This window comes from Streptomyces sp. NPDC088923, assembly GCF_044749745.1.
Classification (GTDB): Bacteria; Actinomycetota; Actinomycetes; order Streptomycetales; family Streptomycetaceae; genus Streptomyces.
Genome location: NZ_JBIVIO010000004.1, coordinates 230,687 through 287,045 on the forward strand (window position 1 = coordinate 230,687; position 56,359 = coordinate 287,045).

Genomic DNA, 56,359 nt, shown 5'->3' on the forward strand with positions numbered 1-56,359 from the left:
TCTCGGCGCGCGACTCGGCGCCGAGCACGTGCTCGACGTCCGCGAGTTCGAGCAGTTCGCCGGTCTCGGTCGCGTCGAGCACGTAGGACGCGCCGATCGTGCGGCGGCCGCCGTCGCGCAGGTTCTCGACCGTGACCGAGGTGACGGTGTCGCCCTCGGCGCGCGCGGCGACGGGGCGGTGCTCGGTGAGCAGCGTGAGGAGCCCGGCGGAGCGGTACGGGGCGAGCATGCCCTCCAGCGCCGCGAGTCCCGCGCGCGGCTCCGCGCACAGCTTGCTCACGCGCCCGGCGCCCGGGTTGAGCGTCGGCTGCGCCGCCGCCTCGGCACGCAGCGGGTACAGGTCGCGGTAGTAGTCGCGGATCGCCTCGCGCAGCGCGCGGTACGAGGCCGTGACGCCGAACTGCTCGACCCACGGGTGCTCGTCCGGGGGCACGGCCTGCGAGGTGAGCTGGCCGCCGACCCAGTCGGTCTCTTCGGTCAGGACGACGGTGCGCCCCGCCCGGCAGGCGGCGAGGGCGGCGGCGACGCCGCCGAGGCCGCCGCCGACGACGAGGATGTCCGGTTGGCTGGTCACAAGCTCTCCTAGTGGTGCGGGTGGTGCGGGTGGTGCTCGGTGGTGCGGTGTTGCCGGTACGGGGCCGGGCGGCGTGTCAGGTCGTCGCCAGGTCCCGTACCGCCTCGGGGGCCGGTCCCGCCGTCGCGCCCGGCCGGAAGGCGCACGGCACGAGCGGCTCGTCCGCCTCCTCGCCCGCGACGAGCGCGGCCAGGAGCCGGACCGCCGCGGCGCCGAGCCGGGTGCGCGGGATGGCGAAGCCGGTCGGCACCGGCTCGCCCGCGAGGTCGGGGGGCGGGTCGCCGAGCAGTGCGAGGCTCAGTTCGCGCGGGCAGTCGAGCCCGGCCGCCGCGACGGCCGCGCGCAGCGCCCGCCAGGCGGCGCCCGTGTCGGTCTCCTCCGCGACGAACGCGGTGACGCCCTCCGCGCGCCAGGCCCGCAGCCGCTCGGGGGTCAGGTCCCCCTCCGGCGCGGCGGTGCGGAAGACGGCGCCCTCCAGGGGGAGCCCGGCCTCCTCCAGACCGGCGAGGAAGCCGCGTTCGCGGTCGGCCGTCGCGGGGGCCTCGTCGTCCTCGCGCACGAGCACGATCCGCCGGTGCCCGAGAGCGACGAGGTGCTGTACGACCTCGCGGCTCGCCGGGGCGTAGTCGGCGCCGACCCACGCGAGCCCGTCCAGCTCGTCCCTGCGGCCCAGGTGGACGACGGGGAAACCGTCGGCCACGAGCCGCCGCAGTTCGCGGGCGGGCGCGTGCCGCCCGAGGAAGAGACAGCCGTCCGCGAGCCGCACGCGGCTCAGCGCCTCGGGACCGGGGGCCGCGCCGTGCGCGCTCGATCCCGTGAAGAGCACGAGGTCGAAGCCGCGCGCGGCGGCCTCCTGCTCGACGCCGACGAGGAACGGGTAGTACGAGTGCTGCACGTCCGTCGGGAAGGTCGCCGTGAAGCTGAAGACGCCGAGCAGGTCGTTCCCGGCCCCGGCGAGACTGCGCGCGGCCGGGTCGGGGACGTAGCCCAGGGTGCGGGCCGCGTCCATGACCTTGCGCCGCGTCTCCTCGGAGATCGTCGCGGCCTGCGGCTTGTTGCCGAGCACGAGCGAGACGGTCGCCTGTGAGACCCCCGCCAGACGCGCCACCTCCGCCTGTCGCGGGCGCGCCCGTTTCACGGGCTCGCGCGGCGTTCTCGCTGACTTGCCCGGCTTGTCCGGACTGGTGTCGTTCACGTGTCGACCTCACTCACTAATGCGTATTAGTAATGCGCATTAGTGAGCACTCTCCGACTCGGATGGGCGGAGGTCAAGAGGGTGTGAGCGATTTCCCCGCGCCAGGGGTGTGGTCTGTGCCACGGGAGAGGGGTGCGGGGCGGGCCGGGCCGGACGGCCCGGGCCCCTGGACCCTCCTTACGGAATGTCCCGTTCCGTTTACCGTCCGCTGGGCAGACTAGGAACGCACGCCATCCCGTTCACGGGGTAGTGGGGAAACCGTACGGCCGGTGATCACCGGCCCGTTGAGAGAAGAGGCGCCCGAGGTGTTCACGAGCGTACTGATGATCGAACAGGCCCTGTCCACGGTGGACATCGAGTTCGTCACCACCCTGCACGGCGAGGAGGCCGTGACCTTCCACGTCCTGATGCAGCCCCGGGGCGATCAGGACCGGCTGCTGCGCGCGGTGGACGACGTGGCGCTCGGTGAGCTGACCGACGTGGTGCGGGAGGCGGAGGTGCCGGAGGGCGAGTCCGCGGTGCCGCCCGCGAAGATCGCCCTGGAGCACTCGCTCCAGTCGCTGCGCGCCGCCGGTGCCCAGGCCGTGGGCCACGTCGTCGAGAACCACCCGCTCGACGCGGTCGCGACGGCGGTCAAGGAGACGGGAGCGGACGAGGTGATCGTCCTGACCGCGCCGCACTACGTCGAGGAGTTCTTCCACCGCGACTGGGCCTCGCGCGCCCGCCACAAGGTCGGCGTCCCGGTCCTCAAGCTCTACGCGCACAGCCCGGACGCCGAGAACTGACGTCCCCGGCCGGGCGCGCCCGGAACGCGAGGAGACCGGCGGCGGTGCTCGCGTTCCGGGGCGGCTGCGCGGCTGGTCGCGGCACGAGCGCAGACCGCCCAGTCGTCAGACATTGCCCAGCCGCTCGGCATCGCAAAGCCGCTTGGCATTTCGTTCTAAGGTGGCCCCGAAGATTTCGTTCCCGGGACGCACCGCGGTGTCCCGGCCCCACCCCCTGGAGACACCACAGATGGCAGCCGGCCTTCCCCCCGCCCTCGACCGACCGCACTTCATCGGGATCGGTGGGGCCGGGATGTCGGGCATCGCGCGGATTCTCGCCCAGCGCGGGGCGAGCGTCGCGGGCAGTGACGCGAAGGACTCGGCGACCGCCGCATCGCTGCGTGCCCTCGGCGCCACCGTCCACCTCGGCCACGACGCGGCCCACCTCGCCGAGGACACCTCCGCCGTCGTCGTCTCCTCCGCGATCCGCGCCGACAACCCCGAGCTGGTCCGCGCCCGGGAGCTCGGCATCCCCGTCGTCCACCGCTCCGACGCCCTCGCCGCCCTCATGGACGGCACGCGCCCGCTCGCGATCGCGGGCACGCACGGCAAGACGACGACGACCTCGATGCTCGCCGTCTCCCTCACGGCGCTCGGTCTCGACCCCTCGTACGCGATCGGCGGCGACCTCGACGCGCCTGGCTCCAACGCGCACCACGGCACCGGCGAGATCTTCGTGGCCGAGGCCGACGAGAGCGACCGCAGCTTCCACACGTACGCGCCCGAGGTCGCCGTCGTCCTCAACGTCGAACTCGACCACCACGCCAACTACGCCTCGATCGACGAGATCTACGAGTCCTTCGAGATCTTCGTCGGCAAGATCGTCCCCGGCGGCACGCTCGTGATCTCCGCCGATCACGAGGGCGCCCGCGAGCTGACCCGTCGCGTGCGGGACCGGGCGGACCTGAAGGTCCTCACCTACGGCTCCGCCGAGGACGCGGACGTACGGGTGCGCAAGGTCACCCCGCGCGGGCTGACCAGCGAGGTCACCGTCTCGCTGAACGGGAAGCTGCTCACCTTCACGGTGTCCGTGCCCGGCAGCCACTACGCGCACAACGCGGTCGCCGCGCTCGTCGCGGGCGTCTCCCTCGGCGTCCCCCTGCACAACCTCGCCTCCGCGCTTCGCAGCTACACGGGCGTGAAGCGGCGCCTCCAGCTCAAGGGCGAGGCCGCGGGCGTGCAGGTCGTCGACTCGTACGCGCACCACCCGACCGAGATGGCCGCCGACCTGGAGGCGATGCGGGGCGCCGTCGAGGGGCGCATCCTCGTCGTCTTCCAGCCGCACCTCTTCTCGCGCACGCAGGAGCTGGGCAAGGAGATGGGCCAGGCCCTCGCGCTCGCCGACTCCTCCCTGGTCCTGGACATCTACCCGGCCCGCGAGGACCCGATCGAGGGCGTCACGAGCGAGCTGATCATCGCCGCGGGGCGCGCCGCCGGGGCCGACGTGAGCCCGCTGCACGCGAAGGACGAGGTCGCGGAGGCCGTCGCGGGAATGGCGAAGCCCGGTGATCTCGTTCTCACCATGGGGGCGGGCGATGTCACGGACCTCGGCCCCGCCGTCCTGGACCGGCTCGCCGCCGGACCGCACCACGAGCAGTGAGGAGCAGGCCATGGCGTACAACGTCGAGAAGTCGGACCAGGAGTGGCGCGAGGAGCTGACGCCGAACGAGTACGCGGTGCTCCGCCAGGCCGGCACCGAGCCCGCCTTCGTCGGTGAGTACACCGACACGAAGACCAAGGGCGTCTACGACTGCCGCGCCTGCGGTGCCGAGTTGTTCACCTCGGACACGAAGTTCGAGTCGCACTGCGGCTGGCCGTCCTTCTTCGACCCGAAGGACTCCGACGCCGTCGAGCTGATCGAGGACCGCTCGCACGGCATGGTCCGCACCGAGGTCCGGTGCGCCAACTGCGGCTCCCACCTCGGCCACGTCTTCGCGGGCGAGGGCTACGCGACGCCGACGGACCAGCGGTACTGCATCAACTCGATCTCCGTGAAGCTCGTCCCGGACGACGAGAGCTGACGCGAGGGCCCGCACCGCGGGCCCGGGGGCGTGGAAGGGGCGGGAGGGGCTGACGCCGCCCGCCCCTTCGCTCTAGGCTCCTCGGGTGACAGCAACGCGCAAGACCCTGCGGGCCGTCAGCGACCTGCACATCTCGTACGAGGAGAACCGGGCCCTCACCGAGGGGATACGCCCCGCGCACCCGGAGGACTGGCTCATCGTCGCGGGCGACGTCGGCGAGCGGTTCGCCGACATCGCATGGGCGCTGCGCCTGCTCGCGGGCCGCTTCGCGCGCGTCGTGTGGGCGCCGGGGAACCACGAGCTGTGGACCCTGCCCACCGAGCCGGACCAGGCGCGCGGCGTGGCCAGGTACGACAAACTCGTCGCGCTGTGCCGCGAGCTCGGCGTCCTGACCCCCGAGGACCCCTGGCCGGTGTGGGACGGGCCCGGCGGCGGCCCCGACGGTGCGGGCGGCCCGCTCCGCATCGCCCCGCTCTTCACCCTGTACGACTACTCCTGGTACGCCCCGGGCACCACGACGCCCGAGGCTTCCCTCGCCCGCGCCCACGAGGCGGGCATCGTCTGCACCGACGAGGCCGTGCTCCACCACGAGCCCTACGCGGGCCGCGCCCAGTGGTGCGCGGACCGGATCGCGTACACCGAGGGACGGCTCGCCGAGGCGGCGGGCGGCCCGCCGCTCGTCCTCGTCAACCACTGGCCCCTCGTGCGGCAGCCGACCGAGATCATGACGCACCAGGAGTTCGCGCAGTGGTGCGGCACGGCCCGCACCGCCGACTGGCACACGCGCTTCGACGTCCGTGCCGTCGTCTACGGGCACCTGCACATCCCCCGCTCGACCCGCTACGACGGCGTGCCGTTCGAGGAGGTCTCGCTCGGATACCCGCGCGAGTGGAAGCGCTTCGGGCGCCGCGCCGAACTCGCCCGCCCCGTCTTCCCCGGGGCCGCCTCGTGATCGCCCACGTCCTGCCCGAGGGCATCAGCACCGCGTACCACCACGGGACGGACCCGCACACCACGCTCTTCCCGGAGGAGGAGCCCTTCGTGGCGCGCGCGGTCGCGAAGCGGCGTGCGGAGTTCACGACGGTACGGGGCTGCGCGCGCCGCGCGCTCGCGGCGCTCGGCCGCCCCCCGGTGCCGCTCCTTCCCGGCGAACGCGGCGCCCCGGGCTGGCCCGCGGGGATCGTCGGCAGCATGACCCACTGCCCCGGCTACAGCGCCGCCGCCGTGGCCCCCGCCGAGGACTGGCGCAGCCTCGGCATCGACGCGGAACAGAACGCGCCCCTGCCCCCGGGGGTCCTCGACCTGATCGCCCTCCCCGCCGACCGCGAGGCCCTCGCGGCCCTCCCCCCGGACGGCCCGGCCTGGGACCGCATCCTCTTCAGCGCGAAGGAGTCGGTCTACAAGGCGTGGTTCCCGCTCGCCCGCCGCTTCCTCGACTTCACCGAGGCGGAGCTCGTCCTGTCGGCGGACGGCACCTTCGCCGCGCGCGTGCTGGTGGCGGGTCCCATCAGGGAGTTGAGCGGGAGGTGGGCGGCGGGGGACGAACTGGTCGTGACGGCGGTGACGGTAGGGGGGTGAGGACGGGCCCCCGCGGGCCCGGGGCGGGGGCCCAGCCCCCGAGGAGGCGGCGCCAGCGGCTCGCGCGGGTGCGCTGGTGCCAGCTCTCGAACGCGCTCACGCGGTGCGGGCCGCCCTCCGCGAGGGTCGCGGTGAGCGCGGCCAGGTGGGCACGGGGGGCCGACCGCAGGACGGGGCGCAGTACTTCGTCCAGGAGCGTCGCGCTCGTCGCCTCCCAGCCGGGACCCGCTCCCGGGTGAGCCGTCCAGTCGACGAAGCAACCCGCCGCCGTGGCCGGGTCGGTGCGCAGCCGTTCTCCGAAACCGGCACGCCGCGCCGCCTGTTGGTACGCGGCGAGGAGTGCCGCGTCGCCGGAGTGCGCGAGCCCGTACAACTCGCCCTCCGGGCTGCCCGGTTGCCGGAGCACCGCGTGGCCCAGGACCGCGTACGCGTGCGCGAGCAGCCGGGTGGGCTCCGTGAGACCCGCCGACTCCCTTAGCCTCACGGCCTGTTCGGCCCAGTCCGTGCCGCGGCCCTCGGCGATGTCCCCGGCCAGTTCGAGGAGACGCAGGCGGGCGCGGGTGCGGGGGGTCAGTTCGGCGGGGAAGGAGCGGAACAGGTGGGCGGCGAGGGCGCGGCCGGCCGCCGCTTCCTCCTCCGTACCCATGCCCCCGCGCTCCGCCGCCGCGACCGCCTCGCGCCACGTACCCGCCGCCCGGTGGCTGTCGGAGTCGGCGGCCTCCAGGATGTGCGCCATCTCGGCGAGCCCGGGCGGCTGTTCGGTCCACACGAGCCGCAACGCCGTGCGCAGCAAGGTGGGTTCGGTCGACCAGGACGGGCGCGAGGTCCGCAGCAGCTCGTCCCAGGCCGCGACCGCGTCGAGCGCGAACGCGCGCGCCGAGGCCGCGCCCGCGCACATGCGCAGGTGCGGCACGGGTGTGACGGCGGCGTCGAGCGGGAGGTCGACGGAAGCCAAGAGGGCCTGTGCGTCGAGCGGTTCGCGTGCCGCGTACCGCTCAAGGCGGGGCAGCAGTACGGTGCACAGCTCGGGCAGCCCCGCGAGCGCCCCGGCGACGGGGAGCGCCTCCTCCTCGGCGGGTGCGCGGGTGAGGGCGGTCGCGATCCGGTCGGCCACGTCCTCCAGCACCGGCCCCTCGATCGCGACGCCCAGCACGGCGGCGGCCTGGAGCAGCGCGACGGAGCGGCGCGGGCCGAGGGTGGGTCCGGAGACGGCCTCGCGCAGCCCCGCCCCGAGGCGCGCGGCGAGCGCGGCACGGCCGGAGGCGGTGAGCGAGGCCGTGCCGGGCACGGGGACCCCGGTGGGCCGGCCCGCGACGAGCGCCATGAGCACGGCACCGGCGAGCGGCGCGGTGACGTGGAGGGGCGCGCGGTCCTCGAGCCGCGCCCACACGCGCGCGAGACCGGCGGCCTCGGCGTCGCTCGCGGGCGCCTCGGCTTCGAGGAGTTCGGTCAACGTGCCCACCGCTCGGGGCAGTTCGTCGGCGGGCAGCGCGTCGAGCGCGGCGGGCAGCAGGGCCCGTACCGCCGTGGGGACCGTGAGCCGTTCACGGTGCGCGGCGGCGAGGAGCGCGAAGCCGTCGAGGGCGGGGCCCGCGCCCGCCGCGAGCGCGGGCCGCCCCTCGCGCCACAGCCACGCCGCGCCCGCCGCCCACAGATCCGTGACCGGCTCGGCCGGGGGCAGCGCCCCGTCGAGCAGCCGCTGCCCCGCGACGGCGGGGGCGCTCCCGAGCGGCACCCCGACGACGAGCCGCCCGCTGCGGGCCGCCTCCTGCGGCCCGTGCGTCGTGAACGACAGCGACCCGGCCCGCTCCGGGGGCAGTACGGCGCAGGCGAGGGCTATCCACCGCGCGACGAGCGAGGGGTCCTTCTCGGCGACGAGGAACGGCACGCCCGTACCGCCCGAAGGCGCCCCGGCCGCCTCGTACGGCGCCCCCGCCTCGTACGGCGCCCCTTCCGCGTCCCGAGCCCCCGCCCCCTCCCGCGTCAGCACTTCCCGCACGCCTTCGAGGAAGGCCCCGACCCACGGCGCCCGCGCCCGCGCGAAGTCCCCGAGCGCCGAGGAGGCGGGCGGCTCGGCGGCGAGCGGGTCCCCGCTGCCCCACCCGGGCGCGTCGAGAAAGGCGACGGGCGGCCTGCCCCCGGGCAGCCGCGCCCCGGCGGGCAGATGCACGCAGTGCGCGGCGACCCCGCCCCCCTGCGCGCTCAGCCGCGTCAGCACCCGCCCGCCGCCCGGCAGTACGTCGAGCACCCCCACGCTCGTCCCCGCCTCGGGCACGGGCCACCCGAGCGCGGCCACGGCCCGCACCACCTCGATCCCGGCCGTCACCCGCACCGGGCGCAAAGCGGGCGAACGGCCCGCCGGGGCAGCCGGATCGACGACACCGAGCACCATCCCGTAAGGCCCCGCGTCACCCGATCGCCCGTCCGCCATACCGTCTCCGTGTTCGTCGTACGGGCGTCCGAGAGCGCACCGTGTGCGGGGAATCGTAGCGGGGGCGCTCCACCGGGGTGGCGGGGACGGCGAGTCCACCGGACGACGGGGTGGGGCGACCATCAAATTCCGTGCGCTCGGGTGGAGTTGTCGCGTGGCGGCCGCCGTGCTCCGGTTCGCGGGTGCGACCTCGTGGGGCCGCGCGGTGCGGCGCCCGCCCCTGCCGTGGCCTCAGTCCCGGGCGCGGTAGGCGCACAGGAGGGCGGCGTCGTCCGCGAGGCGGTCGTGGGTGTGGCGGACGACGTCCTCCACGACCCGCCGCGCGAGCCGGTCCCTGTCCCGTCCGCCGAAGAGGGCGAGGCGCTCCGCGAGCGGGTAGAAGGCGCCGTCGTCGTCCCGGGCCTCGATCACCCCGTCCGTGTACAACAGCATCGTCTCGCCGGGGCCGAACGCGTACCGTTCCACCGTCCACGCGTCCGGGTCGAGCGCCCCGAGCCCCAACGGAGGGGCCGGGCGGGCGGCCTCCAGCGGCTCCGGCCCGCTCGCGCGCAGCACGTACGGGGGCGGGTGGCCGCACGACAGGAGCAGTACGTCCTCGCCCGCGTCGGGCACGTCCACGAGCAGGGCGGTGGCGAAGTCCTCGCCCGCGCCCTTCTGCCCGTTGCTCCACTCCAGCGCCGCGTCCAGGTGGGCGGCCAGCCCCGGCAGGCTCAGGCCGAGGTGCGAGGCCGAGCGGAAGGCGCCGAGGAGGAGCGCGGTGTCGTCGAGGGCGTCGAGGCCCTTGCCCCGCACGTCCCCGATCAGCAGCCGGGTCCCCTCCCGGGTACGCACCACCCCGTAGAAGTCCCCGCCGATCTGCGCCACTTCACCGGCCGCGCGGTACTCGCAGCCGATCCGCAGCGGGCCCAGGCGGGCGGGCGGCGGGCGCAGCAGCACGTCGTTGGTGGCCTCGGCCATGGCACGCACCCGGGCCAGTTCCGACTCGCGGCGGGTGCGGGCCCGGCTGTAGAGGACGAGGGCCAGTGAGATCACCGCGACGGCGGCCACCTGCACCGCCGTGTTCGGGGTCTCCGTCTCCTCCCGCGCCACGCCCAGCAGGAACTGGAGGACGACGGCGAGCGCCGCCACGCCCGCCGTCGTACCGGGCCCGGCCGAGGCGGCCGTCAGCGCCGGGGCCACCGCGAGGAGCGGACCGAGGTGGACCGACCGGGGCACCGCGAGATCGACTACGCCGAGAACCACCATGGACGCCACAGGCACCAGCACGGCGGGACGCAGAACGCGCCCGCGTCCACGGCGGGGGGCGGGCGGGAAGACCGGCTCAGACATATGCCTATTCGTACCGCAATGCCGCATCCGGGGACCGCCTTGCGCGGATGGCGCGCGGGGTGAGGGGTGGCAGGGGCGGAGGCGTCTCGGGCGGGATCGCGGGCGGGGCCCGGCCGGGGCCCGGCGCGCGTGGCGGGCGCGTTCCCGCGTACGAAGCGGGCGCGCCCCTGCGCGGGGCACCCGCGTCAGCGGCCGGGGGGCGCCCCGCACGGAGTCTTGACGTCGCCCCCGCCCGTCCCTACGGTGACCCACCGACAGCTCTGCATCGTTGTAAATCGTCCGTCCGGCCCGGCCACCCGGCCCGGGCCCGGCGGTGCACGAAGAAGGAGCCCCCCACATGCGCGCGCGCCCGCCCCACCCCTCGCGCCCCTTCCACGCCTCGCGCCCGTTCCGCCTCCTGCGCCTGTTCGGTGTCCTCGCCGTCCTCGTGCTGCTCGGCGCGGGCACGAACGCGGTCCGCCCCGACGAGGCCGCGGCGGCTCCGGCAGCCGCCTCCCCGGCAGCCGCCCCGGCCGCCGCCGGTACGTTCCGCAACCCGCTCAACACCGGCCCGGACCCGTACATGACGTACTGGAACGGCAACTACTACCTGACCACCACGCAGGGCGACAGCGTCAAGATGTGGCGCTCCCCGTCCCTCAGCACCCTCCTGACGGCCGACCCGGTCACCGTGTGGACCGACACCGACGCGAGCCGGAACCAGCACATCTGGGCGCCGGAGTTCTACCGCTTCGGCAACCGCTGGTACCTCTACTACACGGCCGACGACGGCACCGACGACCACCACCGCGTCTTCGTCGCCGAGTCGGACCGGGACGACCCGACCGGCCCGTACCACTTCAAGGCGAAGCTCGCCCCGCCCAACCACGCGAACGACTTCGCCATCGACCCGGGCATCCTCCAGGTCAACGGCCGCCTCTACCTCGCCTACAGCGGCATCAACCAGTACCAGCACAACGGCCTCAACCTCGCCCCGATGTCGAACCCGTACACCGTCTCCGGCAACGCGGTCGCGCTCGACGGGGCCGGCGGCTGCCCCGAGGTGCGTGAGGGCCCCGAGTTCCTCTACCGCAACGGCCGCACCTGGATGACGTACTCCACCTGCGACACCGGCAAGCCGGACTACCAGCTCTGGATGATGTCGCTCCCGGACGGCGCCGACCCGCTCGTGCCCGGCAACTGGCAGCAGCACCAGGGGGCCGTCTTCTCGCGCGCCGACGACCACGGCGTCTACGGGCCGGGCCACCACGCCCTCTTCAAGTCCCCGGACGGCAAGGAGGACTGGATCGTCTACCACGCCAAGTCCACGTCGGTGAACACCTACAGCAACCGCACCACGCGCGCCCAGCGCATCGGCTGGAAGGCGGACGGCAGCCCGGACTTCGGCGTCCCGCTCGCCACCGGCGCGACCCAGGACCTGCCTTCGGGCGACCCGGGCCCCAGCGCCTACTGGATCAACGACGACGGCCGCTCCAGCGGCGCGGGCTCCCTCGCCTACACCGGCACCTGGAACTCCGGCACCGGCTGCGGAGTGCAGTGCTTCTGGGGCGACGACCACTGGAGCGCGACGGCGGGCAACACCGCCACGTACACCTTCACCGGCACGAGGATCGCCCTGTTCTCCGTACGGGACACCGGCAACGGCTACGCGGCGCTGAGCATCGACGGCGGCGCGGAACAGCGCCTCGACTACTACGGCACCCCGCGCACCGGCGAGAACCTCCAGTACCTGAGCCCCCGCCTGCCCAGCGGCAAGCACACCCTGCGCGTCCGGGTGAGCGGCGACCACGACGGACAGTCCGGCGCGTCCTTCGTCAGCGTGGACAGGGCGGAAGTCTGGACGAACTGACCCGCGTCCTCGCCCCGGTCCGGCCCGACCGCGTACGGGCCGCGCCTCGCGCGCGGCCCGCGTGGTCCGGCCGTCCTCGCGCCCGGATCCGGCCGGCCATCGGGTCCGAAATCCCGTGGCGGCCCCCGGCCGTCGTTGACGAGGATCGGGGCATGCACGTTCTCCTGGAGACCGACCGCCTCACCCTCCGCGCCTTCACCGAGGCCGACACGGACGACCTTCTCGCCCTGGACAACGATCCGGCCGTGACGCGCTTCATCAACGGCGGCCGTCCCACGAGCCGCGAGGAGATCCGGACCGGGCCGCTGCCCCGCCTCCTCCACCACTACCCGGGCCTCGGCACGCGCGGCTACTGGGTCGCCCAGGAGCGGGAATCGGGCGCGTTCCTCGGCTGGTTCGCCTTCCGCCCCCTCCTCGAACAGAGCCCCGACGCGGTCGAACTCGGCTACCGCCTGCGCCAGGAGGCGTGGGGGAGGGGCTACGCGACGGAGGGCTCCCGAGCCCTGATCCGCAAGGGCTTCACGAGCCTCGGCGTCCACCGCGTCACCGCCAACACGATGACGGTCAACACGGCCTCGCGCCGCGTGATGGAGAAGTGCGACCTCACCTTCCTCCGCCACTACACCGAGGACTGGCCGGACGTGATCGAGGGCTCGGAGCACGGGGACGTGGAGTACGAGCTGACACGGGCGGGGTGGGAGCGCGGGGTGGGCGCGGAGAGGCGCCGCGGAGACGTCCAGTAGGGCAAGTCCCCTGCTTCGACAGGGTGTTCGAGCGCCCCATAGGATCCCCGACATGCCACAGGACGAGACTGGAAACACCGAAGATACGCAGACCCCGTCAACCGCTCCAGCCGATCCAGGCGCCCTCGGGTCCGCTGTGCGCGTCTGCCTCGCGCCGCTGGCGCTGGAGCACCCCTGCGAAGGCGTCGTCGAGTACGTCCTGCGCGGTACGGGGCCGGAGGCCCTGGCTCCCCTGTACGCGCCCGGGTCCCCGAAGGTCGCCAAGATGGTGGCGGGGGGCGGCGTGTGGGCGGCCGCTGATGTCAGCCCCGTCGCGGACGTGCACCCGGGGTGGAGCCCGGACGCCGCCGATGCCGCTCGGCTGACCGTCTACGGTGACGCGCCCGCCGGTATTCTCGCCCGGTTCGGGCACGTGCTGGACGCGCTCACCCACGCGGAGCCCGGCCGGCTGGGTTCCGGCGCGTGGCTCGCCACGCTGACCGACAGCGCCCTGACTGCGGTAAGGTCCCGGTCCGAGGCGTCCCAGCGGGTGGGCGCGCGCTGGGGCCTCGACCTCCTGAGCGAGATCGCCCTGGCCGGGGAAGTGCCCGGACGCACTCCCGCACACGCGGCTCTGGCGACGGTGCTCGACCAGAGACCCGGTGAGCACTGGAACTCCCGGCTGCACCTCCTGGGGACCGGTGCCGCCGAGACCTTCCTCGCCCGGCACGCCGACGTCCTTGCGGAGGTCGCCATCACGGCGGGGTCCGCTGAGCGCAAGTCCGTGGCTCTCCGGTGCGCCGGCATCCCCGAGCCGCACGCCGCCCTCCTCGCCGCGCTGGCCGTCGACGAGGACCGCTTCGTGCGGGCCGAGGCACTGGCCGCGCTGGGCTGGCTCGCCCCCGGCCGGCAGGTGGAACTGCTCGTCCCGCACCTGCGGACCGCCGGACCGGAGGAACTGGCCGCTGTCCTGCGGCGCCTGGCCGACATCGAGGGCGGTGACGCGGCGATCGAGGACGTGCTGAACGCGCCGGGCGGCGAACCGCTGGACGCGGAGCGCGCCCAAGCGCTGCGCCGGACCGTGGAGCGCGCCTCGCTCACGCGGGGACCCGGCCCCGTCGTCCCCGTACCGCCGGTGAACCGGCCGACCGACGCCGACGTCCTCGCGGAACTGGGCAGTCGGCCCGCCGCCGCCCGCCGGGAGGGGAGCTACTTCTGGCCGCGCATCGAGGAGCGGCTGCCGCTGATCCCGGATGTCCGAGCGGTGCGCGACGCGCTGCGCGAGGCGGGGATGACCGACGCCGACCGCCGGGTGGCGTCACTCCTGACGAACCGCAACGCTGTGGGCCGCAACCGGTTGCTGGGGGCGGTCCTGACGCCGGAGGACGCCGAGCGGTGGTGGCCGCTCTTCGCGGAGCGGCTGGACCTGGCGGACGAGTACCTGGACGGCGGGTACCGGAAGGGGGACGCCGACGACGAGACCGTCGACACGACCGACATGACACTCACGATTCTCGCTCGCTTCCCTGTCGCTCCGGGTCCCCTGCGCGCACGCCTGACGGCGCTGGCCCTTGGCACCTCGCGACACCGCCTGACCGCGCGGCGGGTGCTCCGCGACGACGCGGAGGCCCTGGCCGCCGCGCGGGTGGCGCTGAACGGCACCGGGACGACGGCGGAGGCGACGGTACGCGCGTCGGCGGCGGAATGGCTCGCGGGCCTGGGAGAGCCGGATCTCCAGGCACCGCCGCCGGGCTGGGAGTTCGGTGAGGACGTCCTGTCCCCGGCGACCCGCGTCCTGCCCGCCCCCACGCTGTGGTGGCTCGACCGTTTCAAGGAGGAGGCGCTCGGGCAAGGCGTGCCGGCGCCGGACGTGGACCGGTGGCTCGGGCTCGCGCGCCCGATGCTGCGGACGGCTCCGGACGGGGGCGGACCGGTACGGGGCAGGCTCGGCGGGCCACTCATGCTCCCGCCGGACGTCCCGGCCCTCGGCGGCGCATCCGCCTGGGACGAGCAGCTCATCGTGACGCTCGACTTCGCCACCGTCCCCGAGGGAGCGACCGACCTGCCGCTCCCGCCCGACGGCAAAGTGCTCCTCTTCGCCAACGCCGACCTTGAACCCGAGCCCGAGGGTGGCGCGGTGTACGTGCCCGCCGGGGCCCCGGTCGAGGAGCGGGAGGTGTCCTTGAACCACTACGTCTACGAGTACGGCACCCCGGAGAAACTGGACGCCGACCTGCGCCGGACCGGCGACCTCCGGCTCGTACCGGGAGTCTCGCTGCCGACCACACCGCCCGAGGACGAGATGCTCGCCCGGCACCCCCACGCGGAGGCACTGCGGGAGATCTGGTCCGAGCAGACGGACGGCGGCGGCGAGTGGCAACTCGGCGGCCACGCGGACAACTTCGACGACTACGGCGACCCAGTGGCCGCCTCGGCGTACGCCGAGGCGGGAAAGGGCCCCGCGGACCCCGCGGACTGGGTCCTGCTCGCCCAATGGGCAGGCTTCCCCATGGCGATCCTGTACTGGACCATCCCGCGCCAGGACCTCGCGGCCGGCCGCTTCGACCGGGTCGTCGTCCAGATGCACTCCAACCCCTGAGCGCGGACGCGGGGCGGGCACCCCGGGCCCGCGCACGAAGCAAGGGATCAGCGCATCGGCCGCAACGCGTTCTTCCGCGCCGAGCGCCGCGCCCACCACGCACAGCCCAGCAGCGCGATCCCGCACCCGCTCCACAGCCACGCGTCGGCCGCCCCGCGCAGCGCCCCCACCGCCCACAGCACCGACCACAGGGCGAGCAGCACGCACGTCGCGGTCCACGCCACATCCCAGATCCGGCGCCGCGCCGCGACGCGTTGCGGGGTCCCGGGCTCCAGGGGGCCGAGAGCGGTGGGGTCCTTGTGCGGTCCATGCTGTGTCGTCGTCATGCCCGCCGGGTACCCCGCCCGGACGGCCTTACGGGCCGGTCCGCCCCACACCGACGATGGTCCCGCGCCCGCCCTCCGTCCCCGGCACGAGCCGTACCTCTGCGGACACGAACCCGGCGGCCTTCAGCCGGGCGGCCCACTCCCGCGGCGGGTAGCACCAGCGCGGCACGCCGGGCACGTCCGCGCGGGGGCGCAGGATCTCCGGCCCGTACCGCTCCGGCGCCGTCTCGCCGTGCGAGAACACGAACCGCCCGCCGGGCGCGAGCCGTTGCCGGACCAAGGGGAAGAGCGACGCGGGGTCGCAGAACCAGGCGGCACCCCAGATCGAGTACACGACGTCCCACACCCGCCCCGTCCCCGCCAAGTACGTCTCCACGTCCTCGCACACGAAGTCGAGCCCCCCGACGCCCGCCCACCACCGCCGCGCCCGCGCGACCTGCACGGCCGACACGTCAACCCCCGTCACTCGCAACCCCTTTCGCGCGAGCCACGCCGCCTCCCGCCCCTCCCCGGACCCGAGTTCGAGAGCGGTACGCGGCTCGCCGAGCAACTCCACGCCGGGCCCGTGCCCTTCGTAGGGCGTCCATCCGACCGGCAGGGGGCCGGGCGGGGTGCCGTGGTGGGAGGAGGGCTTGTAGAGGTCCCAGTAGGCGGCACGGTTCATGAAGGCTCCGGTGGGGTGGACGGCGACCAAGCGGTCCCACGCCATCCAGCGTGGAGAACGATCACGGCTCCCCGGGCCGCATCTCCCATACGGCGGCAGGTGCGGGGGCCGCGATCAGCGCGACAAATTCTCCAGGAAGCCGGTCCACGCGGTGGGGCTGGCGGTGAAGTGGGGGAGCGTGGCGTCCTTGGAGTCGCGGATGTGGATGGCGAGGGGGGTGAGGGCGACCTCTACGCAGTCGCTCCCGCCCGAGCCGCTGTAGCTGCTCTTGAACCAGGACAGTTCCACGGTGGTCATAGTGCTCCTCGCAGTCGCTCAAGCAGGCGCACCGAGTCCTCCGGTGTCAGCGCCTGTGAGCGAAGTTTCGCATACCGCTGGTGAAGCACACTGACGGATTTGGCGTTCGAGATCATGACACCGCTCTCCTGGCCTTCGGAGTAGGCGTGCCACATGTTGTCGGGGGTCTCCAGCAGCCTCATGGTCCCGTCCAGCCCCGCGTGCACGGGCTGGTGGAGCGGCATGATCTGCACTTGGACGTTCCAGTGTTCGTCGATGACTCGCCGGATGTGGTCCAGGATTCCGCACGTCACCTCGTCGCCACCGGTCCTGCGGACGAAGATGGCCTCCTCGATGATGAAGCTGAAGGCGCACGGGGGTTGGCGATCCGTGCTCAGCAACTCCTGGCGCTCAAGCCGAGTAGCCAGGCGCTGCCTCAGTTCCTCGGTGGTCGGTAGAGGCGGCACGTTCAGTTCGACTGCTTGGGCGTATGCCTCCGTCTGCAACAGCCCTGGCAGCACTCGGCATTCGTACGTGTAGAGGCTGATCGCCTCCGTCTCCAGCAGGGCCCACTCGCGGAAGTGGTTGGCCAGCCCCGGCTTCCGCACCACATGGGGCAGCAGAGGGCTCAGCATCCCCGCCGCATGCAAGGCCTGTTCGGCCGCCTGCACGAAGTCCGGTTGCGGCATCCGGCGGCCCTGCTCGATGGACGAGATCATGTCCACCGAGTAGCCGAGGACTTCGGCCAACCGCTCCTGGGTCAGGCCCTCCCGTTTACGGAAGACCTTGACGACCGCGCCGAACACCTTCAGAGTCTCTGAGGGTTCGGGCTCGCCGGTGGTCGCGCCGATCGCCATGCCGCCTGCCTTTCGCGCCGTACGGAACAACGGCTCATGGTCTCGGCCGGTTACTCGTACTGTCCACCCTTCGCACTCGTACGCTCACTTTCTGTACGAGTGGGGTACCTGGGATCACGCAGGTCAGCGGTCCAGCCTTGCCGCCATGACGACCACTCACACGCCCCGCCCCTCCGCTCCCGCCCCCTTCGTCCAGCGCTTCAGTTCCACGCTGCTCGGGGCCCGTCTCGCGCGGCTTCTCGTCGTGCACGAACTCGACACGTGGGGGTTCGGGAGGGGGAGCGCTCTCGTGGGGCGGGTCGAGATCGTCGTGGGGGAGTTGGCGGCCAACGCCGTCACTCACGGCAAGGTTCCGGGGCGGGATTTCGAGGTGCGGGCGGAACTGCGCGTGACCGAGGGCGTGTTGCGGGTCGATGTCGCCGACGCGCGCGGGGAGCGCCGCCCGCCACGGCGTCCCGGGCCGCGCGCGCCGCTGGCGGAGGGCGGGTACGGGCTCGTTCTCGTGGACGCGTGCGCGGACCGGTGGGAGGTCGTGGACCGGGGGCCGGTCGGCAAGACCGTACGGGCCGAGTTCGCCGTGGACGGCGTGCTCTGAGCGGACGCGGCCCCGCATCGCCCGTACGCTGGCGCTCGCCGTACCCGTACCGCGAAAGGCGAGCCCATGGCGACCGAGACCCCCGACCCCTTCACCTCCGCCGAGTACGAGAGCCGGATGCGGCGGGCGGCGGGAAACGCGCAGGCGGCCGGGCTCGACGGGCTCATCGTGACGCCCGGCCCCGACATGGAGTGGCTGACGGGCTACCGGGTGCCCGCGGTGACCGAGCGCGCGACTCTGCTCGTCCTCGCCGCCGGGCGCGAACCCGTCCTCATCGTGCCCGCGCTGGAGGCGCCGGACGCCGAGGAGGCCCCGGGCGCGGCGGCGCTCACGTTCGAGGGCTGGCGCGACGGGCAGGACCCGTACCAGCTCGTGATCCCGCTCCTCCCGCTCGGCGGCCGGCTCGGCGTCAGCGACAACGCCTGGGCGCTGCACCTGCTCAACCTCCAGCGCACCCTGCGCGGCTCCGCGTTCGATCCGCTCACCGAAGCGCTGCCGATGCTGCGCGCGGTGAAGGACCAGGCCGAACTGGCTCGGCTCGCCGCCGCGGCGGAGGCCGCCGACGCGACGTACGAGGAGATCAAGTCGGTTCGCTTCGCCGGGCGCCGTGAGAACGAGGTGGCCGCCGACCTCGCCGCACTGCTCCTCGGCCACGGGCACTCGCAGGTCGACTTCACGGTCGTCGGTTCCGGCCCCAATGGCGCGAACCCGCACCACGAGGCGGGGGAGCGGGTCATCGAGGAGGGTGACACCGTCGTCCTCGACTTCGGGGGGCTCAAGCACGGGTACGGGTCCGACACGACCCGTACCGTCAGCGTCGGCGAGCCCTCCGCCGAGGTCCGCGAGGTGCACGAGGTCGTGCGGCGCGCGCAGGAGGCCGGTTGCGCGGCCGTACGTCCCGGCGCGACGTGCCAGGACATCGACCGCGCCGCGCGCGCCGTCATCGACGAGGCCGGGTACGGCGAGTACTTCATCCACCGCACCGGGCACGGCATCGGCGTCACGACGCACGAACCCCCGTACATGATCGAGGGCGAGACCCAAGAGCTGGTCCCGGGCATGTGCTTCTCCGTCGAGCCCGGGATCTACCTCCCGGGCCGCTTCGGCGTCCGCATCGAGGACATCGTGACGGTGACGGAGACGGGTGGCGAACGGCTCAACAAGACGTCGAGGGACCTCGCCGTCGTCAACTGAGCCGCCCACCCCACCCCTCCGCCAAGTGGGTGAGTGCTCACTCACCTCGCGGAGGGGTATCCCGCCCGGCCCCGCCGCTCAGGCGTCCTCCGCGAGCACGACGCACGAGCGCCCCGGCACCGTCACCGTCCCGCCGCCGTCCGGCTCCGCGACGTCCTCCCAGGCCGCGAGCACCTTCACCGGGCCCGGCTCCACCGGTACGTCCACCGGCTCCGCGCCCAGGTTCACCGCGAGCCGCACGTCGCCGCGCCGCACCGCGAACCAGCCCGCCTCCGCGTCGTAGGCCGTCTTCACGGCCGTCAGGTCGGGGGACTGGAGGTCGGGGCGCGTGCGGCGCAGGTCGATGAGCGTGCGGTACCACGCGAAGAGGCGCGCGTGCGGTTCCTCTCCCAGCTCCGCCCAGTCGAGGCACGAGGCGTCGCGCGTCGCGTGGTCCTGCGGGTCGGGGATGTCCTCCTCGGCCCAGCCGTGCTCCGCGAACTCGCGCCGCCGCCCGCGCCGCACGGCCTCCGCGAGCTCCGGATCGGTGTGGTCCGTGAAGAACTGCCACGGCGTCGACGCGCCCCACTCCTCCCCCATGAACAGCATCGGCGTGAAGGGGGAGGTGAGGACGAGCGCCGCCGCGCAGGCCAGCACGCCCGGCTCCAGCTGGGCGCTCAGGCGGTCGCCGCGCGCTCGGTTGCCGACCTGGTCGTGCGTCTGGGAGTAGCCGAGGAAGCGGTGCGCGGAGGCGTGCGCGCGGTCCACGGGGCGGCCGTGGTGGCGGCCCCGGAAGGACGAGTACGTGCCGTCGTGGAAGTACGCGCCGGTCAGCGTCTTGGCGAGGGCCGCGTACGGCTCGCGCGCGAAGTCCGCGTAGTAGCCCTGCGCCTCGCCGGTGAGCGTCGTGTGCAGCGCGTGGTGGAAGTCGTCGTTCCACTGCGCGTCGATGCCGAGACCGTGCTCCGTACGCGGTGTGATGACGCGCGGGTCGTTGAGGTCGGACTCGGCGACGAGGAAGAGCGGGCGGCCCGTGGACTCGGCCAGCTCCGCGACCGCTCCCGACAGCTCCTCCAGGAAGCTCAGCGCGCGCTCGTCGCGCAGCGCGTGCACGGCGTCGAGGCGCAGCCCGTCGATCCGGTAGTCCCGCAGCCAGGAGAGGGCGCTCTCGCGCAGGTACGCGCGGACCTCGTCCGAGCCGGGCGCGTCGAGGTTGACGGCCGCGCCCCACGGGGTGCTGTGCCGGTCCGTCAGGTAGGGGCCGAAGAGGGGCAGGTAGTTCCCGGAGGGACCGAAGTGGTTGTGAACGACGTCGAGCACGACGCCGAGACCGAGCCCGTGCGCGGAGTCCACGAACCGCTTGAGCCCTTCCGGGCCGCCGTACGGCTCGTGCACCGCCCACAGCGATACGCCCTCGTACCCCCACCCCCACTTCCCCGGAAAGGGGCACACGGGCATCAGCTCGACGTGCGTGACCCCCAGCTCGGCCAGGTGCGGGAGCCGTTCGGCCGCCGCGTCGAAGGTGCCCTCCCGCGTGTACGTGCCGACGTGCATCTCGTAGAGCACCGCGCCGGGCAGCCCGCGCCCGGTCCACTCCGGGTGCCGCCACTCGTAGGCGCCCTGGTCGACGACGGCGCTCAGCCCGTCGGGGCCGTCCGGCTGCCGCCGCGCGCGCGGATCGGGGTACGGGCCCGCGCCGTCCACGACGTACCCGTACCGCGCGCCCTGCCCGGCCTCCGCCTCGGCCGTCCACCAGCCGGGGCGGGTGGGGTCACGCTCCATTCCGTGCGCCGACCCCTCCACCTGGAGGGCGAGTCGCTTCGCCTGCGGGGCCCACACTGAGAACTGCACCGGATCTCCTTGGTCGGGGGAGGACGGAGGCCAGACACCGGACCGGTGCCGGGCTGGCGCCGGCCGGTGACGCTCGGTGTCCATGGTGGCGCAGATCAGCGAAATCCGGGGGGCTTTTGGGTGGGGGCGCTGTGTCGGGGGCGCGGGGCCGGGGCGGCTGGGCCGGGAGCTGCCGCCGCCTCGGTCCCTCCCCGCGCCGTCATCCCCCGCTCGGGGCCCGGCTCAGGTCGACCACGCAGAAGAGGTTGTCGTCCGGGTCGGCCAGGACGACGAAGTCGGGGTCCTCCGGGTAGAGGGGCCAGTCGACGCGGCGGGCGCCGAGGGCGAGGAGCCGGGCGACCTCGGTGGACTGCTCCTCGGGGGATTCCGCGAAGAGGTCCAGGTGGACGCGGGGGCGGGGCTCGGGCGGGGACTGGCTGAGCATCAGGCCCAGGGCGCGCCCCGAGCCGTCCGCGTGGCGCAGCGTGCTCCACGTGTCGCTCCGCCACTCCTCGCTCTCGACGAGCGGGAGCGCCGAGGTCCAGAACGCGACCGCGCGGGCGAGGTCGGTGACGCCGATGACGGTGATTCCGAGGGTCAGCATGGGACGAGGCTAGTGCGCTCCCGAGGGCCGCGCGTCCCGTTTCTCCCCAGCGCGCGGAGTCGGCCGGGCGGTGGGGAGGAAGGGCCGGATCGCCCCGAGGGCGAAGATGCCCGAGCGGGCCGTGGGCGCGAGGAGCGCGTGCGGCGCCCGGTAGGTGAGGCGCCCGGCACGGGACGCGCCCGCGCCCCGGTCCGAGGGGCCGGGGCGCGGGCGGTTGCGGTACGGGGCGGGCCGGGTCAGCGCATCGCCGCCGCTGCCGCGCGGGCCAGCGTGCCCGCAGCCTCGGAGCGGGCCTTCTTGCTCGCCTTGCGGTCCGCGAGGGTCTTCGCGGCGGCGGTGAGGATCTTCTTGCCCGGTTTCTTCTTCGTGGCCGGGGCCTGGGAGAGGGCGCTCGCCGCCGCCTTCTTCTCGGCCTTCGTCGGCTTCGAGGCCGCGACGGTCTTACCGGCCGCCGATGCGGAGCCGGAGCCGGTCGCCTTCTTCCCGGAGCCCTTCTGCGCGAGGGCGCTGCCCGCCGCCTTCTTGCCCGAAGCGGTCTTCGCCTTCCCGCCCACCGTCTTCCCGGCGGCGGAGGCGGGCTTCTTGCCCGTCGTACCGGAGGTCTTCTTCGCCGTCGTACCGGACGTCTTCTTCGTCTTCGTCTGCGCCATCTCGTCCTCCGTCATGGTGCGTTCGTTCGCTGACGCAACGTCGGGTACCCGGTGGACGCCGCCTCAGGCAGGCTCCGCGCGCACCGCTTCCGCGCCGCCCCTCGCCTGCCCGGGAGCACGGACCGCCGGGACGCACGCGGCGAGGAGGGCGCCGCATACTCCGGCCAGGGCGAGGAGGTAGAAGCACCAGCGCACGCCGAGGCCCGAGTCCAGGGTCCAGCCGGTGAGCGAGGGGCCCACCACCGCGCCGATCCGGCCCACGGCGAGCGCCCAGCCGAGCCCCGGACCCCGCAGGTGCTCCGGATACCGGGTGACGACGAAGGTGTTGGTCAGCGACTGCGAGCCGATGAACCCGAGCCCACCGAGGAACATGAGGACGAAGAGCAGCCACAACGGCGGCCCCGCGCTGATCGCGACCACGCCGACCGCGCCGCTCAGGAAGGCGATGACGACGACCGGCTTGATGCCGATCACGGCGGCGACGCGGCCCCCCGCCGCCATCCCGACACCCGCTCCCGCCCACATCACGGTGGTCTGGAGAAGCGACGAGCCGAGCGAGTAACCGCTCTCGTGCATCAGGGTGGGCAGCCAGGTGCTGACGCCCAGCACCAGAAGCAGGCCGAAGAACGACAGCCCCCAGAACAGGAGCGTGACCGCGAGGGTGCCGCGCTGGAGCAGGTGCCGCAGCGAGGAGCCGCCCACGGCGGCCTCCGCACGCTCGGTCGAGGGGAAGAGGCGGGGCGCGACGCACATCAGGACGACGGCGGGCACCGTACCGGCGACGTAGATCCACCGCCACGACTGCTCCGGCAGCAGGACCGCGCCGAGCGGAGCCGAGGCCAGCGCGCCGACCGCGTAACCGGTCATCATCAGGCCCACGTTGCGACTGCGGCGATCAGGAGGCGACAGCTCAGCGGCATAAGCGGTCACGGTCGGCATCACGATCCCGAGCCCGACGCCGACGACCGTGCGCGCGGCGGCCAGTACGTCGGCGCCCGGGGCGAGGCTGGAGGCGAGCATCCCCGCCGTGAAGAGGCCGATGCCCCACAAAAGCACCCGCCGGCTCCCGTACCTGCGCACCCCATTGGCGGCGAGCGCCGCTCCGAGGATGCCGCCCATCGACGTGTACGAGCCGATGTTCCCCGCCGTCCCCGTGTCCAGGCCGAGCGAGTGGTCGGCGAGGAGGGAGGGGACGGTGACCCCGAAGCACGCCGTGTCGTACCCCTCCAAGGTGCAGACGAAGGCCAGCAGGAGGAGCAGCAGGGGAGTGGGGCCGCTACGGGCCCGTGGTGTGGCGGTCTGCGGCGTGGACATGGGTGCGGACATGCGTGCGGTCCTCCATGAGCGGCTCTGGCATGGATGGCGCGACTCTCCGCGGGAGCGGCCGAGGCGTGACGCGACGGACGCTAGGGCTTCACTATTCGTGAAGTCAATGCATCATGGTGAATGTGCTCTCGGGCGCGGAGGAGCTGAGGCAGCGTGGGTTCAAGGAGCGGCACCGGACGATCGGGGCGTATCGCCGGTGTGCGGGGCGGGGTGGGGGCGGCTGGGCTCGGCGTGGTCGCCGCGCAGCCCGGGGATCTAGTCCCGGTACCGGTCGAAGACGCGGTTGCCGTCGCGGACGAGCTTCGTGCGGAGGGTGTCCAGGTCGATCGCGCCGTTGTAGTACTGCTGGAGGGCCGGGGTCGCGACCTTGTCCATCCACTCGGGGTAGCCGCGCGCGCCGAGGGCCGGGGAGGCGACGAGGTGGGTCGCGGAGTGCGCGCCTGTGCGCCAGCCGTTCTTCTCGGTGTTCAGGGACGGGTCGCGCAGGGACGCGGTGCCGGTGGGGAGGAGCCAGTCGCCGCGCGCGAGGCGGGTGAGGGACTCGGTACGGGTCAGGAAGGCCAGGAACGCGACGGCGGCCTCCTTGTGGCGGCACGCGCGCGAGACCGACAGCGTCTGCGGGCTCACGCCCTGCGCGCGGCCCCCGTCCGGCGCCCCGCGCCCCACGGGCAGCGGCAGCGTCACCCAGTCGAAGCCCTTCGGCGCCTGCTGACTGACCTGCTGGCGGTACGAGAAACCGAGCGGGACCATCGCGTACCGGCCCGCGAAGAAGCCGGGCAGCGTGTCGCCGCCGCCCATGCCGAGCCCGCTCGCCGGGGCGGTGCGCTCGTCCCGTACCTGCCGCCTGATCAGCTCGGCGACGGCCGAGTCCGTCGCGTCGAAGCGGACCCGCGTGCGGTCGTCCTCGCGGTGGATGATCCGCCCGCCCGTCGTCACCGCCATGTTGACGGTCTGGTTGACCGGTTCCTTCATCGCCCAGACGACGCCGTACCGGCTCTCGCGCCCCTTCTCGTGCCGTGTCAGCTCCTTCGCCACCTCCTCGAACTCGTCCCAGGTCCAAGGGCGTTCGGCGGTGGGCAGGGTGATGTGCGCTCGGGTGAGGAGCGTGCGGTTCGCGATCAGGACGCGTGGCTCCTGGAGGAACGGCACGCCGTAGAGGCCGCCCCGGAAACGGGCCGTGTCCCAGGAGGCGGTGGGGATACGGGCGCGCAGGTCCGCCGGGAGCAAGTCGCTCAGGTCCGCGAGGTCGCCGCCGTGGCCGAAGTCGGTGAGGTCGTTCGCCTCGTCGTGGACGATGTCGGGCGCCGCGCCCCCGGCGAAGGAGGTGAGCAACTGGTCGTGGACGTTGGTCCACGAGCCCTGCACGTAGCGGACGCGGACGGCCGGACGCGACCGGTTCCACTCCGCGACGAGTGCCTTGTTCGCGGCGACGGACTCCGCCTGCCAGGCGAGGGAGAGGAAGTCGAGGGTCGGGCGCCCGTCGTCGTCCTCGCCCGAGCCGCAGGAGGACAGCAGGCCGGAGGAAGCGAGGGCCGCCGTCGCCCCGAGTACCGTGCGGCGCCGCATCAGCCCTTCACCGCCCCGCCCAGTATCCCGCTCGCCAGGCGCCGTTGCAGGAAGCCGAAGAAGAGGAGGCTCGGCAGCGTCGCGAGGATCGAAGCGGCGGCCAGCGGGCCGAGGTCGGCCGCGCCCTCCGCGCCGAGGAAGTGGGTCAGGATCACCGACATCGTCTGCTTCTCCGGGGACTTGAGCAGGACAAGAGCGAAGAAGAACTCGTTCCAGGCGGTCACGAACGAGAACATGAGGGTCGCGACGAGCCCCGGCGTGAGCAGCGGCAGGACGACGCTGCGCAGCGTGCGCCACCGCCCGGCCCCGTCCACGGCCGCGGCCTCCTCCAGCGAGGGCGGCACGGCACGCACGTACCCCTGGAGCATCCAGAGCGCGAACGGAAGGTTCCACACGACGTACACGACGATCAGACCCGGCAGTGAATCGATCAGACGCGCGCTTCGGAGCACCAGAAACAGCGGGATGATGATCAGCACGAAGGGGAACATCTGGCTCACGAGCACCCAGCCCGTACCGAGCCTGCCGAGCACCGAGCGGTACCGCACCATGACGTACGCGGCGGGGACGGCCACCGCCACCGAGATCAGCGCGGCCGAGCCCGCCACGAGCAGGCTGTTGAGGCCCGAGCGGAGCAGCGGCTGCTGGTCGAAGGCGGCGCGGAAATTGGCGAGTGTCGGATGCGCGGGGAGCCATGTCGGGTCGACGGAGCCGAGTTCGCGCGGGGACTTGAAGGCGGTGGACAGGAGCCAGAGCAGGGGGAAGGCGAGGAAGACGAGGTAGCAGAGGAGGGCGAGGTACTGCCCGGTGCGCCCCGCCGCGCGGCGCGCCCGCCGCCCCGGAGGCACCGCGGCCCGCCCGCCCGCAGCCCGCCCGCCCGCGGCCCGCCCGCCCGCCGCCCGCCCGCCCGCCGCAGCGCCCGGACGCTCCGCCCGCCGCCCCACCGGAACGGAACCGCTCACTGGTCCTCCCCCTTCAGCCGCCCGCGCAGGAACACGGCCAGGATCACCGCGATCACGGCCATCATCACCAGACCCATGGCCGCCGCATAGCCGAACTGCCCGTACCGGAAAGCCTCTTCGTACGCGAAGAGCATCGGCAGCCGCGTCTTCCCGCCGGGCCCGCCATTGGTCAGGACGTACACGAGTCCGAAGGAATTGAAGTTCCAGATCAGTTGGAGTGCCGTGATGGACACCGCGACCGGTCGCAGCGCCGGCCACGTCACCGTACGGAAGCGCCGCCACATCCCCGCCCCGTCCAGTGCCGCCGCCTCACGCAGTTCGAGCGGTACGTTCTGGAGCCCCGCGAGCAGCACCACCGTCGTCTGCGGCATCCCCGCCCACACCCCCACCGCGATCACGGCGGGCAGCGCGAGCGAGAGGTCCGAGAGCCAGTCGGTGTGGCCGCTCGTCAGGCGCAGATCGCGCAACGTCGTGTTGAGCAGGCCCGCGTCCGGGTGGTAGACGAGCCGCCACATGATGCCGATGACGACCTCGGGCATCGCCCACGGCACGAGCGCGAGCGTCCGCGCGAGCCAGCGCAGGCGCAGGTTCTGGTCGAGCAGGAGCGCGAGCCCGAGCGACAGGACGAACTGGAGTGCCGTGACGGCGAGTGCCCAGGTCAGGCCGATGCGGAACGAGTCCCAGAAGAGCGAGTCCCAGCGCAGCGCCGCGAAGTTGTCGAACCCCGTGAAGGACGTGCCGCGCGCGCTGCCCGACTGCGCGTCGGTGAAGGCGAGCGAGAGACCGTACAGGAGCGGCACGACGCTCAGCACGAGGACGGGGATCAGCGCGGGAAGGAGCAGGAACCAGCCGTCGCGGTCGAGTCCGAGAGCGGTGCGCCGCGCGCCCGGACTCCTCGGCGGCGGGCCGCCCCGTACGCCCGGGCCGCCCGGTGCGCCCGCCCCGCTCCGCGCGCCCGCCCCGCCCCGCGCGCCCGCGCGTTCCGGCGCGGGATCGCCCGTCACCGTCATCCCGGCCCCTTCCCCCGTCGTGGGCCCCGGCCGGGAGCCCGTGTCCCGTGGGTGATCCCCATGGTGCGGAGGAGGGGGCCGTGGCGTCTACCCCTCGATCACCTCGCCTGTGGCTCCGCCTTCTCGATCATCGCCCGCGCCACCCGTACGAGTGATGCGTTGTCGTGCGCCGCGGTGCCGTCCGGCAGGAAGAGCGTGTCCTCCAGGCCGGTACGGGTGTCGAGCCCGAGTTCCGCCGCGAGCGCGAGGACCGGCCACGCGCCCTCGTCCTCGCCGTGCAGCAGTACGGGCACAGGTGCGGGCAGGACGGCGCCGAGCAGGACGCGGGCCGTCGTGGCCGCCGACGCCGGTTCCTGGTCGGTCACCTCGGCGAGGATCCGGAGGGTACGGGGCGCGAGCGGCGAGGCGCGGAAGCGCGCCGGGCCGTCGGTCCCCGACCACAGCCCCGCCTCGACACCGATCCCGCGCTCCATCAGCAGCGCCGCCAGCTCCTCGGCGCCCGGCTCGTGCCAGTTGACGGAGGCGTGGTCGGGAAGCTCCGCCCACGCCCGTACGTGCGCGAGCCGCGCCGCGGGGTCCGGCCCGGCCCACGCCCCGGTCGTCACGCCGACCGCGACGCCAGGGGGCAGGGCGCCCCGCACCGCGCGCAGCACCCGCGCCACGTCGTCCGGCGCGAGCGAGTCGGCGCCCGCCGCGTCCTTCGGGTGCACGTGGATGTCGGTGGCCCCGGCCTCGTACGCGGCGCGGGCCTCGGCGGCGAGCGCGGCGGGCGTGGCGGGGAACCAGCGGCCGGTGGCGGGGGAGCGGACGCCGTTGAGGCAGACCTGAAGCATGGGGCCGATCCTGGCAGACGCCCCAGCACGGACGCGCGGCAGGCGAGGAGGCCACCCGGCGGCCCCTCACCCGTACGGCCGCCCGGCGTGGCGCGGGCGGCCCGCCGGTGGTGCGGTGGGAGGCCGGGACGGGAGGCGGCCGTGGCGCGGACAGAGGCGGGAGCGGAGAGCGGGGCGGCGGGGACGGGTGGGGGAGCGGCGGGCGGTCACGGGGGCCCGGTGACGGACGGGGACGGCGGGGGAGCGCGGAGCGGTGGGGGAGCGGCGGGTGGCGGCCTCGGGACCGTACCGGCTTCGGGGCGTCTTCCGCACAGTCACGTCCCGGCCCTGGCCTCGCTCGCCGCCCGCGTCGCGCGCGACCCCGCGCCGTACTACCGGCTCCTGCACCGCGAGCCGGGGCCCGTGCGGGTGCCGGGCACGGCGGGTGGCGGTGACGGCATCTGGCTGGTGGGGCGCGACGCGGACGTACGCGCGGCGCTCGCCGCACCGGGGCTCGTGGCGGACGCGGCGACGGGGGACGTACCGGGGCTGGTCGACGGGGCGGGGCTGCTCGCGGGGGAGGGGGTGCGGGCTGCTGGGGCGGGTGCCGGGCTCCCCTCCGCCGGTGTGCGTGCCGACGCGCCGCCGCCGCGTGTCGCCGGGGTGGTCGCGCGGGCCGGGCACGTGCTCGCGGGGCGGCTCGGCTCGCGCGCGAGCGCCGATCTCGTACCGGAGTTCTGCGACTGGCTGCCCGCCGTCGCGCTCGGTGCCGCGCTCGGCCTCCCGTACCGCCGCACCGAGGCGCTGCGCCGCTGGTGCCGGGCGGGCGGTCCCGCGCCGCTGCCGCTGCCCGACGCCCTCGCGGTACGGGCGCGGGGCGCCGAGCGCGCCACCGCCTACGCGCTCGCCTCGCTCCTCGGCGCGCTGCTCACGCGCCCCGCCCACCTCGCGGCCTTGCGCGAGGAGCCCGCGCTCATCGACGCGGCGTGGGCCGAGACGCTGCGCCACGACCCGCCCGCGCCGTACCTGGTGCTGCGCGCGCGGGAGCGGGTGCGGCTGCCCGGCGGGGCGGTCTCGGCGGGGGAACGGGTGCTGTGCCTGCTCGGCGCCGCCGGGTGGGACCCGGCGGGCTATCCGGACCCGGGGCGCTGGGACCCGTCCCGGGTCGGGCGCACCCCCGTACCGGCGCATCCGTGGCCGGACCTGGGGCTGCTGACGGTGCGGTACGGGCTGCCGCCGCTGCTCGGGGTGCGGGGGCTCGCGCTCGCGCCCGGGTTCGCGCCGAGGGCGGTGGGGGTGCGGGTGCGGGGGCCCCGGCGGCTGCTGGTGCGGCTCGGGGGGTGAGGAGGGGGCGGGGCCTCGTAGGCGGTGGAGGATGTGGCGCGGCCCCGCCGCACGGGGAGTGCGGCGGGGCCGGGAGTGGTGCTGTGCCTCGGGGGTTACTTCTTCTGCCAGCCGATCAGCTCGGGCGGGCCGATGACGCCGTAGTTGCCGAAGAACTGACCCGCACCGTAGTTGGTGAGGCCCTTCTTGACGGCCCAGATCTTGGGACCGTTGTGCGTCGGCATGATGCCGTACGTCTCCATGGCCTTCTTCTCGACCTCTTCACCGGTCTTCAGCTGCTCGTCCAGGGTCGGCAGGTTGGTGACGGCCTGGATCTCCTTGTCCATGCTCTTCGGCACGGAGTGGGAGAGGTTGAGCTGCGAGTCGGAGCAGTACACCTGGCAGATGTAGAGCATCCCGTTCGGGTCGCTGGAGGTGAAGCCCAGCCCGAAGATGTCGAAGGAGCGCTCGGTGATGATCTTGTTGAAGTCGGCGGACGGACGCGCGTCGATGTTCAGCTTCACGCCGATGTTCTTCATCATCTGGGCGATCGCGGTGGCACGGGCCTTGATGGTGGACCGGTCACTGACGGTCGGGTAGCTGACCTCCAGCTTCTTGCCGCCCTTCTCGCGCACCCCGTCCGAACCGACCTTCCAGCCCGCCGCGTCCAGGTCCTTCTTCGCCTGCTCCGGGTCGAACTTGACGAGGCTGCCGAAGACGTCCTTGTACCCCTTCTGGAAGGAGTAGAGGTTGATCGAACCCGGCAGGTCCTCGGTGTAGCCCATGCCCTGGAAGGCGATCTTCGCGTACTGCTTGCGGTCGATGCCCTCCATGAGGGCCTTGCGGACCGCGACGTCCTTCAGCACGGGCGAGGAGGTGTTGAACATGAGGATGTTGTTCGTGGTGTCGGTGCCGCGGCGCACCTCGGTGCCCTTGACCCCCTTCACCTGGTTGAGCGCCTCGCCCTCACGCACCTCGACGGCGTCGATCTGGCCGTTCTTGAAGGCGTTGATGCTGGCGCTGTCCTCCATCTGGACATAGGTCAGCTGGTCCAGCTTCGCCTTGGCGCCCCACCACTTGGGGTTGGGCTTGAAGGTGATCGTGCCGCCCTTGAAGTCGAACTTCGTGATGGTGTACGGGCCGGCACCCCACTCCGGGTGCGGCTTGTTCAGGTACGCCTTGTTGAAGTCGTCGGCCTTGGCGATGTGCGGGTTGAGCGGGTTGTAGAAGAGGGACTTCCAGTACACGAACTCACCGGAGAAGGTGACGATCGCCTCCTTGGCGTCCTTGCCCTTCTTGACCGAGGCGATGCTGGAGTAGCCGTCGGTGGAGCCGACGACGAAGTCCTTGTCCTTGCCGTTGAGCGCGTTCCAGGTGTCCCGGAACATGGTCCAGTCCATGTCCTGGCCGTCGTTCCACTTGGCCTTCGGGTTGATGTCGTACGTCACCTGGGTCTTGCCATCGACCGTCGCCTCCTTGACGTCGGTCAGGTAGTCCTTGTTGAAGGTGATGTTCCCCTTCGGGTCGTTGAAGGAGAGCTGCGGCTGGTAGAACCAGGCGATCCGCGAGCCGTACACGGTGGAGTTGCCGTGCAGGGGGTTGAGCTGGTCCGGGATCTCCGCGACGGGCAGCGTCATCTTGCCGCCCTGCTGGATGTTGCTCGCGGGCTGCGGGTTGTACGAGGTCAGCACACCGGACGCGCTGGTGGCGCCCTTCTCCTGCTTCTTGCCGTCGGAGTCGTTGTCGCTGTCACCCCCGCAACCGGAGAGGACGAGTGACGCGGTGGCGGCGAAGGCCACCGCGCTCAGAACGAGCTTTCTCATGACTGCCTTTCGGTGGGAACGTCGGCGGACGTGGTCAGGTCCGCCGGTGTCGAATCCGCGAAGTGGCACGCGGAGGAGTGGTCGGGGGTGGCCCGCGCGATCAGTTCCGGGGTGATCTCCAGGCACTGCCGCTTGCGCGACTCCGGCAGCGTCAGGTGCAGCGGGCACCTGCTCACGAAGCGGCAGCCGGGGCTGTCGTCGGTCGGGCTCGGCAGGTCGCCCTTGAGCAGGACGCGCTCCCGGCCCCGCTCGGCGACCGGGTCGGGCAGCGGGATCGCGGAGAGGAGGGCCTTGGTGTACGGGTGGCTGGGGTGGTCGAAGACCGCGTCGATGTCACCGATCTCGACGATCCGCCCCAGGTACATGACCGCGACGCGGTCGGAGATGTGGCGCACCACCGACAGGTCGTGGGCGACGAAGAGGTAGGAGAGCCCCAGCTCCGCCTTGAGGTCGTTCAGCAGGTTGATGACGCCCGCCTGCACCGAGACGTCGAGCGCCGAGACCGGCTCGTCGAGCACGAGCAGCTTCGGCTTCGTGGCGAGCGCCCGCGCGATGCCGATGCGCTGGCGCTGACCGCCCGAGAAGGCCGCCGGGAAGCGGTCACGGTGCTCGGGGTCGAGACCCACCAGCTCCATGAGTTCCCCGATCTGCCGGGTGAGGTCGTCCTTGGCGTGCCCGCCGGCCGCGCGCAGCGGCTCCGCGAGGATGTCGAAGACCGTCATACGCGGGTCCAGGGCGCCCATGGGGTCCTGGAAGACCATCTGCATCTCGCGCCGCACCGCGGCGATGTCCCGCTTGTGCCGCAACTCGGCGGCGTTCTTGCCCGCGACGGAGATGCTGCCGCGCTCCGGCGGCTTGAGCCCCATGATCTCCAGGAGCGTCGTCGTCTTGCCGCACCCCGACTCGCCCACGAGGCCGAGGGTCTCGCCCTCGCGGATGTCGAGGTCGATGCCGTTGACGGCGAAGACGGTGCCGACCTTGCGCTTGAGCAGTCCGCCCTTGGTGAGCGGGAAGGTCTTGGTCAGCCCCGAGAGTTCGAGGACCTTCGGGCGCTCCTCGCGGGGAACGGCGGCGGCCTCGGGCTCCCGCACCTCGGGAACGGGGAAGACGGGCTCGCCGCCGATGGTGCCGTCGCTGATCTCGGAGGCACGGCGGCAGGCCACGGAGTGCACGGCGATCTCCGGAGGCTCCACAGCGGGGGAGTCGCCCGGCCGCGTGCCGCCGATGGCCAGCAGCTCCGGCTCCCTGGCCCGGCACGCGTCCTCCGCGACCGGGCAACGCGCCGCGAAGGGACAGGCGTCGGGGAGGTCCACGAGGAGCGGCGGGGTCCCGGGGACCGGGGTCAGGGCGTCCCTGGCCCGGTCGTCCAGGCGGGGTATCGCGCCCATCAGGCCGATGGTGTACGGCATCCGGGGGCGCGCGAACAGCTCGTCCACCCCGGCCCGTTCGACGGGCTTGCCCGCGTACATGACCATGACGTCGTCGGCGGAACCCGCGACGACACCGAGGTCGTGCGTGATCATGATGACCGCGGCCCCCGTCTCGCGCTGCGCCGTCTTCAGCACGTCGAGGATCTGCGCCTGCACGGTCACGTCGAGTGCCGTCGTCGGCTCGTCGGCGATGATCAGGTCGGGGTCGTTCGCGATGGCCATGGCGATCACGGCCCGCTGCCGCATCCCGCCCGAGAACTCGTGCGGGAAGCCCTTGGCACGCCGCTCCGGGTTGGGGATGCCGACCAGGTCGAGGAGTTCGACGGCCCGCTTCCAGGCGGCGGCCGAGGAGATGTCCTGGTGGATCTGGAGCGCCTCGACGATCTGCGCGCCGATGCTGAAGATCGGGGTCAGCGAGGAGAGCGGGTCCTGGAAGATCATGCCGATGTGCTTGCCGCGCACCTTCGACATGGCCCGGTCGTCGAGCGCGAGGATGTTCTTCCCGCCGAGCGTGACCTCGCCCGTGACCGAGGCGTACTCGGGGAGCAGCCCCATGACGGCCATCGAGGTGACCGACTTGCCCGAACCGGACTCCCCGACGATGCCGAGGGTCCTGCCGCGGTGCAGGTCGAAGGAGACACCGCGCACGGCGTCCACGCGGCCCGCCTCCGAGGGGAAGGAGACCCGCAGGTCCCGTACGGACAGCAAGGGTTGCCGCGTGTCCGCAGGGGTTGTGATGGTGCTCTGCTCGGTCATGCGCGGCCTCCGGACTGCGAGGTGGGGTCGAGGGCGTCCCGCAGGCCGTCCCCGATGAGCGCCATCGCGACGGTGAGCAGCACCACGAGCGCGGCGGGCATGTAGAACAGCCAGGGAGCGGTGGAAAGGGTGCCCTGACCGTCGGCGAGCATCGCGCCGAGCGAGACGTCGGGCTGCTTGACGCCGAAGCCGATGAAGGACAGGGCGGTCTCCGACTGCACGGTCGACGCGACCCCGAGCGTGAACGTCACGATCAGCAGCGAGCCGATGTTGGGGATGAGGTGGCGGACGATGGTGCGCATCGGGCTGACCCCCATGAAGCGGGCCGCCATCACGTACTCGCGCTCGCGCAGCGAGGTGGCCAGCGACCAGATCACACGGGCCGTGAGCATCCAGCCGAAGACGGTGAGGACGATGACGAGGACCTTCCAGTCCCCCCGGTAGTGCGTGCCGACCAGCGCGATGATCAGGAACGACGGCAGTACGAGGAGGAAGTGCACCACGGCCAGCATGACGCGCTCGACCTTGCCGCCGAAGTACGCGGCGGTGGTGCCGAAGAGGCCCGCGATGACGGTCGTCAGGAGCGAGACGACCACGGCGATGATCATCGAGCGGCCGAGCCCGTGCACGAGCTGGGCGTAGCTGTCGTTGCCCGCGCTGTTGGTGCCCAGCAGGTGGCCGGACTCGCCCGGCGAGACCTTGAGTGCCGCGAAGTCCGCCTCCATGTAGTCCCAGTGCGTCAGGAACCGGCCGAAGATCGCGAAGAGAGCGAGGAGGACGAAGAGGACCAGCCCGATGAGCGCGCCCTTGTTGCGGGCGAATCGCCGCGCGTAGAGCCTGAACGGGGAGATGCGCTTCCCGGTCGTCCCCGTCGCGCGGGGCTCGTCCGCAGTGGCCTCACCCGTGCGTGCGGCGTCCGCGTCGGGTCCGACGCCTGGCATGTTGATGGCCATGTCAGCTCACCCTGATCCTGGGGTCGAGAGCCACGATGACGAGGTCGGAGAGGATCGCCCCGATCGCCGTCATGAGCGCGCCGAACGCGGCGACGGCGACGACACCGTGGACGTCGTTCGTGCTGATCGTCTTGGTGAAGTACTCGCCCATCCCGTGCCAGGCGAAGACCGTCTCGGTGACCACCGCGCCCGTGAAGAGCGCCGGCATCGCGAACGCGACCTGCGTGGCGACGGGGATGATCGAGGTCCGCAGCCCGTGCCGGTAGATGGCCTGCTTCCTGGTCAGCCCCTTGGAGCGCGCGGTGCGGACGTAGTCGGAGTTGATGTTGTCGAGGAGCAGCGAGCGTTGCAGCAGGTGGTAGCTCGCGTACGTGATGAACGTCAGCGAGATCGTCGGCAGGATCGCGTGCACCACCCGTGAGCCGAAGACGTCCAAGAACCCCGAGGCGTCCGGGTCCTGAGCCCCCGCGACGGGCAGCGAGCCGCCCAGGTGCTGGTTGAACGCGATGGCGAGGAGTACGACGCCCAGCGAGGCCACGGGCGCGGGGGTGTTGAAGGAGATCACCGAGATCCCCTGCCACACCCGGTCGCCGGCCTTGTACTGGCGCGAGGCGGTGTAGACGCCGAGGGCGATCCCGATGACGACCGCCAGGACCGTCGAGACGAGGACGAGCTCACCGCTGACGATGATCCGGTAGGACACCTGCTCGTTGACGCTGCCGCCGGTCGGCGACTGCCCCCAGTCCCAGTGGCCCACGACTCCTGATATCCAGTCCCACCACCGGTCCATGAGCGGTTTGTCGGGATTCAGGTTGTACAGCGACAGGGAGTGATTGATCTCGGCTGGAGTTCGAGGCGGTCGCAGAGCGGTGTAGTTCGACGCGGGCTTGAGGAAGGCATTGGCGAGGAAGTACGTGAGGTTGGTCGCGACGGCGATCATCAAAAACCAGCCGACTGCTTTGCGGGCGATGTAACGCAGCACTGCTAGCCGGCCTTTCGTTGAGCGTTTCGGCGCACTCCCGCGGTGGATGTGCCGCGGAGGTGGACGTGTGGGGGACCGGGCAACGGTTCGCGCGTGCTCGGACGGGACGTGCGAGAGATGCCCAGGTCAGAAAATGAGTGGTGCGCGACAGCTCCGGCGTACGACACTGAGGTCAGCTGACGGGATGGCACCAGTGGTCGATGCTGGGATGAGCAGTGCGCCGGGCATGGAGCGACAACCTCGCGTGTGAGTCGATCAGTTCAGGGCAGCCGTGCGATGCGGGCGGCACTGCCGTTGACCATTCCAAGTGGCGAGATATCGCGTCAAGATTCCGCAGGTCGCGATCAGGTTAAATTGCGGGGGTGTACCACCCATTCTTCGCAAAATCTTCGCTTCCGGTCCGGAAACGCGAGGAAAACACCGGTAGTGATCACCGTTGTCTCGGTGCGACTGTCCGCTATACGGACAGTCCTGACTGCCCCTCAGTCCTCGCCGGCAGGATCTCGCCCGTCACTTCACCGAAGCCGATCACCGTCCCGTCCGCCCCCGGGGCCGTCGCCGTGATCGTCACCTCGTCGCCGTCCTCCAGGAACGCGCGGCTCGTACCGTCGGCCAGCTTGAGCGGCTCCTCGCCGCCCCACGTCAGCTCCATCAGGCAGCCCCGCTCCCCGGCCTCCGGACCGCTCACCGTGCCCGAGGCGTACAGGTCCCCGGTGCGCAAGGACGCGCCGTTGACCGTCATATGGGCCAGCATCTGCGCGCCCGTCCAGTACATCGCCGAGAACGGCGGCCGCGAGACGGGCTGACCGTTCAGCCGGACCTCCAGTCGCAGGTCGAGGCCCCAGTCCTCCGATTCGCGCAGGTACGGGCGCAACGCGTGGGCCCGCTCGGGCGGCGCCACGCGGGCCGCCGCCAGCGCTTCCAGGGGCACGATCCACGGGGACACGGACGTCGCGAACGACTTCGCGAGGAACGGACCGAGCGGCACGTACTCCCACGCCTGCACGTCCCGCGCCGACCAGTCGTTGACGAGGCACACGCCGAAGACGTGCTCCGCGAAGGCGCCGGTGCCGACGGGCGTGCCGAGCGCCGAGCCCGTACCGACGACGAAACCGACCTCCGCCTCGAAGTCGAGGCGTGCCGAGGGCCCGAAACCGGGCAACTCGCCCTCGGCGGGCCTCTTCTGGCCGCAGGGGCGGACCACGGGCGTACCGGAGGCCACGACCGTGCCCGCGCGCCCGTGGTAGCCGATCGGGAGGTGCTTCCACTGGGGCGTGAGCGGATCGGCGCCCGGGCGGAACATGCGGCCCACGTTCGTCGCGTGGTGCTCGGAGGCGTAGAAGTCGACGTAGTCGGCGACCTCGAAGGGGAGATGGAGCGTCACCTCGTCGAGCGGGTGCAGGTGCGGCGTGACGGCCGCGCGGTGGTGGGCGTCGGTGAGGAGCGCGGTCAGCTCGGCCCGTACCGCCGTCCAGCGGGCGCGGCCCTGTGCGAGGAAGGGGTTGAGCGCGCCGTGCGCGAAGGTGTCGTCACCGAGCACGGCGGCGACGTCGAGGACGTGCGCGCCGATCGCGACACCGACGCGCGCCCGCGCGTCCCCGGCGGGCGCGAACACGCCGTAGGGGAGGTTCTGGAGTGGGAAAGGGGAGCCGGCGGGCACGTCGGCCCAGGTGGCGGCGGTCATACGGGGATCTCCTGGTAGGTGTCGGGAGTGCCCAGCAGGTCGGCTGCCTGCCGGAGCGGGGTCGAGGTGCTGCACGAGCCGTACGAGACGAGCAGGCGGCGCGCCGCGCGGGCGCCCGCGTCACCGAGCGCGTGCGCGCGCCGGGCGAGCCGCGCCGCGTCCTCGGTCTCCAGGACCGCCGTCACCTCGCCCGTCGTGGCGCCCCCGGCCGCGGCGGCGGTGGCGAGCAGCAGGTTGAGGTAGCCGTGATGGCGGAAACCGGTCGTGGGCGCGGTGTGCCGTACCGCCTCGTGCAGCCCCGCGGTCGCCTTGAACGGGACGCCCGCGCGGGCGCAGGCCACGAGCCAGGCCGCGACCTCGGGAGCCGTCGGAAACAGCTCCGCGCGGACGCCGCCGCAGCGGAGCTTGGCGCCGACCGGCCTGTCGAGCGACTCAAGTTCGGCGAGCAGGGGTTCGTACGCGGCGCGCGCCGCCGGTTCCGCGTACACCGGTACGTCCCCGGGCAGCGCGTCCAGCGCCTCGCGCACCCCGCCGGGGAACGCGGTGAGCGGCACCTCCACGAGCCCGAGCCGCAGCCGCGGATCGGCCGCGACCGCCGCGCAGTCGGCGGCGAGGCCCTCCGCGCCCCGGTCCGCGATGAGCCCCAGCGTGAGCGCGTCGCCCCGCTCCACCTGCTCCCGCAGCTCGGTGAGGCGGCTCGCGGGGACGAGGAAGCGGTGCGCGTGCAGCGGGTGTCCGGCGGCGAGGTCCGCGCGGTGGCGGGCGAGCGCCCGGTCCATCGGGAGCGCGGTCGGCGGGAAGAGGCCCGCGTCGTCGACGAGCGCGGCGAGCAGCGCGGCGGGCACGGTCATGCCTGCGGCCCCCGCCCCGCCCAGGTCCACGCGTACGCCCCGTCGTCGCTCGCGCGCCCGCCCTCGCCCAGCTCCAGAGGCCGGAACGTGTCGACCATGACGGCGAGTTCGTCGAAGAACTCCACGCCGATCGAGCGCTCGTACGCGCCCGGTTGCGGCCCATGGCTGTGTCCGCCCGGGTGCAGCGAGACCGAGCCCTGCCCGATCCCCGAGCCCTTGCGCGCCTCGTAGTTCCCGCCGCAGTAGAACATCACCTCGTCGCTGTCCACGTTCGAGTGGTAGTACGGCACCGGGATGGACAGCGGGTGGTAATCCACCTTGCGCGGCACGAAGTTGCAGATGACGAAGTTGTTCCCCTCGAAGACCTGGTGCACGGGCGGCGGCTGGTGGACCCGTCCGGTGATCGGCTCGAAGTCGGCGACGTTGAAGGTGTACGGGTACAGGCAGCCGTCCCAGCCGACCACGTCGAAGGGATGCTCCGCCTGCGTGAAGCGCGTCCCGACGACCTCGCCGCCCGCGCCCCGGTGCTTCACCAGGATCTCGACGTCCTGCCCCTGGCCCTGGAGGAGTTCCGTGGGGCCGTGCAGGTCGCGCTCGCAGTACGGCGCGTGTTCGAGGAGCTGCCCGTACCGCGAGAGGTAGCGCGCGGGCGGCGCGATGTGGCTGTTGCCCTCGACGCAGTAGACGCGCAGCGGCTCGTCCCCCTCGGGCAGCCAGCGGTGCGTCGTCGCGCGCGGCAGCACCACGTAGTCCCCGGCGCGGGCGGTGAGCCGGCCGAAGACGGTCTCGACGACCGCGCGGCCCGACTCGACGTACACGCACTCGTCGCCGAGTCCGTTGCGGTACAGCGGCGAGGGCGCGCCCGCGACCGCGTACGAGATCCGCACGTCGCCGTTGCCGAGCACGAGCCGCCGCCCCGTCACGACGTCCGCGTCCCGCCAGCGCTCGCCCTTGACGAGGCCGTGCAGCGCGAAGTGGCGCGGCAGGAGCGGGTGGTTGGGGACGGTGCGCTGGTCGGGCAGCTCCCAGACCGTGGAATCGGTGATCGCGGAGGGGACGTGCCGGTGGTAGAGGAGCGAGGAGTCGGAGGAGAAGCCCTCCTCGCCCATCAGCTCCTCGTAGAAAAGGCCGCCTTCGGGCCCTCGGTGCTGGGTGTGGCGTTTGGGGGGAATGTCGCCGAGGGTGCGGTAGTGGGGCACGGGGTCTCCTCTCGCCCGGGGGTGCGGGCGGCTCTGCCGGTGCGGCTCGTGCGGTCGTACGAGCAGGCTTCCCCGTCCGGCCGCGCCGGGCCGCGGTGGTGTCACCCGGACGGGGCGGTGACGCGGCGGAGCGGCGGTGGGGAACGGCATGGTGTCGCACTGGTGTTGCGATTATCGAGACAGGATGGATTGAATGTTGCAACACTGTGCGGAGGCGGGCCGTGCCGCGTCAAGGGCCCGGGCCGAAAGTGACGTCGAAGGAGTACGGATGACGGCGCGTGAGGCGGACGCGGGGCGCGGGGGCGCGTCCGCGCGCCGCGCGGACGGGGCGCAGACGCTGGAGCGTGGGCTCGGCGTACTGCGGATGCTCGCCGAGGCGCCGCACGGGCTGCGCGCCTCGGAGATCGCCGCCGCGCTGGGAGTGCACCGCTCGATCGCGTACCGGCTCCTCACCGCGCTGACCCGCAGCCACTTCGCCGCGCGCGACGCCGCCGGGCGCTACCGCGTCGGCGTCGCCTTCTACACGCTCGCGCAGCGCGCCCGCCCGCCGCTCGTCGATGTCGCGATGCCGGTGCTGCGCACCCTCGCCGTCGAACTCGGCGCCACCGCCTGCCTCGTGGTCCCCGACGGCCCGCACGCGGTCGCCGTCGCCGTCGTCGAACCCCCAGGCCCGGGCCCGCGCTTCTCGTACGGGGTCGGCAACCGGGACCCGCTCGACCGCGGCTCGGCCGGGCTCGCGCTGCTCTCGGCGGGTGAGCCGCTGCCCGGCGAACCGGAACGCGTCACCGAGGTCCGCGCGCGCGGCTGGGCCATCACCCACGAGGAGGTCACACCCGGCACGATCGGCGTCGCGGCACCCGTCCGCGCCCCCGAGCCCGCCGACCCGGCGGCGATCAACGTCATCACCCACCGCGCCTCGGTCGCGGACCGCGCGGTCCCGCTGGTCGTGGCGGCCGCGCGGCGGATGGAGGAGCTGCTCGCGGGGGAGGACTGAGACGGGGCGCGTGGGATGATCAAGACCCGCGCACAAGGTGACAAGGAGCTCGCGATGTCAGGGTTGTTCGACAGCCTGAAGAACTTCAAGGACAAGGCCGAGGAACTGGCCGGGGAGCACCACGAGAAGATCGCGGGCGGCCTGGAGAAGGCCGGCGACTTCATCGATGCCCGCACGGACGGCAAGTACAGCGAGAAGATCGACACGGGCGTCGACAAGGCACAGGACTTCGTGGAGAAGCTGGGGGAGAAGCGCAGGGCGGACGAGAAGCTGGGCGAGGACTGAGGCAGCGGGGCGGGTGGGGGCTGGGGTGCGGCTCGGGATTGACGCGCGAGGTGCTGCCGAGCTGACCCGGGCCGGGGTCTACGCCCTGGGTTGGGACTCGCCCGCGTCCCTGGAGCGGGCCCGCGAACCGTTCTCCCGGCTCACGGACTTCTTCGGCCGAGCGGCGGCCTCGGGCGAGGCGATGCCGCTCTGGATCGACTGAGGGGCCTGCGGGTGGGGCGGCTCCGGGGCCGTACCCTGCCCGACTGCCTCCCCCACCTCCCGTACGCACCGCCAGGTCCGTGCCACCTCCGCCGCGTTCTCCGCGTGGAAGCGGAAGGCCCGGGCCTCGGCGCGGGCGCCCAGGGGGCGGGTGAAGGGGAGGGGTTCGGTCAGTTCCACCGTCAGCGTCGTCATGCCGCCGACCGGGAGGTCCGCCGTGCCCGAGGCGGTCACCGCGCCGAGGCGCGCCTCCGGGTAGGCGCGGTCCGCGCAAAGGCGCGCGATGCGGGAGGCGGGGACAGTGACGTCGAGGAGCGGTCCGTAGCGCAGGAGCAGGGAGCCGTCGGCCTTCAGGACATGCGGGCGCACGACGCACGAGGCGTGCAGGGCGAGGACGTACCAGCAGCCCCACAGGTCGAGGACGAGAACCGGCACGTGCAGCCACGGCCAGGGGATCACGACCGCGAGGGCGACCGTCTCGGCGACGGCGACGAAGAGCAGGCCGTACATCATCGCGGACTGCGCGGGCGCGTACGGGGCGGCGATGTCGCCCTCGGCGACGCCGTCCGGGCCCCGGCGTCCCAGCCGGCGCGACAGGTCGCGCCACAAGGTCAGTTGGTGCTGGATGAGCGGTGTTCTCATGGCGTCCGCTCCTTCAGGAGGGTGAGTACGCGGCGCAGGACCGCCGCCTGGGCCGGGGCGAAGTCCTCGAACACGGCGTCGAGGAAGCCGTTGTCGGGGGTGTCCCCCACGGCGAGCTCCGCGGGGAGGAGTGCGAGCACTTCGCGGGCCGTGTCCTCGACGCGAGGGTCGTCCGGCGCGGCGTCCGCGAGCTCGTCGAGGCGCCGGTAGAGCTCGTACGCGCGGTGCGTCGTCGCCGGGTCCGTCGTGAACGCCTCGGCCAGCGGGCCGAGCCATGGGGCGGGCGCCGAGGTGTCGAGCAGCGCCAGGAGGCGGCGGTCGAGTGCGAGTGAGTCGGGTTCGGGGCCCGGCAGGTGCGCGGCGGCGCGGTCGAAGTCCGCGAAGAGCGTGGCGAGCGCGGGCGAGACGGGGGCCTCGGGCGGCAGTCCGCCCTCCGCTTCCGCCTGCGCCAGGAGGTCCCGCAGCCGGGCGCGCCGCCGCCGGATCGTCTCCTCCTGGCGCGCGAGGTCGGCGTCCAGCTCGGCGAGGATCTCCGCGAGGTCCTTGCCCGCGTCGTCGGCCAGCGCGTCCCGCACCTCGTCGAGGCTCAGGCCCAGCTCCGTCAGCCGCCGCACCCGGGCCAGCTCGACGGCGTCCCGCAGGCCGTACTCGCGGTAGCCGTTGGGCTGCCTGGCCGGCTCGGGCAGCAGGCCGATCCGGTGGTAGTGGCGAACGGTCCGGGTGCTCACCCCGGCCACGGCGGCCAGCTCTCCGATACGCATGAGGCCAGTAGAAACCTTGACGTCGCGACAAGGACAAGGGCTCGCGCGGGCGGCGAACGGGGGATCACCTGGGCCTTTGCCCATAGTCTATTTAGACTGCTAGTTTCCGGTCATGCCGCGACGCGCTCTCGACAACCCCCTCGTCCCCGACCTCCTCGGCCTCCTCCTGGAGGGCGACGCACACCCCCACCACCTCCTCGCCGCACTCAAGGCGGGCGGCGAGGCCCGGGCCACGGCCGCCCACCGGGGCACCGTCTACCACACCGTCACCGCCCTCGCCGAGGCCGGCTGGATCGCCCCGCTGGGCCGCGAACGCGAGGGGAACCGCCCCGAGCGGACCGTCTACACGCTCACCCCCGAGGGCCGCGCCGAACTCGTCCGCCGCCTCGACGCGGAGATCCGCGACCCGCGTCGCGAGTTCTCCCGCTTCCTCGGCGCCGTCGCCCGCCTCGGCGCACTCGGTCCGCGCGGCGCCGAGTCCGCGCTCACCGAACGCGCCACGCGCCTGGGAACCCGCATCGCCAAGGACGAGAAGCGCCTGGCCGAAGCGCACGCGCAAGGAGTCCCGCGCCTCTTCGTCATCGAGGCGGAGTACGCGCTGACGCTCGCGCGCGCCGAACACGACTGGCTGCACGGGCTCGTGGACGAGATCCGCGCCGGAACGCTCGCCTGGCCCACCGCGAAGGAGTCCGCGTGATCTTCGGCATCTACCCCGGCGGTGCGACGGGCGACGACAGCGGTGGACTCGCGACCGGCGCGCCCGACGACCCCGCGCGCGTGGGCGACGCGCTCGACCGGCTCCAGGGCGCGGCGGGCCGCCCCTTCCTCGTCCGCGCCTACCTGCACTACGAGGACGGGAACGGCGGCTTCCTCGCCACCGCGACCCCCGCCGACGCGGAGCGGTACGCCGTACGGGGCCGCCGCCTCGACCTCGTCGCGCAGTACCGCTCCGCCTCCGGCGACGTGGCCGGGTACCAGGACTGGCTGCGCGCGCTCGTCGAGCGGTACGGGGCCGTGACGGACACGCTCCAGGTCACCGAGGAGCCGAACGTCGTCGGCAACCCGGTGCTCGACGGGCATTACCCGCGCGTGCGCGAGGCGATCATCGCGGGCGTGCGGGCCGTCAAGGAGCACGCCCGCGCGCTCGGCCACACGCACCTGCGCACGGGCTTCAACACGACACCGCTGTTCGGCCCGGCGGCCGGATTCGTCGCGGACCTCGTACGGGAGGGCGGCGAGGACTTCACGGCGGCGCTCGACTACATCGGCCTCGACTTCTTCCCTGACGTCTTCCGCCCGGTACCGCCCACCGAGTTCGCGGCAACCGTCTCCGGCCTCCTCCGCCACCACCGCGAGAGGGTCCTCGCCCCCGCCGGTCTCGCCGAACTCCCGCTCCACATCACCGAACACGGCTGGCCGACCGGCCCGGACCGCTCCCCCGAGCGCCAGGCCGAGAGCGTCGAGACGGTCGTACACCTGGCCGCCGCCGCACCCGGAGTCGCCGCGTACACCCACTTCGCCCTCCGCGACGCGGACAGCGCGCGGCCCGGGCTCTTCCACCGCTTCGGCGTCATGACGGACACCTACGAGCCGAAGCCCGCGTTCGAGGTGCTGCGGGGGCTGGTGGAGCGGTACGCGTGATCGGGTACCGCCGCGCCCGGGACGCCGGGGCGCCGGGGTGTGGGCACCGGGGTTCCGGGTCGCCGGGGCGGCGGTGGTCCAGACCGTAGGGAGTCGTGGGGCGGGGCGTCAACGAGGGGGGACGGGACTGGCGGGAAATCGGGGTCAGTCGGTGCGGACGAGGAGGGCGACCGGGGCGGTGGCGAACAGGTCGGCGCACGGGACTCCGCCCTCGTAGACCTGGTAGGAGCGTTCCCCGGCCACCTCCTGCCAGCGACCCGGCGGCAGCGTCAGCACCGTGCCGTTCCAGCCACCCCCTTCCGCGAGCCGCGCCGCGAGCCGCGTGACCGCCGTGAGGACGCGGTCCGAGCGGACGAACGCGAGGCAGTGGGACGCCCCGGGGCCGCTCGCGGGCAGCGGAGCGTACGACGCGTCCTCGCCGAAGCAGTCGGGGCGCTCGCGGCGCAGGCGCAGCGCGGCGGCGGTCAGGGCGAGCTTCTCCTCGGGGAGGTCGCGCGGCGCGCGGCCCTCGTCCAGGGACCGCAGCGTGTCCCGTACGTCCGGCGGCGTACGCCTGTTGTCCGGGTCCACGAGCGTCCGCGACTCCGTCTCGGTGCCCTGGTAGACGTCGGGGACGCCCGGCATCGTCAGGTGCAGGAGCGCGCCGCCGAGGACGTTCGCCCGGATGTACGGCGCCAGTTCGGCGCGCAGTTCGGCGAGCCGGCCGCCGAGCGGCCCGCACGGGCCCGCCGCGACGAAGCGCCGCACCTCCTCCTCGTACGCCCCGTCCTGCTCCGTCCACGACGTGCGCAGCCCCGCCTCCCGTACGTGCTTGAGCAGCGCCTCGCCGAGCCGTTCCGCGTCCGCGATGCCGAAGCCGAAGGCGAGCTGCCAGGCCGCCCAGCCGAGGTGCGGATCGGGCGCGGGGCAGGCCGCGGCGGCCTCCGCGAGGAACGCTGCCCAGCGCTCGGGCACCTCGCTCAGCACCGCGATGGCCGCGCGCACGTCCGCGCTGCGCTTCGTGTCGTGCGTCGAGAGCACCGTGCCCGTCAGCGGCCAGTCGCGCTGCACGCGCCCGCAGTACGCGTGGAACACGTCGGGCGAGAGCGCGGGCGCGCCCGGGTCGCCGCCCACCTCGTTCACCGAGAGCAGCGGCACGTACCGGTAGAAGGCCAAGTCCTCGACGGACTTCGCGCGCAGCGCCGACGCGGTCTGCGCGAACCGGGTCCTGAACGCCTCGTAGGCGGGCCCGTCCCCGCGCCTGCCGAGCGCGAGGTCCCGTACCAGCGCCACCGTCTCCGCCTCCTCGGGCACCGCGAAGAGCGCCGAGGCCTCCTCGGCCGCCTGCGCCGAGAGCACGTCCTCGGGCGCGGCGCCCGCGTCGCGCGCCGGGTAGGGGCGGTAGACGGGGACCCGGACGAGGAGTTCGCGCAGCGCGGTGCGCAGCGCCCAGGGGGCGTGGTCGCGCACCGCGACGTCCTCGCGCGCGATCCGCGCCGCGTACCGCACGAGCGTCTCGACCTCGGCCGCCAGCTCGTGCGTCACGACGTGGTGCGCCGCCGCGCGCGCCGTCGCCGGCCACGCGCCCCCGCGCGCCTCGGCGGGCGCGGCGAGCGCGCGGTAGCGGGTGAGGAGTTCGCCGTGGCCGGCCGGGTCGGTGAACACGCCGTCGACGTGGCGCAGCGCGTCGTACCCCGTCGTGCCCGAGACCGGCCAGCCCTCGGGCAGCGCCTCGCCGTCCGCGAGGATCTTCTCCACGACGGTCCAGTGCCCGCCGGGCACGACCTCCGCCGCGCGCTCCCCGAGGAGCCGCAAGTAGCCGCCGGGGTCGGCGAGCCCGTCCGGGTGGTCGATGCGCAGGCCCCGCACGGCCCCCGCCGCCATGAGGTCCAGGACGAGACCGTGCGTCGCCGCGAAGACCTCCGGGTCCTCCTGCCGCACCCCGATCAGCTCCGAAATGGTGAAGAAGCGGCGGTAGTTCAGCTCGGTACGGGCCAGGCGCCACCACGCGAGCCGGTACCACTGCGCGTCGAGCAGCTCGTCGAGCGGCAGGTGCTCGGTGCCTTCACGGAGCGGGAAGGCGTGCTCGTGGTAGCGCAGCTCTCTGTCCGTCACGGTCAGTTGGTCCTGTACGTCGGCGAGCCGGCCGCCGAGCACCGGGAGCAGGAGCCGCCCGCCGCCGCCCGCCCAGTCCAGGTCGAACCAGCGCGCGTACGGGGATTCGGGCCCCTCGCGCAGGACGTGCCACAGCGCGCGCGTGTACCGGGGCGAGGCGGCCATGTGGTTGGGGACGAGGTCGAGGACGAGCCCGAGCCCGTGCTCGCGGGCCGTCCCGGCGAGCGCGAGCAGCCCCGCCCGGCCGCCCAGCTCCTCCCGCACCCGCGTCGGGTCGGTCACGTCGTAGCCGTGCTGCGAGCCGGGCACCGCCTCCAGGACGGGAGAGAGGTGCAGGTGCGAGACGCCGAGCGAGGCGAGGTACGGGACCAGTTCCGCCGCGTCCGCGAAACCGCGGCCGGGCGTGAGCTGGAGCCGGTAGGTCGCGGTCGGCGGGGCGAAGACCGCTTCGGGGGCGCGGGACGAGTCGGAGGTCATGGGGGGTTGTGTACCCGCGTGGCGGGCGAGTGTGTCATCGGGCGCGCGGGCGGATGGACCGGACGGGTGAACGGGAGCGGGGGAGCGGGAGGTACGGGGCGGGGCGCCGTGCGGTACGGGTCGCCCCGTACCCGTACCGCCGCCCCGCCTCCGTACCCCCACCGTGCCTCACGCGGGCCGCTGGAGCACCACCAGGCTCCGGTCCCGCAGTTCGAGCCGCTGGCCCGCGCCCGCCTTGACGCCCGTGCCCGGCGGGAGGCCGTCCGCGCGGGAGGTGTCGACGACGACCTGCCACTCCTTGCCGTGGTTGACGGGGATGACGAATTCGAGGTCCTGCGGCGAGGCGTTGAACATGAGGAGGAAGGAGTCGTCCTGGATGCGTTCGCCGCGCGGGCCCGGCTCCGAGATCGCGTTGCCGTTGAGGAAGACGGTCATCGCGCTCGCCGTCGCCCCGTCCCAGTCGCCCCGCGTCATCTCGGCGCCCTCGGGCGTGAACCACGCGATGTCGGACAGCTCGTCGTGCGTGCCCTCGACGGGGCGACCGTGGAAGAAGCGGCGGCGCCGGAAGACCGGGTGGTCGCGGCGCAGCCACACCATCGCGCGCGTGAACGCGGCGAGCGCTGCCTCCTCGCCGTCCCCCGCGCCGTCCTCGCCCGTGCCGCCCTCCTCCGGCCACTTCACCCACGCCAGCTCGTTGTCCTGGCAGTACGCGTTGTTGTTGCCGCCCTGCGTACGCCCGAACTCGTCGCCGTGGCTCAGCATCGGCACGCCCTGCGAGAGCATCAGCGTCGCGAGGAAGTTCCGCGTCTGCCGGGCCCGCAGCTCGTTGACACCCGCGTCCTCGGTCTCGCCCTCCGCGCCGCAGTTCCAGGAGCGGTTGTGGCTCTCGCCGTCCCGGTTGTCCTCGCCGTTCGCCGCGTTGTGCTTCTCGTTGTACGAGACGAGGTCGCGCAGCGTGAAGCCGTCGTGGCACGTGACGAAGTTGATCGAGGCGAGCGGGCGGCGCCCGTCGTCCTGGTAGAGGTCCGAGGAGCCGGTCAGCCGCCCGGCGAACTCGGCGAGCGAACCCTGCTCCCCGCGCCACAGATCGCGCACCGTGTCGCGGTACTTGCCGTTCCACTCCGTCCACATCGGCGGGAAGTTCCCCACCTGGTACCCGCCCTCGCCCACGTCCCACGGCTCCGCGATCAGCTTGACCTGGCTGACCACCGGGTCCTGCTGTACGAGGTCGAAGAAGGACGAGAGCCGGTCCACCTCGTGGAACTGCCGCGCGAGCGTCGCCGCGAGGTCGAAGCGGAAGCCGTCCACGTGCATGTCCGTGACCCAGTACCGCAGCGAGTCCATGATCATCTGGAGGACGTGCGGGGAGCGCATGAGCAGCGAGTTCCCGGTGCCCGTCGTGTCCATGTAGTACTTCGGGTCCTCGGTGAGCCGGTAGTACGAGGCGTTGTCGAGGCCGCGGAAGGAGAGCGTGGGGCCCAGGTGGTTGCCCTCGGCGGTGTGGTTGTAGACGACGTCGAGGATCACCTCGATGCCCGCCTCGTGCAGCGCCCGTACCGCCGACTTGAACTCCAGGACCTGCTGGCCCCGGTCGCCCCACGAGGCGTACGTGTTGTGCGGGGCGAAGAAACCGATCGTGTTGTAGCCCCAGTAGTTCGCGAGCCCCGCGTCCGCGAGCCGGTGGTCGTTGACGAACTGGTGCACCGGCATGAGTTCGAGCGCGGTCACGCCCAGCTCGGTCAGGTGCCCGATGATCGCGGGGTGCGCGAGCGCCGCGTACGTGCCGCGCAGCTCGTCCGGCAGATCGGGGTGGCGCATCGTCAGGCCCTTGACGTGCGCCTCGTACAGGACCGTGCGGTGGTAGTCGGTGCGCGGGGGACGGTCGTCGCCCCAGTCGAAGTAGGGGTTCACGACGACGGACGCCATCGTGTACGGGGCCGAGTCGAGGTCGTTGCGCTTGTCGGGCGCGCCGAAGTGGTACCCGTACACCGCCTCGCCCCAGTCGATCGACCCGCTGATCGCCTTCGCGTACGGATCGAGGAGGAGCTTCGCCGCGTTGCACCGCTGCCCGCGCGCCGGCTCGTACGGGCCGTGCACGCGGAAGCCGTACCGCTGACCGGGCATCACCCCGGGCAGATAGGCGTGCCGGACGAAGGCGTCGGACTCGCGCAGTTCCACCGCGCTCTCCGAGCCGTCGTCGTGGAGCAGGCACAGCTCGATACGGTCGGCGGCCTCCGAGAAGACCGCGAAGTTCGTCCCGGCGCCGTCGTACGTGGCGCCGAGCGGATATGCCTCACCTGGCCAGAGCTGCATGAACTCGACTCTTCCGTTTCCGGCCCGCGGGAAGGGCCACCATGGGCCCGAGTCTCCCGGAAGAGGGGCCGCTCCCGTAGGACTTCTGTCCCGCCGGGGCCGCGACCACACCGACGTACGAACGAGGCGCGGGTGGCGGCGGGGGCGGCGAGGGGGCGGAAGCGCGGATTCGCGCCGGTCCGAGCGCCCGAAAGGCGTCAAGCCCTTCGTCGGAAATTCAGCCTGATGAGCGATTATGGCGAGATCGGTACGGCCCCCGGTCGGACCGCCCCGGTCTGTACACCGCCGGTCAGGTGATCACCGCGAGGCCTCCCCGCCCCGCTCACCCCGCCTGCGCGCACCGTCCACGCCGCGTCCGCGCCCCCGCGCGGGACCGTTTCGCCGGCCGCGCGGGGGGAAAGGGAGCCATGGCCTCCGGCTGCACCCGGGCCCCCGTCCGGAGTAGTCTTCCTTGATCGTTGAACAGGGGCGGCAGACGCTGCGGAAGTGGGACGAAGGGGCGGTGTGCGGGTGTCGGGAGGGCTGGAGCTGCCACCTGGCGAAGGCGGCGGCGCGGAGGGCTCCACGGCGGACCGCCCGCCCCCGCCGGCCCCGCTCACGGGCACCGTGGACGTCTCCCCGCAGATAGGCCCCGAGCTGGACTGGGGCCCCAAGGAGTGGGAAGAGGTCCGCACCAGGGCCCAGCGCGCGGGCCGCGTCTACGTGTGGCTCAATCTCGTCGAACAACGGCTGCGCGCCGTCGTCGCCGCCGTACTGCGCCCCGTGTACGTACCGGTGCACGGCGAGGACTGGGTGACGGCCGCCGCCGGGCCCGCCGGGCAGGAGTGGGTCCAGCGCGCCATCGCCGTGCGCGAGGTCAGCCGCCGCAAGGGCTACCTCCTCGACCCCGCCGACGACAACGTGCTCAGTTTCCTGACGCTGCCCCAGCTCCGCGAACTGATGGTCAGCCACTGGCCCTGCTTCGAGCCGTACTTCGACGACCGCAGGGACGTCGAGCTGGCGCTCGACGAACTGGAGGTCGCGCGCAACGTCGTCTCGCGCAACCGCGCCCTCAACCCGAGCGTCCTCGCCCAGGCCGAACGCGCCTCGGCCCGGCTCCTCGACATGCTCTCGGCGGGCACCGGCGTCCCCTCGACCCGCCGCCTCCCCGTCGACGCCGTCGAAGACCTCGTCGGCGACCGGTACGCGGACGTCGTCGCGGTCCACCCCGACCGCGTGCGCCTCCTGCGGCAGTTCCCCGCCGAGGACCTCTTCGCCGGGGCCCGCAGACTCGACGCGATGGGCATCGGCCTCAACCTCCTCGTCCAGAACTTCTCCGGACGCCGCCTCGTCCGCCTCGCCGAGGAGGGCTGCCGCACGCGGCTCCTCTTCCTCAACCCCGCGAGCAGCGCCGTCAAGCGCCGCGAACGCGAACTGGGCCTCAGAAGAGGCGAGATGAGCCGCAGCGTCGAGATGAACATCCTCCACATGCGGCGCGTACGGGCCCGGCTGCGCGACCCCGGCGCCTTCGAGATACAGGTCATCGACGAGACCCCGCGCACGGGCGCCTACCTCGTCGACGGCGACACGGCGGACGGCGTCGCCGTCGTCCAGCCCTACCTGCGCCGGGCCCGCGGCATGGAGTCCCCGGTCCTGGTGGTACGGGGCGGGGGACGCCTCGTGCGCGGGGCCGCCGACGGCGAGGGCGGCCTCTTCGACACGTACCGCGAGGAGTTCGAATCGGCGTGGGCGGACGCCCGGCCGGTGTCCTGAGGACCCCTCACGGCTGCCGGTCCCCACGGCCGCGTGCCCTTGCGGCGGGCGCGCCGGGGGTACGGGGGCACTGTCACAGGCGCGTGCGAGGGTGGGGACCACGCGGCGCCCGGACGGGGGGACACGTCGCCGAACACGCCGAGGGAGACACACATGACCTGGTACGAGGGGCCGCTGACCGGCTTCGACCTGGAGACCACGGGCACCGACGTCGAGCACGACCGCATCGTCACCGCCGCCGTGATACGCCTCGACGCCTCGGGCGCCGTCGCGCACACCCGTACGTGGCTGCTCGACCCGGGCGTCGAGATCCCCGCCGAGGCCACCGCGATACACGGCATCCCCACCGCGCGCGCCCGCACCGAGGGCGCCCCCGCCCGGGGCGCCGTCGCGGAGATCACCGAGGCGCTCGCCGCCGAACTGCGCGCGGGCACCCCGCTCGTGGTGATGAACGCGCGCTACGACCTCTCGCTCCTCGACCGCGAGTGCCGCCGCCACGGCGTGCCCGCGCTCGCCGAGAGGCTCGGCGCGGAACCGGCCCCGGTGATCGACCCGCTCGTCCTCGACAAGCACGCCGACCGCTACCGCAGGGGCAGCCGCGTCCTGGCCGCGCTGTGCGGCCACTACGGCGTCCGCCTCGACACCGCCCACGACGCCCGCTCCGACGCCCTCGCGGCAACTCTCCTCGCCCGCAGCCTCGGCGCCCACCACCCCGGCCTCGGCGCGCTGCCCGCCGCCGAGCTGCACCGCCTCCAGATCGACGCGGCGGCCCGCCAGTCCGCGAGCCTCCAGGAGTACCTGCGCCGCACGAAGCCGGACGCGGTGGTGGAGGGGGCGTGGCCGGTGATCCCGCGTCAGCGGACGGCGGCCTGAGGGCGAGGGGAGCGGGTCGCCGTGCGCGCGAGGCGTCCCATGTGAGCCCTGGTCAGCGCGTGGGGGTGCGGGGAGCGTCTTGAGCGACGGGGCTCAGAAGGGGTACCACCGCACGGTCGTGTCGCCGTCCCGCAGCGAGTTCACACGGCGCCGGAACTCGGTCAGCGCGGCCGGGTTCGACGGGGCGTGCTGCGCGACCCACGCACAGCTCGCCGTCTCGCGTGCCCCGCGCAGCGTGAGCCGCCCTTCCCACTCGCGCACGTCCCAGCCGTAGGCGCGTACGAAGTCCTCGTAGGACTCGGTGGGGAGGCCGTAGCGGTCCCGCGAGAGGTCCATCACGACGAGGTCGTGCTCGCGCAGGTCGAAGGAGAAGGTCTCCAGGTCCGAGAGGACGGGCCCGTCGGTTCCGGCGAGTACGTTGCGCGGGAGCGCGTCGCCGTGGATCGGGCCGGGCGTCAGGTGCGGGGTGAGCGCGGCGGCGGCAGGGGCGAAGCCGTCGCGGCGCTCGCGCAGGAAGGCCGCGTCGGCCGGGTCGATCGCGTCCCCCGCGAGCCGCAGCCAGCGCTCGACGCCGCCGAGGAGTTCGCGCCGGGGCAGGCCGAAGGACGGGGCGGGCAGCGCGTGGACCTGCCGCAGGAGCGCCGCGAGGTCGGCGGGGGTCGCGAGCCCGCTCGCCTCCGGCAGCCGCTCCCACAGCGTGACGGGATGGCCCTCGACGAGGAGCGGCTCGGAGCGCGCGGCGCGCACGGCGGGGACACCGCTCTCCTTGAGCCAGTCCGCGATACGGAGCGCGAGCTGTGCCCGGTCGAGCAGCTCGGGTGCCCGTCCGACCTTGATCACGAGGTCCCCGGAGGCGAAGACCGCGTTCTCGCCGAGCACCATCAGCTCCGCGCCCGTGTCGAGCCCCGCCGAGGCCAGCACCTCGCGCGCCCGCGACTCGTCCATCGTCCGCCTCCCCTGCCGGGCCCCCGCGGGGCCCGCCGTGCTGTGGTCAGGGCGCCCCGGCCGCGCGGGGACGCCAAGGGCTAGTTTCCCACCGGGGGACAGGCCGGTGACGTCCGGGTGGCGGGCCGCTCTCGTTCCTGCTGGCCGGGCCCGGGTGGCAGCCCGCTCCTGTCCGGGTGGCGGGCCCCTGCCGTCCCTCCCGCCCGGACCCGGGTGGCAGCCTCTTCCCGTCCGGGTGGCAGCCCCCTCCCGCCCGGGGGGCGACCCCTATACAAGTCTCCCAACCCCCCCCACCCCCTCCACCCCCCTTCCGCCCCCTCCCGCGAAATCTGTGGACAACTACGGCGAACCCGCACAACGCCTCACCGGTTCGAGTGAGAGCGCGGGCGGGTTCGCCGTAGTTGTCCACAGGCCGGTCGGCCGGGATCGTCCTCTGTGCTAAACGGCTATACGCCCACCGACTCGTCCATCTCCTCCTCCCGCTCCTCGTGCTCCTCCGGCGTCTCCTCCTCCACCGGAAGGGCCGCGTGGTGGTGCGGCGGCTCGGGAGCCGCGGCCGGGGCGGTGCGGCGGCGTCGCTCGTACAGGCCGGCCACTGTCATCGCGAGCAGGCCCACGACGAGCCAGACCGCGAGCGTGAGGACGTGGCGGCCGAGGCCGACGTGATCGAAGTAGACGAGGCTGCGCAGGCCTTCGACCAGGCCCGCGCCGTTCCAGAAGGAGTGGAGCGCGCCGAAGAAGCCGTTGAGGAGTTCGGGACGGTACAGACCGCCGGACGTCGTGAAGTTGAGCATCACGAAGAGGATCATCATCGTGAGCGTCGTCCACCGCTTCAGGAAGGTGTGCAGGCCCACGCCGAGGAAGAGGATGCCGGCCGAGTAGAGCCAGGCCATGGCCCACACCCCCCACAGCCCGTGCGAGACGACGTGGAAGACGGGCCCCGCGAGCGCCGCGCCGATGAGGCTCACGGCGAAGGACGTCACGAGGACGAACGCGGCCCTGGTCCGCATCCTCAGCACGGCACCCGCTCCGCCGAGCACCGCGACGGAGGCGTACGAGCCGATGCTCACGGCGACGAGGAAGAAGAAGACACCCTGCCCCGTGGGGTCCCCGTGGGCGGGCGGGGCGAGGTCGGTGACCTTGAGCGGCTTGCCCTGCGCGGTGGCGAGCGGGGTGAAGACCTTCTGGGCCACCGTGGCGCTCGTATCGGCGTTCGTGCTGGCGACGAGCAGCTCGGGCGCCGCGTCCGAGGGGACGAAGGCGCCGGAGAGCTGCCGCTCCATGAGCAGGTGGTGCGCCGCGTCGCGGTCGGGGACCGTGCGTACGTCGAGTGACTCGCCCGCCGCCGCTGCCTTGTCGTGGATCGTCTGCGCGAGCGCGGCGGTGCTGGGGCCGGCGCCGACGACGGCGACCGGCATGTGGTGCGGCGAGGGGTTGACGAAGGCGCCGAGGTAGGCGAGGCCCATGCCGACGCACATGAGCATCGGGGTCAGCAGATGGACCAGGACATGACGGGCCGCGGCCAGATCGCGGGCCCTGCTGGGCGCCGGGGCTTCGGCTGAACTCATCGGGAGTACTCCTGTGGAACCGCGCCGTGCCGGGGACGGGCGACGGCGGCCGGGGTGGTTGGCAAATGCAACCATGTGCTTACGTTGTACTATACAACCAACTGGAGGAGGCGGTGTACGTGGCGCACGACGCGGCGGGGGGCGCGGCACATGAGAGGGATGCCGCCCTGGAGATCATTCAGCGTGAAATGACGGCCTTCGCGCGCAGGGCCAGGGGGATCGCGGCGCATATGCACCCCGAATTGTCGCTCGTTTCCTTCACGCTGCTGAGTCACGTCGAATATCAGCCGGGCTGCCGTGCGACCGACCTGGCCACGCATTACCTGCTCGACAAGTCGACCATCAGTCGCCAGGTGTCCGTTCTCGAACGGGCCGGGCTCGTGGCGCGCGGCGTCGACCCCGTGGACGCGCGGGTCCACGTGCTGCACCTGACCGCCCACGGCGTGGAGGTGCTCGCGCAGGTGAACGAGGCGCGCAGGCAAGCCTTTCGGCGTCGCCTCGCCGACTGGGGCGCGGCCGACCTGGACCGCTTCGCCGAGTACCTCCTGCGGTACAACGGAGCCGCCGGCGAGGCCGGTGACGAGTCCGGAGGTGAAAGCGTTCCGCTCGTTGAATAACAACGTGGCGCCCAATGGATAACGCGGGAATAACGCGCGCGGAATATGAAGAAGTTGTGGGCGTCGAGCGGCCTTTCGGGCGAGGAGACCTCCAGGGTGACCGGAGGGTTGCACCGGAAGACTCTTGTTTCTTTGCTGAACACGTCTCTACCGTGAGGTGAACTCTCCGCAACGGCAGGAAAACGAGAATGCCTCACGAGCACGAAACGCTCGCCCCCACGGACCCCACGCCTCCCGGTGGCGAAGCCGCACCATCCCCCGCCCCGGTCGTGCCGGGACAGGCCGCCGCTCCGGCGCAGGGCGCTCCCGCCCCGTACGACCGCCGCAGCACCCCGCCGGTGCGCGAAGTGCGCAAGCTCGTGCAGAAGAAGCGCGACGCGTGGTGGACCGTTTTGCTGGTCGACCCGCTCGCGACGCCCCTCGTCCGGCTCACCGCGCGGTACACGCGCATCACCCCGAACCAGATCACGTGGGCGGCGCTGATCCTCGGCCTCGGCTCGGCGGCGCTCTTCGCGCTCGGCGACTGGCAGTGGATCGTCCTCGGCGCGGTCGTCTACCACTTCAGCTTCGTCCTGGACTGCATGGACGGGAAGGTCGCCCGCCTCACCGGACGCGGCTCCGTCTTCGGCGCGTGGCTCGACTACATCTTCGACCGCATCCGCGTCGCCGCCTGTGCCGTGGCGCTCATGTGGGGCCAGTACCACCGCAGCGACAACACGCTCTACATCTGGCTCGCGGTGCTCGTCGTCTTCTGCGACGCGCTGCGGTACATCAACGCCCTGGAGACCTTCAAGACCCGCCTCACCATGCGGCGTCAGATCAAGGCCAGGATGCGTGCCGCGCGCAAGGCGCAGAACAGCGAGCAGGTCGCCTTCATGGAGGACCTCCTGCGCGCCAACCCCGAGGCCGACATCGAGCAGGACCTCAACCGCGCGGCGGGGACGAACGCGCCCGTCGACCCGGACGAGGACGGCAGCGCGGAGCCCGCCGGGGCCACGGCCGCCGCGCGCTCCAGGCACGCGTACGCCGCCGGGGAGCGCCGCGAGGCGACGACGGCCGGGGGCGCCGCGGTCGACCTGCCCGGCTCCGAGGACCTCGACGAGCAGGACCCGACCGTCAAGGACCCCTCGGGCGCCGACCTGCCCGGTGTGAGCGAGCTGAGCGACGAGGACACCCCGCCGGTCAAGAAGAAGCAGGTCATCGACCTCCAGCAGGAGTTCCGCCGGAAGTTCCCCCTCTACCTGCGCTTCCGTTCCGCGCTTCTGCGGCACCGCATCCGCCCGCACCTCGTGAGCGGCATCGAGTTCCAGATGGGCGTCTTCATCGTCGGGCCGCTCTTCAACGTGGTCCTCGGCGCGACGCTCGTCTCGGCGGTGCTCATGCTCGTCTTCGAGCTGGCCATCGTCTACAAGCTGCTGCTCTCCACGCGCGACTTCGGCCGCACCCTGGAGTCCATACCGCTGCCGCCCCCGGCCCTCGCCGAGGAGCAGCTCGCGCGCGTCGCCGACGCGACCGGCGCCGCCTACCCGGGGCAGCAGGCGCAGGAGGGGCAGACCATCGCCTTCGGTACGCAGGTGCCGGCCCAGCGCGGCGAGCGGGAAGCCCCGCGGTCCCCGGACTCGCCTTCCTGACACCCGCTGTCGCGCGAGGCCGGAGAAGACCGGCCCCGCCGCTGTCGCGGTCCTCCCCCCGGTTGCCTCACGGCACCGGGGGGAGCGGCTTTCCCGGCCGCCTCCGGGCTCTCCTGGCCGCCGCGCGCCTTCCACCCGGCCGCTGTCCGTCGCGGCGGCTACGGTGCGGGCATGACGAGTGCTTCGGTCGCCCTGCTGCGGGGCGTGAACGTGGGGACGGCGCACAAGGTGCCGATGGCGCGGCTGCGCGAACTGACCACCGGGCTCGGGCACCGGGCCGTGCGCACCCACCTCAACAGCGGGAACGTCGTCTTCGTCCCGGGCGAGCCACGCCCGCCCGGGGAGCACGCCGCGGAGCTGGCCGAGGTCCTGGAGCGGGAGTTCGGTTTCGCCGTCCCCGTCCTGGTGCTCGACACCGCGCGGTTGCGGGCGGCGCTCGCCGCGAACCCGTACCCCGAAGGCACCTTCCACGGCTCGCGGCTCCAGCTCGTCTTCCTCTCCGGCCCCGCGGACCCCGCCCGCTTCGCCGGGCTCGACGCCGCCGCCCACGCCCCGGACGACTACCGCATCGGTGACCGCGTCCTCTACCTGCACACCCCGGACGGCGTCAGCCGCTCCGCCCTCGCCACCGAACTCCTGCGTCCCGCCCGCCTCCCGGGCCTCTTCACGACGACCCGCACGTGGAACACGGTGAAGAAACTCCTCGCCCTCGCGGAGCGGGCGGAGGAGGATACGGGGCCATGACGGCCGACACGCTCCGGGAGCCCGGCTCCCACGACAACCACGGCTCC

50 protein-coding genes (2 of these 50 cut by a window edge) are annotated in these 56,359 nt (G+C 73.2%); 21 read left to right on the top strand and 29 right to left on the bottom strand.

The window, feature by feature from the left end; translation table 11 throughout:
* Together ACIP4O_RS18970 and ACIP4O_RS18975 are read right to left on the bottom strand one after the other, a co-directional pair.
* On the bottom strand, nt 1–574 hold the start of the coding sequence (locus ACIP4O_RS18970) for an FAD-dependent oxidoreductase (RefSeq protein WP_401575760.1). It extends 1,037 nt beyond the left edge of the window; 574 of the gene's 1,611 nt are visible here — the first part of the coding sequence; its start codon is at nt 572–574; its stop codon lies off the left edge, out of view.
* A 76-nt stretch (nt 575–650) separates the two neighbouring features.
* Nucleotides 651–1,682: a LacI family DNA-binding transcriptional regulator gene (locus tag ACIP4O_RS18975; protein WP_401576237.1), complete on the bottom strand. Its 1,032-nt coding sequence runs from the start codon at nt 1,680–1,682 to the stop codon at nt 651–653.
* Between the two features lie 410 nt (nt 1,683–2,092).
* Between ACIP4O_RS18975 and ACIP4O_RS18980 the strand changes: the two genes are divergently transcribed.
* From ACIP4O_RS18980 to ACIP4O_RS19000, 5 genes are all read left to right on the top strand, one after another.
* On the top strand, nt 2,093–2,554 hold the full coding sequence (locus ACIP4O_RS18980) for an indole-3-glycerol phosphate synthase (RefSeq protein WP_401576239.1): 462 nt from the start codon (nt 2,093–2,095) through the stop codon (nt 2,552–2,554).
* Nucleotides 2,555–2,783: 229 nt separating this feature from the next.
* Nucleotides 2,784–4,193 carry a UDP-N-acetylmuramate--L-alanine ligase gene (gene murC, locus ACIP4O_RS18985; RefSeq protein ID WP_401575761.1) on the top strand — a complete coding sequence of 470 codons (1,410 nt, stop codon included), beginning with the start codon at nt 2,784–2,786 and terminating at the stop codon, nt 4,191–4,193.
* 10 nt (nt 4,194–4,203) lie between these two features.
* Nucleotides 4,204–4,614 (top strand): peptide-methionine (R)-S-oxide reductase MsrB, encoded by a 411-nt coding sequence (gene msrB / locus ACIP4O_RS18990; RefSeq protein ID WP_361321775.1) that lies wholly within the window; start codon nt 4,204–4,206, stop codon nt 4,612–4,614.
* Between the two features lie 85 nt (nt 4,615–4,699).
* On the top strand, nt 4,700–5,566 hold the full coding sequence (locus ACIP4O_RS18995) for a metallophosphoesterase family protein (protein WP_401575764.1): 867 nt from the start codon (nt 4,700–4,702) through the stop codon (nt 5,564–5,566).
* Nucleotides 5,563–6,192: a 4'-phosphopantetheinyl transferase gene (locus ACIP4O_RS19000; protein WP_401575766.1), complete on the top strand. Its 630-nt coding sequence runs from the start codon at nt 5,563–5,565 to the stop codon at nt 6,190–6,192. The genes ACIP4O_RS18995 and ACIP4O_RS19000 overlap by 4 nt, the downstream gene beginning before the upstream one ends.
* Here ACIP4O_RS19000 and ACIP4O_RS19005 read toward each other — a convergent pair.
* Nucleotides 6,122–8,623 (bottom strand): GTPase-associated protein 1-related protein, encoded by a 2,502-nt coding sequence (locus ACIP4O_RS19005; protein WP_401575768.1) that lies wholly within the window; start codon nt 8,621–8,623, stop codon nt 6,122–6,124. The genes ACIP4O_RS19000 and ACIP4O_RS19005 overlap by 71 nt on opposite strands.
* A 231-nt stretch (nt 8,624–8,854) precedes the next feature.
* Complete coding sequence (locus tag ACIP4O_RS19010; protein ID WP_401575770.1) at nt 8,855–9,952, bottom strand: PP2C family protein-serine/threonine phosphatase; 1,098 nt, start codon at nt 9,950–9,952, stop codon at nt 8,855–8,857.
* Between the two features lie 337 nt (nt 9,953–10,289).
* On the opposite strand from ACIP4O_RS19010, the gene ACIP4O_RS19015 reads away from it, so the two are divergent.
* The 3 genes from ACIP4O_RS19015 to ACIP4O_RS19025 all read left to right on the top strand — a co-directional run bounded on the left by ACIP4O_RS19015 (nt 10,290) and on the right by ACIP4O_RS19025 (nt 15,122).
* Entirely contained in the window at nt 10,290–11,801 is a 1,512-nt protein-coding gene (locus ACIP4O_RS19015) for a family 43 glycosylhydrolase (protein ID WP_401575772.1), read from the top strand.
* Between the two features lie 152 nt (nt 11,802–11,953).
* The gene (locus ACIP4O_RS19020; RefSeq protein WP_401575774.1) at nt 11,954–12,544 is read left to right on the top strand and encodes a GNAT family N-acetyltransferase; all 591 of its coding nucleotides are present in this window, start codon (nt 11,954–11,956) and stop codon (nt 12,542–12,544) included.
* Between the two features lie 52 nt (nt 12,545–12,596).
* Nucleotides 12,597–15,122, top strand: a complete 2,526-nt coding sequence (locus ACIP4O_RS19025; RefSeq protein WP_401575776.1) for a hypothetical protein — start codon at nt 12,597–12,599, stop codon at nt 15,120–15,122.
* Between the two features lie 47 nt (nt 15,123–15,169).
* Here ACIP4O_RS19025 and ACIP4O_RS19030 read toward each other — a convergent pair whose 3' ends face one another.
* The 4 genes from ACIP4O_RS19030 to ACIP4O_RS19045 form a co-directional block, all read right to left on the bottom strand.
* Nucleotides 15,170–15,448, bottom strand: a complete 279-nt coding sequence (locus ACIP4O_RS19030) for a hypothetical protein (RefSeq protein WP_401575777.1) — start codon at nt 15,446–15,448, stop codon at nt 15,170–15,172.
* A 28-nt stretch (nt 15,449–15,476) separates the two neighbouring features.
* Nucleotides 15,477–16,112 carry a class I SAM-dependent methyltransferase gene (locus ACIP4O_RS19035; protein ID WP_401575779.1) on the bottom strand — a complete coding sequence of 212 codons (636 nt, stop codon included), beginning with the start codon at nt 16,110–16,112 and terminating at the stop codon, nt 15,477–15,479.
* 114 nt (nt 16,113–16,226) lie between these two features.
* Nucleotides 16,227–16,409: a DUF397 domain-containing protein gene (locus ACIP4O_RS19040; protein WP_401575780.1), complete on the bottom strand. Its 183-nt coding sequence runs from the start codon at nt 16,407–16,409 to the stop codon at nt 16,227–16,229.
* Nucleotides 16,406–17,245 (bottom strand): Scr1 family TA system antitoxin-like transcriptional regulator, encoded by an 840-nt coding sequence (locus tag ACIP4O_RS19045; RefSeq protein WP_401575782.1) that lies wholly within the window; start codon nt 17,243–17,245, stop codon nt 16,406–16,408. Before ACIP4O_RS19045 ends, ACIP4O_RS19040 begins: the two co-directional genes overlap by 4 nt.
* 145 nt (nt 17,246–17,390) lie before the next feature.
* On the opposite strand from ACIP4O_RS19045, the gene ACIP4O_RS19050 reads away from it, so the two are divergent.
* Complete coding sequence (locus ACIP4O_RS19050; protein WP_401575784.1) at nt 17,391–17,840, top strand: ATP-binding protein; 450 nt, start codon at nt 17,391–17,393, stop codon at nt 17,838–17,840.
* A gap of 66 nt (nt 17,841–17,906) precedes the next feature.
* Nucleotides 17,907–19,034: an aminopeptidase P family protein gene (locus ACIP4O_RS19055; RefSeq protein ID WP_401575786.1), complete on the top strand. Its 1,128-nt coding sequence runs from the start codon at nt 17,907–17,909 to the stop codon at nt 19,032–19,034.
* 78 nt (nt 19,035–19,112) lie between these two features.
* On the opposite strand, the gene treZ is transcribed toward ACIP4O_RS19055, so the two are convergent.
* From treZ to ACIP4O_RS19095, 8 genes are all read right to left on the bottom strand, one after another.
* Nucleotides 19,113–20,864, bottom strand: coding sequence for a malto-oligosyltrehalose trehalohydrolase (gene treZ / locus ACIP4O_RS19060; protein WP_401575787.1), 1,752 nt, complete (start codon nt 20,862–20,864; stop codon nt 19,113–19,115).
* A 199-nt stretch (nt 20,865–21,063) separates the two neighbouring features.
* Nucleotides 21,064–21,447, bottom strand: a complete 384-nt coding sequence (locus ACIP4O_RS19065; protein ID WP_401575789.1) for a VOC family protein — start codon at nt 21,445–21,447, stop codon at nt 21,064–21,066.
* 236 nt (nt 21,448–21,683) lie between these two features.
* Complete coding sequence (locus ACIP4O_RS19070) at nt 21,684–22,112, bottom strand: hypothetical protein (RefSeq protein ID WP_401575791.1); 429 nt, start codon at nt 22,110–22,112, stop codon at nt 21,684–21,686.
* A 48-nt stretch (nt 22,113–22,160) separates the two neighbouring features.
* Nucleotides 22,161–23,423 carry an MFS transporter gene (locus tag ACIP4O_RS19075; protein WP_401575793.1) on the bottom strand — a complete coding sequence of 421 codons (1,263 nt, stop codon included), beginning with the start codon at nt 23,421–23,423 and terminating at the stop codon, nt 22,161–22,163.
* 255 nt (nt 23,424–23,678) lie between these two features.
* Complete coding sequence (locus tag ACIP4O_RS19080; RefSeq protein WP_401575795.1) at nt 23,679–24,989, bottom strand: ABC transporter substrate-binding protein; 1,311 nt, start codon at nt 24,987–24,989, stop codon at nt 23,679–23,681.
* A complete protein-coding gene (locus tag ACIP4O_RS19085) occupies nt 24,989–25,951 on the bottom strand; it encodes a carbohydrate ABC transporter permease (protein ID WP_401575797.1) in 963 nt (320 codons plus the stop codon). The genes ACIP4O_RS19080 and ACIP4O_RS19085 overlap by 1 nt, the downstream gene beginning before the upstream one ends.
* The gene (locus tag ACIP4O_RS19090) at nt 25,948–26,961 is read right to left on the bottom strand and encodes a carbohydrate ABC transporter permease (RefSeq protein ID WP_401575798.1); all 1,014 of its coding nucleotides are present in this window, start codon (nt 26,959–26,961) and stop codon (nt 25,948–25,950) included. The genes ACIP4O_RS19085 and ACIP4O_RS19090 overlap by 4 nt, the downstream gene beginning before the upstream one ends.
* Before the next feature lie 98 nt (nt 26,962–27,059).
* Nucleotides 27,060–27,794, bottom strand: a complete 735-nt coding sequence (locus ACIP4O_RS19095; RefSeq protein ID WP_401575800.1) for a 3-keto-5-aminohexanoate cleavage protein — start codon at nt 27,792–27,794, stop codon at nt 27,060–27,062.
* A gap of 141 nt (nt 27,795–27,935) precedes the next feature.
* Here ACIP4O_RS19095 and ACIP4O_RS19100 point away from each other — a divergent pair, with 141 nt between their 5' ends.
* Nucleotides 27,936–29,117, top strand: coding sequence for a cytochrome (locus tag ACIP4O_RS19100; protein WP_401575802.1), 1,182 nt, complete (start codon nt 27,936–27,938; stop codon nt 29,115–29,117).
* A gap of 95 nt (nt 29,118–29,212) precedes the next feature.
* On the opposite strand, the gene ACIP4O_RS19105 is transcribed toward ACIP4O_RS19100, so the two are convergent.
* The 7 genes from ACIP4O_RS19105 to ACIP4O_RS19135 form a co-directional block, all read right to left on the bottom strand.
* Nucleotides 29,213–30,919: an ABC transporter substrate-binding protein gene (locus ACIP4O_RS19105; RefSeq protein WP_401575804.1), complete on the bottom strand. Its 1,707-nt coding sequence runs from the start codon at nt 30,917–30,919 to the stop codon at nt 29,213–29,215.
* Complete coding sequence (locus tag ACIP4O_RS19110) at nt 30,916–33,105, bottom strand: dipeptide ABC transporter ATP-binding protein (RefSeq protein ID WP_401575806.1); 2,190 nt, start codon at nt 33,103–33,105, stop codon at nt 30,916–30,918. Before ACIP4O_RS19110 ends, ACIP4O_RS19105 begins: the two co-directional genes overlap by 4 nt.
* Entirely contained in the window at nt 33,102–34,058 is a 957-nt protein-coding gene (locus ACIP4O_RS19115; RefSeq protein WP_401575808.1) for an ABC transporter permease, read from the bottom strand. The genes ACIP4O_RS19110 and ACIP4O_RS19115 overlap by 4 nt, the downstream gene beginning before the upstream one ends.
* Before the next feature lies 1 nt (nt 34,059).
* Complete coding sequence (locus tag ACIP4O_RS19120; protein WP_401575810.1) at nt 34,060–35,040, bottom strand: ABC transporter permease; 981 nt, start codon at nt 35,038–35,040, stop codon at nt 34,060–34,062.
* 457 nt (nt 35,041–35,497) lie between these two features.
* Nucleotides 35,498–36,724, bottom strand: coding sequence for a fumarylacetoacetase (gene fahA, locus ACIP4O_RS19125; protein WP_401575812.1), 1,227 nt, complete (start codon nt 36,722–36,724; stop codon nt 35,498–35,500).
* A complete protein-coding gene (locus tag ACIP4O_RS19130) occupies nt 36,721–37,575 on the bottom strand; it encodes a hypothetical protein (protein ID WP_401575814.1) in 855 nt (284 codons plus the stop codon). Before ACIP4O_RS19130 ends, fahA begins: the two co-directional genes overlap by 4 nt.
* Nucleotides 37,572–38,774 (bottom strand): homogentisate 1,2-dioxygenase, encoded by a 1,203-nt coding sequence (locus tag ACIP4O_RS19135; RefSeq protein WP_401575816.1) that lies wholly within the window; start codon nt 38,772–38,774, stop codon nt 37,572–37,574. The genes ACIP4O_RS19130 and ACIP4O_RS19135 overlap by 4 nt, the downstream gene beginning before the upstream one ends.
* Before the next feature lie 268 nt (nt 38,775–39,042).
* Between ACIP4O_RS19135 and ACIP4O_RS19140 the strand changes: the two genes are divergently transcribed.
* Nucleotides 39,043–39,768, top strand: coding sequence for an IclR family transcriptional regulator (locus ACIP4O_RS19140; protein WP_401575818.1), 726 nt, complete (start codon nt 39,043–39,045; stop codon nt 39,766–39,768).
* Nucleotides 39,769–39,831: 63 nt separating this feature from the next.
* Complete coding sequence (locus ACIP4O_RS19145) at nt 39,832–40,053, top strand: antitoxin (RefSeq protein ID WP_401576241.1); 222 nt, start codon at nt 39,832–39,834, stop codon at nt 40,051–40,053.
* A 78-nt stretch (nt 40,054–40,131) separates the two neighbouring features.
* Here ACIP4O_RS19145 and ACIP4O_RS19150 read toward each other — a convergent pair whose 3' ends face one another.
* Together ACIP4O_RS19150 and ACIP4O_RS19155 are read right to left on the bottom strand one after the other, a co-directional pair.
* Nucleotides 40,132–40,896: a hypothetical protein gene (locus tag ACIP4O_RS19150; protein ID WP_401575819.1), complete on the bottom strand. Its 765-nt coding sequence runs from the start codon at nt 40,894–40,896 to the stop codon at nt 40,132–40,134.
* Complete coding sequence (locus ACIP4O_RS19155) at nt 40,893–41,657, bottom strand: MerR family transcriptional regulator (RefSeq protein ID WP_401575821.1); 765 nt, start codon at nt 41,655–41,657, stop codon at nt 40,893–40,895. The genes ACIP4O_RS19150 and ACIP4O_RS19155 overlap by 4 nt, the downstream gene beginning before the upstream one ends.
* A 112-nt stretch (nt 41,658–41,769) precedes the next feature.
* On the opposite strand from ACIP4O_RS19155, the gene ACIP4O_RS19160 reads away from it, so the two are divergent.
* Both ACIP4O_RS19160 and ACIP4O_RS19165 read left to right on the top strand, forming a co-directional pair.
* Entirely contained in the window at nt 41,770–42,354 is a 585-nt protein-coding gene (locus ACIP4O_RS19160; protein ID WP_401575823.1) for a PadR family transcriptional regulator, read from the top strand.
* The gene (locus ACIP4O_RS19165; RefSeq protein WP_401575825.1) at nt 42,351–43,298 is read left to right on the top strand and encodes a hypothetical protein; all 948 of its coding nucleotides are present in this window, start codon (nt 42,351–42,353) and stop codon (nt 43,296–43,298) included. Before ACIP4O_RS19160 ends, ACIP4O_RS19165 begins: the two co-directional genes overlap by 4 nt.
* A 144-nt stretch (nt 43,299–43,442) precedes the next feature.
* On the opposite strand, the gene treY is transcribed toward ACIP4O_RS19165, so the two are convergent.
* Together treY and glgX are read right to left on the bottom strand one after the other, a co-directional pair.
* Nucleotides 43,443–45,869, bottom strand: a complete 2,427-nt coding sequence (gene treY, locus ACIP4O_RS19170; protein ID WP_401575826.1) for a malto-oligosyltrehalose synthase — start codon at nt 45,867–45,869, stop codon at nt 43,443–43,445.
* A gap of 168 nt (nt 45,870–46,037) precedes the next feature.
* On the bottom strand, nt 46,038–48,182 hold the full coding sequence (glgX, locus tag ACIP4O_RS19175; protein ID WP_401575828.1) for a glycogen debranching protein GlgX: 2,145 nt from the start codon (nt 48,180–48,182) through the stop codon (nt 46,038–46,040).
* A 510-nt stretch (nt 48,183–48,692) separates the two neighbouring features.
* On the opposite strand from glgX, the gene ACIP4O_RS19180 reads away from it, so the two are divergent.
* Both ACIP4O_RS19180 and ACIP4O_RS19185 read left to right on the top strand, forming a co-directional pair.
* Entirely contained in the window at nt 48,693–49,934 is a 1,242-nt protein-coding gene (locus ACIP4O_RS19180) for an SAV2148 family HEPN domain-containing protein (protein WP_401575830.1), read from the top strand.
* A 153-nt stretch (nt 49,935–50,087) separates the two neighbouring features.
* Nucleotides 50,088–50,807 (top strand): 3'-5' exonuclease, encoded by a 720-nt coding sequence (locus ACIP4O_RS19185; protein ID WP_401575832.1) that lies wholly within the window; start codon nt 50,088–50,090, stop codon nt 50,805–50,807.
* A 93-nt stretch (nt 50,808–50,900) separates the two neighbouring features.
* On the opposite strand, the gene ACIP4O_RS19190 is transcribed toward ACIP4O_RS19185, so the two are convergent.
* The gene (locus tag ACIP4O_RS19190; protein ID WP_401575834.1) at nt 50,901–51,752 is read right to left on the bottom strand and encodes a phosphotransferase enzyme family protein; all 852 of its coding nucleotides are present in this window, start codon (nt 51,750–51,752) and stop codon (nt 50,901–50,903) included.
* Nucleotides 51,753–52,198: 446 nt separating this feature from the next.
* Complete coding sequence (locus ACIP4O_RS19195; protein WP_401575836.1) at nt 52,199–53,320, bottom strand: hypothetical protein; 1,122 nt, start codon at nt 53,318–53,320, stop codon at nt 52,199–52,201.
* Nucleotides 53,321–53,433: 113 nt separating this feature from the next.
* On the opposite strand from ACIP4O_RS19195, the gene ACIP4O_RS19200 reads away from it, so the two are divergent.
* The 4 genes from ACIP4O_RS19200 to ACIP4O_RS19215 all read left to right on the top strand — a co-directional run.
* Entirely contained in the window at nt 53,434–53,937 is a 504-nt protein-coding gene (locus ACIP4O_RS19200; protein WP_401575838.1) for a MarR family winged helix-turn-helix transcriptional regulator, read from the top strand.
* A 188-nt stretch (nt 53,938–54,125) separates the two neighbouring features.
* On the top strand, nt 54,126–55,568 hold the full coding sequence (locus ACIP4O_RS19205; protein WP_401575840.1) for a CDP-alcohol phosphatidyltransferase family protein: 1,443 nt from the start codon (nt 54,126–54,128) through the stop codon (nt 55,566–55,568).
* A 171-nt stretch (nt 55,569–55,739) separates the two neighbouring features.
* The gene (locus tag ACIP4O_RS19210) at nt 55,740–56,312 is read left to right on the top strand and encodes a DUF1697 domain-containing protein (RefSeq protein ID WP_401575842.1); all 573 of its coding nucleotides are present in this window, start codon (nt 55,740–55,742) and stop codon (nt 56,310–56,312) included.
* Nucleotides 56,309–56,359: the start of a DUF4440 domain-containing protein gene (locus tag ACIP4O_RS19215; protein WP_401575843.1), read on the top strand. Its footprint extends 438 nt past the window's final position; only the first 51 of its 489 coding nucleotides appear in the window; its start codon is at nt 56,309–56,311; the stop codon falls past the right edge of the window. The genes ACIP4O_RS19210 and ACIP4O_RS19215 overlap by 4 nt, the downstream gene beginning before the upstream one ends.

Bases quoted from the DNA above. Each gene is read 5' to 3' on its own strand.
- treY (WP_401575826.1), bottom strand. From the start codon at position 45,869: ATGACCTCCGACTCGTCCCGCGCCCCCGAAGCGGTCTTCGCCCCGCCG.
- ACIP4O_RS19090 (WP_401575798.1), bottom strand. From the start codon at position 26,961: ATGACGGTGACGGGCGATCCCGCGCCGGAACGCGCGGGCGCGCGGGGC.
- ACIP4O_RS19155 (WP_401575821.1), bottom strand. From the start codon at position 41,657: ATGCGTATCGGAGAGCTGGCCGCCGTGGCCGGGGTGAGCACCCGGACC.
- ACIP4O_RS19020 (WP_401575774.1), top strand. From the start codon at position 11,954: ATGCACGTTCTCCTGGAGACCGACCGCCTCACCCTCCGCGCCTTCACC.
- ACIP4O_RS19055 (WP_401575786.1), top strand. From the start codon at position 17,907: ATGGCGACCGAGACCCCCGACCCCTTCACCTCCGCCGAGTACGAGAGC.
- ACIP4O_RS19160 (WP_401575823.1), top strand. From the start codon at position 41,770: ATGCCGCGACGCGCTCTCGACAACCCCCTCGTCCCCGACCTCCTCGGC.
- ACIP4O_RS19045 (WP_401575782.1), bottom strand. From the start codon at position 17,245: ATGGCGATCGGCGCGACCACCGGCGAGCCCGAACCCTCAGAGACTCTG.
- ACIP4O_RS19030 (WP_401575777.1), bottom strand. From the start codon at position 15,448: ATGACGACGACACAGCATGGACCGCACAAGGACCCCACCGCTCTCGGC.
- ACIP4O_RS19140 (WP_401575818.1), top strand. From the start codon at position 39,043: ATGACGGCGCGTGAGGCGGACGCGGGGCGCGGGGGCGCGTCCGCGCGC.
- msrB (WP_361321775.1), top strand. From the start codon at position 4,204: ATGGCGTACAACGTCGAGAAGTCGGACCAGGAGTGGCGCGAGGAGCTG.
- ACIP4O_RS19080 (WP_401575795.1), bottom strand. From the start codon at position 24,989: ATGCGGCGCCGCACGGTACTCGGGGCGACGGCGGCCCTCGCTTCCTCC.
- ACIP4O_RS19050 (WP_401575784.1), top strand. From the start codon at position 17,391: ATGACGACCACTCACACGCCCCGCCCCTCCGCTCCCGCCCCCTTCGTC.
- ACIP4O_RS19015 (WP_401575772.1), top strand. From the start codon at position 10,290: ATGCGCGCGCGCCCGCCCCACCCCTCGCGCCCCTTCCACGCCTCGCGC.
- ACIP4O_RS19110 (WP_401575806.1), bottom strand. From the start codon at position 33,105: ATGACCGAGCAGAGCACCATCACAACCCCTGCGGACACGCGGCAACCC.
- glgX (WP_401575828.1), bottom strand. From the start codon at position 48,182: ATGCAGCTCTGGCCAGGTGAGGCATATCCGCTCGGCGCCACGTACGAC.
- ACIP4O_RS19025 (WP_401575776.1), top strand. From the start codon at position 12,597: ATGCCACAGGACGAGACTGGAAACACCGAAGATACGCAGACCCCGTCA.
- ACIP4O_RS19070 (WP_401575791.1), bottom strand. From the start codon at position 22,112: ATGACGGAGGACGAGATGGCGCAGACGAAGACGAAGAAGACGTCCGGT.
- ACIP4O_RS19195 (WP_401575836.1), bottom strand. From the start codon at position 53,320: ATGAGTTCAGCCGAAGCCCCGGCGCCCAGCAGGGCCCGCGATCTGGCC.
- ACIP4O_RS18980 (WP_401576239.1), top strand. From the start codon at position 2,093: ATGATCGAACAGGCCCTGTCCACGGTGGACATCGAGTTCGTCACCACC.
- ACIP4O_RS19150 (WP_401575819.1), bottom strand. From the start codon at position 40,896: ATGAGAACACCGCTCATCCAGCACCAACTGACCTTGTGGCGCGACCTG.
- ACIP4O_RS19105 (WP_401575804.1), bottom strand. From the start codon at position 30,919: ATGAGAAAGCTCGTTCTGAGCGCGGTGGCCTTCGCCGCCACCGCGTCA.
- ACIP4O_RS19010 (WP_401575770.1), bottom strand. From the start codon at position 9,952: ATGTCTGAGCCGGTCTTCCCGCCCGCCCCCCGCCGTGGACGCGGGCGC.
- ACIP4O_RS19185 (WP_401575832.1), top strand. From the start codon at position 50,088: ATGACCTGGTACGAGGGGCCGCTGACCGGCTTCGACCTGGAGACCACG.
- ACIP4O_RS19035 (WP_401575779.1), bottom strand. From the start codon at position 16,112: ATGAACCGTGCCGCCTACTGGGACCTCTACAAGCCCTCCTCCCACCAC.
- ACIP4O_RS19005 (WP_401575768.1), bottom strand. From the start codon at position 8,623: ATGGCGGACGGGCGATCGGGTGACGCGGGGCCTTACGGGATGGTGCTC.
- ACIP4O_RS19130 (WP_401575814.1), bottom strand. From the start codon at position 37,575: ATGACCGTGCCCGCCGCGCTGCTCGCCGCGCTCGTCGACGACGCGGGC.
- ACIP4O_RS19040 (WP_401575780.1), bottom strand. From the start codon at position 16,409: ATGACCACCGTGGAACTGTCCTGGTTCAAGAGCAGCTACAGCGGCTCG.
- ACIP4O_RS19205 (WP_401575840.1), top strand. From the start codon at position 54,126: ATGCCTCACGAGCACGAAACGCTCGCCCCCACGGACCCCACGCCTCCC.
- fahA (WP_401575812.1), bottom strand. From the start codon at position 36,724: ATGACCGCCGCCACCTGGGCCGACGTGCCCGCCGGCTCCCCTTTCCCA.
- murC (WP_401575761.1), top strand. From the start codon at position 2,784: ATGGCAGCCGGCCTTCCCCCCGCCCTCGACCGACCGCACTTCATCGGG.
- ACIP4O_RS19095 (WP_401575800.1), bottom strand. From the start codon at position 27,794: ATGCTTCAGGTCTGCCTCAACGGCGTCCGCTCCCCCGCCACCGGCCGC.
- ACIP4O_RS19075 (WP_401575793.1), bottom strand. From the start codon at position 23,423: ATGTCCGCACCCATGTCCACGCCGCAGACCGCCACACCACGGGCCCGT.
- ACIP4O_RS19115 (WP_401575808.1), bottom strand. From the start codon at position 34,058: ATGGCCATCAACATGCCAGGCGTCGGACCCGACGCGGACGCCGCACGC.
- ACIP4O_RS19065 (WP_401575789.1), bottom strand. From the start codon at position 21,447: ATGCTGACCCTCGGAATCACCGTCATCGGCGTCACCGACCTCGCCCGC.
- ACIP4O_RS19210 (WP_401575842.1), top strand. From the start codon at position 55,740: ATGACGAGTGCTTCGGTCGCCCTGCTGCGGGGCGTGAACGTGGGGACG.
- ACIP4O_RS19190 (WP_401575834.1), bottom strand. From the start codon at position 51,752: ATGGACGAGTCGCGGGCGCGCGAGGTGCTGGCCTCGGCGGGGCTCGAC.